Origin of the sequence: Acutalibacter intestini (assembly GCF_034334985.1) — a bacterium.
Taxonomy (GTDB): domain Bacteria; phylum Bacillota; class Clostridia; order Oscillospirales; family Acutalibacteraceae; genus Acutalibacter; species Acutalibacter intestini.
On the sequence record NZ_JAWXXL010000002.1, the window covers coordinates 111,855 to 163,624 of the forward strand.

77 protein-coding genes and 1 pseudogene (2 of these 78 cut by a window edge) are annotated in these 51,770 nt (G+C 54.1%); 44 read left to right on the forward strand and 34 right to left on the reverse strand.

Annotated features, from left to right (window positions below; translation table 11 throughout):
• From U8U68_RS02905 to U8U68_RS02920, 4 genes are all read right to left on the reverse strand, one after another.
• A protein-coding gene (locus U8U68_RS02905; RefSeq protein WP_322199354.1) for a hypothetical protein crosses the window boundary here: on the reverse strand, positions 1-181 show its beginning. The gene continues 245 nt to the left of window position 1, outside the view; the window shows 181 of its 426 coding nt (coding positions 1-181); it begins with the start codon at positions 179-181; its stop codon lies off the left edge, out of view.
• A gap of 413 nt (positions 182-594) precedes the next feature.
• On the reverse strand, positions 595-918 hold the full coding sequence (locus U8U68_RS02910; protein WP_322199355.1) for a GPW/gp25 family protein: 324 nt from the start codon (positions 916-918) through the stop codon (positions 595-597).
• A gap of 9 nt (positions 919-927) precedes the next feature.
• Complete coding sequence (locus U8U68_RS02915) at positions 928-1,326, reverse strand: phage tail protein (protein WP_322199356.1); 399 nt, start codon at positions 1,324-1,326, stop codon at positions 928-930.
• A 115-nt stretch (positions 1,327-1,441) separates the two neighbouring features.
• Entirely contained in the window at positions 1,442-2,194 is a 753-nt protein-coding gene (locus U8U68_RS02920) for a phage late control D family protein (protein WP_322199357.1), read from the reverse strand.
• Positions 2,195-2,279: 85 nt separating this feature from the next.
• Here U8U68_RS02920 and U8U68_RS02925 point away from each other — a divergent pair, with 85 nt between their 5' ends.
• Positions 2,280-2,438 (forward strand): hypothetical protein, encoded by a 159-nt coding sequence (locus U8U68_RS02925; RefSeq protein WP_322199358.1) that lies wholly within the window; start codon positions 2,280-2,282, stop codon positions 2,436-2,438.
• Positions 2,439-2,476: 38 nt separating this feature from the next.
• Here the strand turns inward: U8U68_RS02925 and U8U68_RS02930 are convergent, their stop codons facing one another.
• From U8U68_RS02930 to U8U68_RS02955, 6 genes are read right to left on the reverse strand one after another with little or no spacing between them, the layout of a single operon-like run.
• The gene (locus tag U8U68_RS02930; RefSeq protein ID WP_322199359.1) at positions 2,477-2,650 is read right to left on the reverse strand and encodes a phage tail protein; all 174 of its coding nucleotides are present in this window, start codon (positions 2,648-2,650) and stop codon (positions 2,477-2,479) included.
• A gap of 24 nt (positions 2,651-2,674) precedes the next feature.
• Positions 2,675-2,959 carry a hypothetical protein gene (locus U8U68_RS02935; protein WP_322199360.1) on the reverse strand — a complete coding sequence of 95 codons (285 nt, stop codon included), beginning with the start codon at positions 2,957-2,959 and terminating at the stop codon, positions 2,675-2,677.
• A complete protein-coding gene (locus U8U68_RS02940) occupies positions 2,902-3,663 on the reverse strand; it encodes a phage tail tape measure protein (protein WP_322199361.1) in 762 nt (253 codons plus the stop codon). The genes U8U68_RS02935 and U8U68_RS02940 overlap by 58 nt, the downstream gene beginning before the upstream one ends.
• On the reverse strand, positions 3,555-4,217 hold the full coding sequence (locus U8U68_RS02945) for a hypothetical protein (protein WP_322199362.1): 663 nt from the start codon (positions 4,215-4,217) through the stop codon (positions 3,555-3,557). Before U8U68_RS02945 ends, U8U68_RS02940 begins: the two co-directional genes overlap by 109 nt.
• A 27-nt stretch (positions 4,218-4,244) precedes the next feature.
• Positions 4,245-4,700 carry a hypothetical protein gene (locus tag U8U68_RS02950; RefSeq protein WP_322199363.1) on the reverse strand — a complete coding sequence of 152 codons (456 nt, stop codon included), beginning with the start codon at positions 4,698-4,700 and terminating at the stop codon, positions 4,245-4,247.
• On the reverse strand, positions 4,615-4,896 hold the full coding sequence (locus U8U68_RS02955; protein WP_322199364.1) for a hypothetical protein: 282 nt from the start codon (positions 4,894-4,896) through the stop codon (positions 4,615-4,617). Before U8U68_RS02955 ends, U8U68_RS02950 begins: the two co-directional genes overlap by 86 nt.
• Before the next feature lie 241 nt (positions 4,897-5,137).
• Here U8U68_RS02955 and U8U68_RS02960 point away from each other — a divergent pair, with 241 nt between their 5' ends.
• Entirely contained in the window at positions 5,138-5,611 is a 474-nt protein-coding gene (locus U8U68_RS02960) for a hypothetical protein (protein ID WP_322199365.1), read from the forward strand.
• On the opposite strand, the gene U8U68_RS02965 is transcribed toward U8U68_RS02960, so the two are convergent.
• Positions 5,595-5,906, reverse strand: coding sequence for an NADPH-dependent FMN reductase family protein (locus tag U8U68_RS02965; RefSeq protein ID WP_322199366.1), 312 nt, complete (start codon positions 5,904-5,906; stop codon positions 5,595-5,597). The two genes, U8U68_RS02960 and U8U68_RS02965, sit on opposite strands and share 17 nt — an antisense overlap.
• Positions 5,907-6,380: 474 nt before the next feature.
• On the opposite strand from U8U68_RS02965, the gene U8U68_RS02970 reads away from it, so the two are divergent.
• Positions 6,381-6,860: a CPBP family intramembrane glutamic endopeptidase gene (locus U8U68_RS02970; protein WP_322199367.1), complete on the forward strand. Its 480-nt coding sequence runs from the start codon at positions 6,381-6,383 to the stop codon at positions 6,858-6,860.
• 194 nt (positions 6,861-7,054) lie between these two features.
• Positions 7,055-7,420 carry a hypothetical protein gene (locus U8U68_RS02975; protein ID WP_322199368.1) on the forward strand — a complete coding sequence of 122 codons (366 nt, stop codon included), beginning with the start codon at positions 7,055-7,057 and terminating at the stop codon, positions 7,418-7,420.
• Positions 7,421-7,510: 90 nt separating this feature from the next.
• Here U8U68_RS02975 and U8U68_RS02980 read toward each other — a convergent pair whose 3' ends face one another.
• From U8U68_RS02980 to U8U68_RS03070, 19 genes and pseudogenes are all read right to left on the reverse strand, one after another.
• On the reverse strand, positions 7,511-8,413 hold the full coding sequence (locus tag U8U68_RS02980) for a LysR family transcriptional regulator (protein ID WP_322199369.1): 903 nt from the start codon (positions 8,411-8,413) through the stop codon (positions 7,511-7,513).
• A 57-nt stretch (positions 8,414-8,470) separates the two neighbouring features.
• The gene (locus U8U68_RS02985; RefSeq protein WP_322199370.1) at positions 8,471-8,779 is read right to left on the reverse strand and encodes a nuclear transport factor 2 family protein; all 309 of its coding nucleotides are present in this window, start codon (positions 8,777-8,779) and stop codon (positions 8,471-8,473) included.
• Positions 8,780-8,939: 160 nt separating this feature from the next.
• Positions 8,940-9,536 (reverse strand): annotated as a pseudogene (locus tag U8U68_RS02990) (alpha/beta hydrolase); the annotation flags it as partial.
• A gap of 313 nt (positions 9,537-9,849) precedes the next feature.
• On the reverse strand, positions 9,850-10,128 hold the full coding sequence (locus tag U8U68_RS02995; RefSeq protein ID WP_322199371.1) for a hypothetical protein: 279 nt from the start codon (positions 10,126-10,128) through the stop codon (positions 9,850-9,852).
• A complete protein-coding gene (locus U8U68_RS03000) occupies positions 10,125-10,844 on the reverse strand; it encodes an ImmA/IrrE family metallo-endopeptidase (RefSeq protein WP_322199372.1) in 720 nt (239 codons plus the stop codon). The genes U8U68_RS02995 and U8U68_RS03000 overlap by 4 nt, the downstream gene beginning before the upstream one ends.
• A gap of 121 nt (positions 10,845-10,965) precedes the next feature.
• Positions 10,966-11,568, reverse strand: a complete 603-nt coding sequence (locus tag U8U68_RS03005) for a LexA family protein (protein ID WP_322199373.1) — start codon at positions 11,566-11,568, stop codon at positions 10,966-10,968.
• 140 nt (positions 11,569-11,708) lie between these two features.
• Positions 11,709-12,008 (reverse strand): WYL domain-containing protein, encoded by a 300-nt coding sequence (locus tag U8U68_RS03010; RefSeq protein ID WP_322199374.1) that lies wholly within the window; start codon positions 12,006-12,008, stop codon positions 11,709-11,711.
• A gap of 66 nt (positions 12,009-12,074) precedes the next feature.
• Complete coding sequence (locus tag U8U68_RS03015) at positions 12,075-12,383, reverse strand: WYL domain-containing protein (RefSeq protein ID WP_322199375.1); 309 nt, start codon at positions 12,381-12,383, stop codon at positions 12,075-12,077.
• A 158-nt stretch (positions 12,384-12,541) separates the two neighbouring features.
• A complete protein-coding gene (locus U8U68_RS03020) occupies positions 12,542-12,688 on the reverse strand; it encodes a hypothetical protein (protein WP_322199376.1) in 147 nt (48 codons plus the stop codon).
• 122 nt (positions 12,689-12,810) lie between these two features.
• Positions 12,811-14,547, reverse strand: coding sequence for an Rqc2 family fibronectin-binding protein (locus tag U8U68_RS03025; RefSeq protein ID WP_322199377.1), 1,737 nt, complete (start codon positions 14,545-14,547; stop codon positions 12,811-12,813).
• Between the two features lie 13 nt (positions 14,548-14,560).
• On the reverse strand, positions 14,561-15,025 hold the full coding sequence (locus U8U68_RS03030; RefSeq protein ID WP_322199378.1) for a GNAT family N-acetyltransferase: 465 nt from the start codon (positions 15,023-15,025) through the stop codon (positions 14,561-14,563).
• 130 nt (positions 15,026-15,155) lie between these two features.
• Complete coding sequence (locus U8U68_RS03035) at positions 15,156-15,332, reverse strand: hypothetical protein (protein ID WP_322199379.1); 177 nt, start codon at positions 15,330-15,332, stop codon at positions 15,156-15,158.
• Positions 15,333-15,356: 24 nt separating this feature from the next.
• On the reverse strand, positions 15,357-16,124 hold the full coding sequence (locus U8U68_RS03040; protein ID WP_322199380.1) for a Nif3-like dinuclear metal center hexameric protein: 768 nt from the start codon (positions 16,122-16,124) through the stop codon (positions 15,357-15,359).
• Positions 16,125-16,193: 69 nt separating this feature from the next.
• Positions 16,194-16,877, reverse strand: a complete 684-nt coding sequence (locus U8U68_RS03045; protein ID WP_322199381.1) for a class I SAM-dependent methyltransferase — start codon at positions 16,875-16,877, stop codon at positions 16,194-16,196.
• A gap of 180 nt (positions 16,878-17,057) precedes the next feature.
• Positions 17,058-17,261 (reverse strand): DUF1858 domain-containing protein, encoded by a 204-nt coding sequence (locus U8U68_RS03050; protein WP_322199382.1) that lies wholly within the window; start codon positions 17,259-17,261, stop codon positions 17,058-17,060.
• Positions 17,262-17,570: 309 nt separating this feature from the next.
• Entirely contained in the window at positions 17,571-18,338 is a 768-nt protein-coding gene (locus U8U68_RS03055; protein WP_322199383.1) for a sigma-70 family RNA polymerase sigma factor, read from the reverse strand.
• Between the two features lie 7 nt (positions 18,339-18,345).
• Positions 18,346-18,777, reverse strand: coding sequence for an anti-sigma F factor (gene spoIIAB / locus U8U68_RS03060; RefSeq protein WP_322199384.1), 432 nt, complete (start codon positions 18,775-18,777; stop codon positions 18,346-18,348).
• On the reverse strand, positions 18,777-19,094 hold the full coding sequence (locus U8U68_RS03065) for an anti-sigma factor antagonist (protein ID WP_322199385.1): 318 nt from the start codon (positions 19,092-19,094) through the stop codon (positions 18,777-18,779). Before U8U68_RS03065 ends, spoIIAB begins: the two co-directional genes overlap by 1 nt.
• Positions 19,095-19,321: 227 nt before the next feature.
• Entirely contained in the window at positions 19,322-20,608 is a 1,287-nt protein-coding gene (locus tag U8U68_RS03070; RefSeq protein WP_322199386.1) for a bifunctional folylpolyglutamate synthase/dihydrofolate synthase, read from the reverse strand.
• A 228-nt stretch (positions 20,609-20,836) separates the two neighbouring features.
• Here U8U68_RS03070 and U8U68_RS03075 point away from each other — a divergent pair, with 228 nt between their 5' ends.
• The gene (locus U8U68_RS03075) at positions 20,837-22,645 is read left to right on the forward strand and encodes a flagellar assembly protein A (protein WP_322199387.1); all 1,809 of its coding nucleotides are present in this window, start codon (positions 20,837-20,839) and stop codon (positions 22,643-22,645) included.
• A gap of 105 nt (positions 22,646-22,750) precedes the next feature.
• Here U8U68_RS03075 and U8U68_RS03080 read toward each other — a convergent pair whose 3' ends face one another.
• From U8U68_RS03080 to U8U68_RS03090, 3 genes are all read right to left on the reverse strand, one after another.
• On the reverse strand, positions 22,751-25,381 hold the full coding sequence (locus U8U68_RS03080; protein ID WP_322199388.1) for a DNA translocase FtsK 4TM domain-containing protein: 2,631 nt from the start codon (positions 25,379-25,381) through the stop codon (positions 22,751-22,753).
• Between the two features lie 30 nt (positions 25,382-25,411).
• A complete protein-coding gene (locus tag U8U68_RS03085) occupies positions 25,412-26,353 on the reverse strand; it encodes an undecaprenyl-diphosphate phosphatase (RefSeq protein ID WP_322199389.1) in 942 nt (313 codons plus the stop codon).
• A 73-nt stretch (positions 26,354-26,426) separates the two neighbouring features.
• Positions 26,427-27,227, reverse strand: a complete 801-nt coding sequence (locus tag U8U68_RS03090; protein ID WP_322199390.1) for a ClpP family protease — start codon at positions 27,225-27,227, stop codon at positions 26,427-26,429.
• 417 nt (positions 27,228-27,644) lie between these two features.
• Here U8U68_RS03090 and U8U68_RS03095 point away from each other — a divergent pair, with 417 nt between their 5' ends.
• Genes U8U68_RS03095 through U8U68_RS03110 form a run of 4 tightly spaced genes read left to right on the forward strand, consistent with a single transcriptional unit; the run spans position 27,645 to position 29,707 of the window.
• Positions 27,645-28,496: a hypothetical protein gene (locus U8U68_RS03095; RefSeq protein WP_322199391.1), complete on the forward strand. Its 852-nt coding sequence runs from the start codon at positions 27,645-27,647 to the stop codon at positions 28,494-28,496.
• Between the two features lie 58 nt (positions 28,497-28,554).
• Entirely contained in the window at positions 28,555-28,995 is a 441-nt protein-coding gene (locus tag U8U68_RS03100) for a hypothetical protein (protein ID WP_322199392.1), read from the forward strand.
• A 6-nt stretch (positions 28,996-29,001) separates the two neighbouring features.
• Positions 29,002-29,289 (forward strand): helix-turn-helix domain-containing protein, encoded by a 288-nt coding sequence (locus U8U68_RS03105; protein WP_322199393.1) that lies wholly within the window; start codon positions 29,002-29,004, stop codon positions 29,287-29,289.
• Positions 29,290-29,320: 31 nt separating this feature from the next.
• Positions 29,321-29,707 carry a hypothetical protein gene (locus U8U68_RS03110; protein WP_322199394.1) on the forward strand — a complete coding sequence of 129 codons (387 nt, stop codon included), beginning with the start codon at positions 29,321-29,323 and terminating at the stop codon, positions 29,705-29,707.
• 1 nt (position 29,708) lies between these two features.
• Here U8U68_RS03110 and U8U68_RS03115 read toward each other — a convergent pair whose 3' ends face one another.
• Positions 29,709-29,930, reverse strand: a complete 222-nt coding sequence (locus U8U68_RS03115; RefSeq protein ID WP_322199395.1) for a hypothetical protein — start codon at positions 29,928-29,930, stop codon at positions 29,709-29,711.
• 72 nt (positions 29,931-30,002) lie between these two features.
• Here U8U68_RS03115 and U8U68_RS03120 point away from each other — a divergent pair, with 72 nt between their 5' ends.
• From U8U68_RS03120 to U8U68_RS03290, 35 genes are all read left to right on the forward strand, one after another.
• Positions 30,003-30,272, forward strand: coding sequence for a hypothetical protein (locus U8U68_RS03120; RefSeq protein ID WP_322199396.1), 270 nt, complete (start codon positions 30,003-30,005; stop codon positions 30,270-30,272).
• On the forward strand, positions 30,265-30,708 hold the full coding sequence (locus tag U8U68_RS03125; protein ID WP_322199397.1) for an XF1762 family protein: 444 nt from the start codon (positions 30,265-30,267) through the stop codon (positions 30,706-30,708). Before U8U68_RS03120 ends, U8U68_RS03125 begins: the two co-directional genes overlap by 8 nt.
• Positions 30,705-30,995: a hypothetical protein gene (locus U8U68_RS03130; RefSeq protein ID WP_322199398.1), complete on the forward strand. Its 291-nt coding sequence runs from the start codon at positions 30,705-30,707 to the stop codon at positions 30,993-30,995. Before U8U68_RS03125 ends, U8U68_RS03130 begins: the two co-directional genes overlap by 4 nt.
• 258 nt (positions 30,996-31,253) lie before the next feature.
• On the forward strand, positions 31,254-31,421 hold the full coding sequence (locus U8U68_RS03135) for a hypothetical protein (RefSeq protein ID WP_322199399.1): 168 nt from the start codon (positions 31,254-31,256) through the stop codon (positions 31,419-31,421).
• Positions 31,414-32,643, forward strand: a complete 1,230-nt coding sequence (locus U8U68_RS03140) for a DNA cytosine methyltransferase (protein WP_322199400.1) — start codon at positions 31,414-31,416, stop codon at positions 32,641-32,643. The genes U8U68_RS03135 and U8U68_RS03140 overlap by 8 nt, the downstream gene beginning before the upstream one ends.
• Positions 32,640-32,855: a hypothetical protein gene (locus tag U8U68_RS03145; RefSeq protein ID WP_160265671.1), complete on the forward strand. Its 216-nt coding sequence runs from the start codon at positions 32,640-32,642 to the stop codon at positions 32,853-32,855. Before U8U68_RS03140 ends, U8U68_RS03145 begins: the two co-directional genes overlap by 4 nt.
• A complete protein-coding gene (locus tag U8U68_RS03150) occupies positions 32,842-33,321 on the forward strand; it encodes a hypothetical protein (protein ID WP_322199401.1) in 480 nt (159 codons plus the stop codon). The genes U8U68_RS03145 and U8U68_RS03150 overlap by 14 nt, the downstream gene beginning before the upstream one ends.
• Positions 33,318-33,608 (forward strand): hypothetical protein, encoded by a 291-nt coding sequence (locus U8U68_RS03155; RefSeq protein WP_322199402.1) that lies wholly within the window; start codon positions 33,318-33,320, stop codon positions 33,606-33,608. The genes U8U68_RS03150 and U8U68_RS03155 overlap by 4 nt, the downstream gene beginning before the upstream one ends.
• Before the next feature lie 14 nt (positions 33,609-33,622).
• Entirely contained in the window at positions 33,623-34,396 is a 774-nt protein-coding gene (locus U8U68_RS03160; RefSeq protein ID WP_322199403.1) for a DUF6273 domain-containing protein, read from the forward strand.
• A gap of 437 nt (positions 34,397-34,833) precedes the next feature.
• Positions 34,834-35,655 carry a rolling circle replication-associated protein gene (locus tag U8U68_RS03165; RefSeq protein WP_160265546.1) on the forward strand — a complete coding sequence of 274 codons (822 nt, stop codon included), beginning with the start codon at positions 34,834-34,836 and terminating at the stop codon, positions 35,653-35,655.
• A 15-nt stretch (positions 35,656-35,670) separates the two neighbouring features.
• Positions 35,671-35,856: a hypothetical protein gene (locus U8U68_RS03170; protein WP_160578465.1), complete on the forward strand. Its 186-nt coding sequence runs from the start codon at positions 35,671-35,673 to the stop codon at positions 35,854-35,856.
• Positions 35,853-36,074 (forward strand): hypothetical protein, encoded by a 222-nt coding sequence (locus U8U68_RS03175; protein WP_160265545.1) that lies wholly within the window; start codon positions 35,853-35,855, stop codon positions 36,072-36,074. Before U8U68_RS03170 ends, U8U68_RS03175 begins: the two co-directional genes overlap by 4 nt.
• The gene (locus U8U68_RS03180; RefSeq protein WP_322199405.1) at positions 36,071-36,781 is read left to right on the forward strand and encodes an HD domain-containing protein; all 711 of its coding nucleotides are present in this window, start codon (positions 36,071-36,073) and stop codon (positions 36,779-36,781) included. The genes U8U68_RS03175 and U8U68_RS03180 overlap by 4 nt, the downstream gene beginning before the upstream one ends.
• Before the next feature lie 3 nt (positions 36,782-36,784).
• Positions 36,785-37,432, forward strand: coding sequence for a Holliday junction resolvase RecU (locus tag U8U68_RS03185; RefSeq protein ID WP_322199406.1), 648 nt, complete (start codon positions 36,785-36,787; stop codon positions 37,430-37,432).
• A 103-nt stretch (positions 37,433-37,535) separates the two neighbouring features.
• Positions 37,536-38,222, forward strand: coding sequence for a DNA methyltransferase (locus tag U8U68_RS03190; RefSeq protein ID WP_322199407.1), 687 nt, complete (start codon positions 37,536-37,538; stop codon positions 38,220-38,222).
• Entirely contained in the window at positions 38,219-38,515 is a 297-nt protein-coding gene (locus U8U68_RS03195; protein WP_322199408.1) for a hypothetical protein, read from the forward strand. Before U8U68_RS03190 ends, U8U68_RS03195 begins: the two co-directional genes overlap by 4 nt.
• A gap of 14 nt (positions 38,516-38,529) precedes the next feature.
• Positions 38,530-38,742, forward strand: a complete 213-nt coding sequence (locus tag U8U68_RS03200) for a hypothetical protein (protein WP_322199409.1) — start codon at positions 38,530-38,532, stop codon at positions 38,740-38,742.
• Between the two features lie 2 nt (positions 38,743-38,744).
• A complete protein-coding gene (locus U8U68_RS03205) occupies positions 38,745-38,984 on the forward strand; it encodes a hypothetical protein (protein ID WP_322199410.1) in 240 nt (79 codons plus the stop codon).
• On the forward strand, positions 38,981-39,439 hold the full coding sequence (locus U8U68_RS03210) for a DNA N-6-adenine-methyltransferase (RefSeq protein WP_322199411.1): 459 nt from the start codon (positions 38,981-38,983) through the stop codon (positions 39,437-39,439). Before U8U68_RS03205 ends, U8U68_RS03210 begins: the two co-directional genes overlap by 4 nt.
• A complete protein-coding gene (locus tag U8U68_RS03215; RefSeq protein WP_322199412.1) occupies positions 39,436-39,849 on the forward strand; it encodes an ASCH domain-containing protein in 414 nt (137 codons plus the stop codon). The genes U8U68_RS03210 and U8U68_RS03215 overlap by 4 nt, the downstream gene beginning before the upstream one ends.
• A complete protein-coding gene (locus U8U68_RS03220) occupies positions 39,846-40,454 on the forward strand; it encodes a hypothetical protein (protein WP_120428229.1) in 609 nt (202 codons plus the stop codon). The genes U8U68_RS03215 and U8U68_RS03220 overlap by 4 nt, the downstream gene beginning before the upstream one ends.
• Positions 40,455-40,472: 18 nt before the next feature.
• The gene (locus tag U8U68_RS03225; protein ID WP_322199413.1) at positions 40,473-40,940 is read left to right on the forward strand and encodes a hypothetical protein; all 468 of its coding nucleotides are present in this window, start codon (positions 40,473-40,475) and stop codon (positions 40,938-40,940) included.
• Positions 40,937-41,155: a hypothetical protein gene (locus U8U68_RS03230; protein ID WP_322199414.1), complete on the forward strand. Its 219-nt coding sequence runs from the start codon at positions 40,937-40,939 to the stop codon at positions 41,153-41,155. Before U8U68_RS03225 ends, U8U68_RS03230 begins: the two co-directional genes overlap by 4 nt.
• A 45-nt stretch (positions 41,156-41,200) precedes the next feature.
• Positions 41,201-41,971, forward strand: a complete 771-nt coding sequence (locus U8U68_RS03235) for a ParA family protein (protein WP_322199415.1) — start codon at positions 41,201-41,203, stop codon at positions 41,969-41,971.
• Positions 41,972-42,004: 33 nt separating this feature from the next.
• The gene (locus U8U68_RS03240; protein ID WP_322199416.1) at positions 42,005-43,189 is read left to right on the forward strand and encodes a ParB/RepB/Spo0J family partition protein; all 1,185 of its coding nucleotides are present in this window, start codon (positions 42,005-42,007) and stop codon (positions 43,187-43,189) included.
• A 10-nt stretch (positions 43,190-43,199) separates the two neighbouring features.
• Positions 43,200-43,532: a hypothetical protein gene (locus U8U68_RS03245; RefSeq protein ID WP_322199417.1), complete on the forward strand. Its 333-nt coding sequence runs from the start codon at positions 43,200-43,202 to the stop codon at positions 43,530-43,532.
• 27 nt (positions 43,533-43,559) lie between these two features.
• Positions 43,560-44,033 carry a hypothetical protein gene (locus U8U68_RS03250; RefSeq protein WP_322199418.1) on the forward strand — a complete coding sequence of 158 codons (474 nt, stop codon included), beginning with the start codon at positions 43,560-43,562 and terminating at the stop codon, positions 44,031-44,033.
• A 198-nt stretch (positions 44,034-44,231) separates the two neighbouring features.
• Positions 44,232-45,170, forward strand: a complete 939-nt coding sequence (terS, locus tag U8U68_RS03255) for a phage terminase small subunit (protein ID WP_322199419.1) — start codon at positions 44,232-44,234, stop codon at positions 45,168-45,170.
• Positions 45,171-45,342: 172 nt separating this feature from the next.
• The gene (locus U8U68_RS03260; protein WP_120428237.1) at positions 45,343-45,837 is read left to right on the forward strand and encodes a hypothetical protein; all 495 of its coding nucleotides are present in this window, start codon (positions 45,343-45,345) and stop codon (positions 45,835-45,837) included.
• Positions 45,818-47,638: a phage terminase large subunit family protein gene (locus tag U8U68_RS03265; RefSeq protein ID WP_322199420.1), complete on the forward strand. Its 1,821-nt coding sequence runs from the start codon at positions 45,818-45,820 to the stop codon at positions 47,636-47,638. The genes U8U68_RS03260 and U8U68_RS03265 overlap by 20 nt, the downstream gene beginning before the upstream one ends.
• Positions 47,639-47,881 (forward strand): DUF6148 family protein, encoded by a 243-nt coding sequence (locus tag U8U68_RS03270; protein WP_322199421.1) that lies wholly within the window; start codon positions 47,639-47,641, stop codon positions 47,879-47,881.
• Positions 47,882-47,900: 19 nt separating this feature from the next.
• On the forward strand, positions 47,901-49,460 hold the full coding sequence (locus U8U68_RS03275) for a phage portal protein (RefSeq protein ID WP_322199422.1): 1,560 nt from the start codon (positions 47,901-47,903) through the stop codon (positions 49,458-49,460).
• A complete protein-coding gene (locus U8U68_RS03280; RefSeq protein WP_322199423.1) occupies positions 49,405-50,565 on the forward strand; it encodes a head maturation protease, ClpP-related in 1,161 nt (386 codons plus the stop codon). Before U8U68_RS03275 ends, U8U68_RS03280 begins: the two co-directional genes overlap by 56 nt.
• 13 nt (positions 50,566-50,578) lie before the next feature.
• A complete protein-coding gene (locus U8U68_RS03285) occupies positions 50,579-50,902 on the forward strand; it encodes a hypothetical protein (protein ID WP_322199424.1) in 324 nt (107 codons plus the stop codon).
• Positions 50,903-50,917: 15 nt separating this feature from the next.
• Positions 50,918-51,770: the 5' portion of a major capsid protein gene (locus tag U8U68_RS03290; protein WP_322199425.1), read on the forward strand. 206 nt of this gene lie beyond the right edge of the window; the window shows 853 of its 1,059 coding nt (coding positions 1-853); its start codon is at positions 50,918-50,920; the stop codon falls past the right edge of the window.

Sequence of the window (51,770 nt, forward strand, 5' to 3'; positions counted from 1 at the left end):
TGCCGGTATAGTTGTTCAGTACCCGCTCGTGGGTGAGGATGCTGGCCACCCACTGAATAAGCACCCTCTCCGGGCTGCTGGGGTAGACCGTTTCGCCGGTGATTTGCTGGTAGACCTGCACGAGCAAAGACACCAGCGCGGCTGCGTTGGTGTCGATGAATTGGTATTGGGGATTGCGCATACGGCTTCCCCTTTCAAAATGAAAAAGCTCCGGCCCTGTCACTTGACATTGCCGGCGCTTGTGGTATAATGAAAGTAGAGAAAGGCACCGCCGATAGACGGTTGGCCCGGTTTAAATTACTTTATGCAAAAGTAATCGCTACCTTTGACCCGGAGCGGTTACTTTTTTGCACTGTTGATGAGTGCTACCAACAGTGGAACGATGATGGCAAGAACCATCATCACTATCGATAACGTCTCGTAAGTGCTCATTAGCTAGCCCTCCTTTCCAGTCGATTCCCTTTCGGGTTTCTATGTAATCAGAGGGTCCAGACCCTCTGGAGAGGGCCAACCGTCCACCGTTATGGCAGTACCTTTCGCCTCCCTTTTCGGGGGGCATTTCTATTATACCAGCTTGTCAGAACTTGTCAAATCTTATTCCCCCACCGGGATCTCCACCTCCACCGTAGGCGTCAGCCTTCCCGGCTCCAGAGGATTCTCCGCGAAGCGGATATTTACCATCGCCGCCCGAGGCTCCCAGCTCTCGATGGCCTCCCGCACCTCGCCGATCATCATGACTTTGGCCACCGGCATGGGCTTGTCCAAAAACTCCTGGGACAGGCCGAAGTCCCGGTAAAAGGGCACCGAGCCCTTTGGCGTGGCCAGAATCAGCGCAATGTTTTGCAGCACGGCGTTCACTGTTTCCGATTCGTTCAGCCGGATGTTTCCCAGGTCCGTGGCGCTCACTGGATAGCTCATAGACTCACCTTACGATTTCAAATATTCTTGCAGATCTAAAAATACTTCGGCGGCAATTAGGCTGCCCTTGCGGTCGTGAGCGGTGATTTTGGCGCTGTGCTTTTCCACATTCCAGCGATACTTGCCGTAGGCCTTGTCTCCAATCACCAGCCGCACAGCCTCTCCGCCGCGTTCCAGCTTGAAAAATTTCGCGATCTCCGCCACCATGTCCACCCCCGGCTCCCGAACCAGGGTAACGGTGAATTTCATAGTGTCCGGGTCAACGCCGGTAAACTCCGTCAGGGCGTTCATGTTGTGCCGCTGGTGGACCGCGTACCGGGCCGAGCCGGACCACTCCATATCACGAATGGTCTCGACAGTCTCCTCCGACACCTGAAAGATGATGTCGCCCAGGCATCCGATCACCATATAAATCCCCTCAAATCAGGTTGGTATCTTCCTAATCCGCCCCAGAATGTACCCGTCGCTGCCGTGGCAGGGCAGGAACAGGGCGAGGACCATATCGTTCACCCGGGCGAGGCCCTCAATCTTTTTGCCGGTCAGCGGGTTGGAATAGCTCACCCGACAGGACGCATATTGGGCGCCCTGCGGTGCTGGTACGCAGGCTGTAGCTCAGGTAGTCCCGGCCCTTCTGGATGGTACGTACCGGGGCTTTTTTCTCGAACTTGCTCTGGCCGAAAATCATCAACAGCTTGTCTGTGGATTTCAGAGATAGCTCAGCGTCCCGACACAGCCGTTCCAATAGCTTGATGTCGCTCTGCTTGTGCTGCTCGATACGGTCGTAGCTGGGGTTGTGGCTGGACTCATACATACACTTCATGCCGTTGGCTCCGGCGATCTCATGGGCCATGCCGGAGAGGGTATCGCTTTCCCAGGCCTTTGTTTTCTTGGTCTGCCGGATGGAGCTGGAAAAGGGCAGTGCCGTTGCCTTGACCACCACCACCGAGGGCGGGCCGGAGGCCTCCACGCTGTCCGGCTCGAACTCCCCGCAGGGCAGGCGAATGTCCCTTCCGCCGCCAAGAACAGCAGAGCTGCTCTTCCAGTTTTCCATGACGATATCTGCCTTGACTTTGAACTTCCCGCTGGCAGCGGCGTTCACCTTCTCTCGCCAGAGCCCCGCCCGGTCCTGGAGGCAGATTTGCAGGTCGTCCCCTTCGCCGTCCTCGTTGTCGGTGTAGCAGAGACTGAGAAAATAGGGCCGGAGGCTTTTTGTGATGTTTACGCCTTGAAAAGTGATGTCCCCAAAGGTTCGGCGGGAAAGGCTTTCAGCACTCATAAATCTGCCTCCTTTTGGAAAAAGCTTGACCTCCCGCGAGATTTACGTTAAAATATAGATAGATTCAAAGAAAGGGGGCCCATTTATGCCGCCCAGTGAAAAAGAATTGATCATGTACCAGAAATCCACCGCATATGACCTGATTGGCCTGATCAAAAGCTCCGGGGGAGCGGATAAAACCTACACGCCAGATGAGCTGGAGGAATTGATCAGGGCCTACTTCAAGGGCCTGGAAGAAAAGTAGATAACCCGCTGGGGCCAGGTGAACGCCTGGCTCTTTTTTTATTGCTTCCTCGGCGGCAAGCCTTCCATGCCGCTCTCATTCCCCACCTCCGGCAGTGTCAGCACAATGCCCGCCGGGAAGGTGTAGAAGCCGAGACAGCGCCGGTTGGCCATCATCAGCTTGTCGGTGTCGTGGATGCTGCCCAGGGTTTTGTGGGCAATCCTATCCCACAAAACCCTGGGAGGTGGTGTGGGTGTTCATCCGTACCGCCTCCTTGCTGAATCCATGGCATACTCCTCCCTCACCTGGCGCACCCGGGCCTCGAATTCCGCGCTGTACTCCCAGAGCTTTGCTACGGCCTTGGGGGTGGCGTTACCCTCAAACTGGAAGTAAATCTGCACCACAACCGATTCCTCGCCAGAGGGGCCGGCCGGAGCCGCGCTCAATGCCGACTGCCTCTGCATGGCTGCGGTCTGCGTGGCGTTTACCACCTGCTCCCCGCCCTGGAAGAACACCAGCTGGGGGCCGTTCTCGCCCACCATCGCGAAGCAAGGCTCGGCGTCTGTGGTCCCCGTGGCATAGCCGCGGCGGCTTTCTTCGCCGCGCTGAAAGCCACCACCCCGTCGGGGACCGCGCCCACAGCCCCGGCGGTCCCCATGAGGACCTTTGCCAAAACAGGATGCTCCTGGATTATCGTATCAATGAAAGATATGACCCCTGTTCCAGCCTGGGTCAAAAGGCGTATTGGGGGCATGAACTCTTCGCCAATGGTCAGGCTCAGGCCGTCCGTGGCGGACTCTAGCAGGGTCAGGTCACCGGCCTGGTTGTCCAGCTTGATGTTTGCCATACGCGGGGCGGCCCCGGCAGAGTTATAAATGCTCTGGGTCAAGCTCTGGTAGTCGGCCTCGCTGGCGCTGATGATGGCCAGCATCCCCAACATGGTCTCTTTACCGAAGATGGTACTTGCCGCCGCGGACTGTTCCGCCTCACTCATGCCGTAGAATGCACCCCGAAGATTGCCCACCATGTCCAGCATGGGCAGCATTTTACCGTTGGAATCGGTCAGGCTGATAGGCAGCCGCTCCATCTCGGCTGCCCGTTTTTCCGTAGGCGCGGCCAGATTGGCAATCGCCGTTTTCAGCGTGGTGCCCGCCTGGCTGCCCTTGATGCCCGCGTTGGCCATGAGACCCAGAGATACGGCGGCGTCCTCGGCAGAGTAGCCCAAAGTGCCGCACAGCAGCGCCACATACTTAAAGCTCTCCCCCAGCAGGAATACATTGGTGTTGGATTTGGAGGAGGCCGAGCCAGCACGTCCACAAACTGGCCCGTGTCGGCGGCGGTGAGGCCTTGTCGGTGACGATGTCCGCCACTCCTGCCAGGTCCAGCACGCCGGGCATACCCGCCAGCATCTGCTGGGCGTTCCACCCGGCCATGCCCATGTAGCCCATAGCCTGGCCGGACTCGTCCGCCGTAAACTTGGTGGAGGCTTCCAGCTCCCCACATACCGTTGGCGTCCCGGGTGGCACAGGCCCGTACGGCCATCATCGTCATGAACTCCCAGGAATGGTGGGGGTACATGAGGTTCTTCAGCCGGTGGTTCAGCTCTGCCTCAATGGCGATGGTGTCCTCACCACTGAGAGATCTGAAATCAAAGTGCAGCGCCCCAACAATGGTGTTCTCATAGGTGAAGGGCTTGTTCAACCTGCGGGTAAATACAGAAGGATCGGGGTCCTCCTGGGCTTCCTGCTCCAAAGCCTCTACCTGTTCCATCTCGTCCTTTATCAAGGTTTCTTTTGCCATGATGAATCTCTCCTTTACAAAAACAAGTCAGGTCAACCGCACGACTGCCCCAACCCAAGTGCTTTTATTCTCCCAACGCCTTGCGTACATCGGCCCAGCAGGCATGTCCATCGCCCCTCTCTGATGCGCTTCATACTCTGGCCTTACCTTCCCCTGCGCCTCCTCTATCAGTTCCTGGGACAGCTTGTGGTAGTTGGCATAGTGGGCCGTGCCCGGCTCCTTGACCTTGAGCCTGGCCACCGCCAGGGACTCCCCAGGGACCAGCAAATTTTTCACCAGCGGGTGTGCCTCCACCAGCTGGGCATACTCTTTGAGAAGGTTCTCACGCTCCCCCCGAAACACCTGACTGGTGTGCAGATACCCTTTGATGTCGGGGCCCATGTAGCAGTAGATTTTGTTACTCTTTCGGGCCGTAGTTCTGGCTCCCGCAGACGTGCCCGTCCGGGCCAACTTTGCAGATGTTGCTGTAGTCTTGTTTGCCATATGTTACCTTTCTTTCTACCGGGGAAGTTTCCATATCGAGACTCACCTCCTTCTCTTCCATAAATTGACTCAGCCTCTTTGCAAAAATAATACTTCGTTCCATGGCTGATTGGGCATCCCCGTTTTCCTTTTGGAAATGGGTCCCTTTCACGGTCAGCTCTCGTACAGATAAGTTGGACACATCGGTTACAACCATATTGCAGTACCTCCTGCTATATGGTTGTCGGCATATCTCAATATGTGCCGGGGGTTTTATAGTATATAGGAAAGAATTGGAAAATCTAATCCGCAAGTTTAGCGGTAGCTCTTGATTCTTTTTCATGTAAAGCCTATCGTAAAAAAATCCACACTTACCAAAGTTCCCCCAAATATGCTATAATACGACTACAATATCTTCATGTGTAAGCAGTCAGACAGATGCAGGGAGAAGAGACTCTATGCCAAATACATTGAGATCAACATTGGACAAAAGAACCTATGATATTATAAAAGGCTGTATACACTGCACAACCATAACCGCTCTTTGCTCTATATTGGAGGACAGAAAAATTGACTGCAGCAATACCGTCCGCGATGAGCAGAACGATAACTCCATTTCGCGCACCATATTTTCACGGGATCTAAACAAGCCCGGAGCAGACGGCGTGTATGCGCGTTTTCTGCTCAACCAACAAATCGTCCCTTATGCCAAGTATGGCGCGTCCGGCGCCCGTCCAGTACGTATTTATATGGCTAAAGAGAGTTGTTTTGACTTGCAGACCATTAGTATATCCATGAGCGACCTTAGTTGGCGCGCTGGCAGATACAGAACTGCCGGGCTGGGTTTCGCTGCAAGCTGTCAAAAGTACCGCCAAAACCAGCGCGAGAGGGAATACTCTTTTCATGTGCCCCTCCTTAACCCAGGCTGTTGACCCATTCGGCCACTTCCTCCTCCGAGGCCGAGGACTGGAACCGCTGGCCCTCCTGCCAGTCGCCGGTACCGGCCATCTCTGCCAGAAGCTGGCCGCTCTCGCCCAGGCCGGAGCTGCTGACGTGCAGAAGGGAATTGCCTGTACCGCTCATCAGGCCGTGGCTCTGGACATAGCTGACAGCGTTTGCGTACCAGGCATTGTCCGCCACGCCGGTAAAGCCTCCGGCGGCAAAGGCCGAGACTGCCAGACTCCGCAAAAGCACAAATGCTAACAAAAGGGGAATTGCTTTTTTCATGTTTTCCTTTCCTTGGGTTTGTGGGTCTATTATAAACCTTGGCTTTGGCGTTGAGAAGTTCCGATCGGTTATATAGTGTATACCTTTGGGTTATAACTGGATTGAGGAAATGTTGTGTTTTTTGAGAGGCTGTGCTATACTGGCCGTGGGTAACACTTGGCAAATCGGGATTTCTGCAAGATTTTCGCACTGCAAGGAGAAATTGTGATGGTGAGATACACAAATAAATTGAAACTCACGTTATGGGTTTCCGTCGTATATGTTTTATCGTTTATATGCTATGTACCTACATTGCTAAAACAGAACGGAATTATCATGCCCAATGGACTATTGTACTTAAAATACTTATATGTGTGTATTCCCGCTATGGCTACTATTTTTCTGCTGATTTGTGAGCAGAATGTCAAGGGATACTTTACGCGAATGTTTTCAGGGAAAATAAGGATCAAATATATTTTAATAGAGGTTATCTGTATGGTTGCAGGTATATTTGATTCTTATTTCTATTCGTTCATAGTGAAAACTGACGTATTTAAAAATACATATTTGACAGGGATATCACTATTAACAAACTGTATATACCTGCTAATAACAGCGTTTATTGAAGAAATAGCATGGAGAGGATTTTTGCTAGAACGACTTCCTTTTAAGAAAAGCAAAAGTGTTCTTTTTGTCGGTGCCGTTTGGGCCGTGTGGCATATACCAATGTGGATAATCAGAAATTCATTGGGCATGGAACAAATTGTTTATCTTTGTATATGGACATTACTTGTTTCCGTTGTTTTGGGAATAACCTATTATCAATGCAGAAATATATTGCTTATTGCCATTATGCACGCAACTTTTAATATCTGTTATTTAGCGCCAACACAATATAACATTGCTGTATTAGCGATCATAATTCTTGTTGGTATTCTATTGTATAAAAGATCAGACAAAAAATTTTTAGCTTGATAAATTCGGGTTTACTTAGTCATAGTTCTCCTGAACAGCCCACCACAAAAAACGAGACTTCACAGGAAGTCTCGTTTGGTTAGAACCGTATAAACCCTTAGATTATAACTGGGCATGGAGAAATGTTGTGTTTTTGGGGGGCTATACTTGCCGTGGATAGAATTTGGTATATCGGGATTTAGAGGTGTGAGATCATGCGTTTTACTGTCTCCGTAGGAATTGGAATTTTACTTGTTTTAACGATAATTGGATCGCTTATTTTGTTAAGACGCAATTCCTTTAAATCTGAAAATAGTAAAAGAATATATATTGTGACAGGGGCGCTACAAGCGGTTCATATCATATTGTATTTGACGGGATTATTGGATAAAATCGCTCAAGTTAATGGATACATTGCATTTGGAATTTGTGCTGTTGTTTCCATCATATGTATTTTGATGTCTGGTTGGATGCTGCTGTCTTTTTCAAAGTTTAAGCATGGAATAAAGTATCTGCTTATGTTTATTGCGATGCTTCAAGTGATTAGTACGATTATTATATTTTTGTTTCCCGAAGGATGAATGACAATTTCCCATTTACTTGGTCGTGGTTCTTCCGAACAGCCCACCATAAAAACAAGTCTCGTTTTTATATTGGCATGAATTTTGAAATTATAGCTGGTTTCCCGCAATCGCCGTCCGCACGGCCTTCAAAAACTTTTTTACCGTCCGGGATGGCTCCGGCGAGTGTAACAGGCCATAGGGAATGGAGTGGTCCCACTCCACCGGGATCACCTTCAGCAGCGGGTGGACGTTTGCCCAAGGCGGCACCACCAGCAGCAGGTCGCTGCCGTTTTCGCAGCGGTTGAACACGTCCATGCGGTACAGGTCGAAGTCCACGATGTTCACCTGCGGGTGCTCCTGCCACAGCTCATCCCGCAGCTCGTCCACGTAATTGCTCCAGTTGCGGTGCATCATCAGCAGGTTTTCCCCATACAAGTCCTGCACAGCGAGTTTGGTTTTTGCCGCCAACGGATGGTAGATGGACGCCGCCACGCACAGCGGCTCCCGCGACATTTCAAACCCCGCACAGCACCGAAGGTTCAGCATGGTTTCATCGAACACCCCGGCTACCACGTCGATGTCCCGGCCCAGGTTGGCCAGGATCTCTCTGGCGTTTTCCGGGGAGTTTTCAAAGGGCACCATCTGGAACTTGATTTCCGGGCACTGTTCATGGATGGCGGGCCACAACTCCATCAGGGCCTGGGCCGGGGTCATGGGCGAGGTGCCGATGCGCACGATATCCGTGTCCCCCTGCATGGCGTTTTTGGCCCGGCTGACGGAGTCTTTGCAGTATTGGATGATATATTTTGCGTCTTTATATAACGACACCCCCGCCTTTGTGAGCGTGAGGCCCCGATGGGTGCGTTCAAACAGCTTTACACCCAGCGCATCCTCCAGCAGGTTGATTTGCTTGATGACCGCCGTGGGCGTGATAAACATCTGCTCCGCCGCCTTGCTGAAGCTGCCTGCGTCCGCCGCCGTGAGGAAGGTGTCGAGTTGAGGGTTATACATATTTTAATAGACCAAAGCGGTGAAGGAGAACTGCACCAGCTTCCATTCATTCTCCCGCTAGACATACACTTCGGTAACGGCAAAGTGGTGGGTGGTGGGCTTGCCGCCCAGCAGCAGGCCGTAGTTGCAGTCGGTGATGACGATGGCGGTATCGCCCCAGAGCTTTGCCTCCTGCTTGTTGAGGATGATCTCCGTGGGCTTGAATACCCCATCGGAAAACGCTTTCATTTCTTCCTCCGTACCGCAGGTCACACCGATATGCACGAACATACACCCTGGGTCGGCAATGGATTCCATGCCGGTAACGTCGGCCTGTTCCCGATACTTCCAGAATTTTTTAGAAACTTCTATAATCTTTTCTTCCATTTCGGATGCTCCTTTGTGTAAAATTCGGTCAGTATATACCTGCAAGTATACATTACGCAGCACAAATCTACAATATTTCCCCGCGCTTTGCGGCTGCGTAACGGAGTTTGCGAAAACCGCGCAAACTCCCTGGCGCTTTTCATCTTATTAAGAAAAGGACTCATTTGGCAAGAGTTTTTTTAGAAACCTGTCTTTCCCAAAAATCCACAGCCCGGTCAAGCCACCCCTCTGCCACCGTTCCGGCGCCCAGCCCGAACCCATGGGGCAGGCCCTCAAAGACCTCAATTTCCGCGTCCGTGCCGTTGTGTCGAATGCGCTCTATGCGCCGTTCCTTAGTGCTGTAGCTGGCGATCCAATCGTTGGTGCCCACACAGGCGTAAGTGGGCGGCTCCGTGCCCAGCATCTCCGAATGGCCCGTGTACTGCATAATGACCGCTCCGGGCTGGGGGTACTTTCTTTCGCCGAAAGCCGCCGTACCGTAGGAGCCAAGATATGCTGCCATCCGCGCCCCCGCCGAGCCGCCCCAAAGGGAGTAGCCCTCCACGTCAACCTCCAGCTCGTCCGCATGGTCATGGATATAGGCAATAGCCCTGGCTAAATCCTCGCAGGCGGTCTGAGCGCCAGGACGGTAAATAAGCGCGAAGGCATTGTACCCCTTTTTGCTCAATTCCAGCGCATGGGGGAAGCTGTCGTGCATGGCCCCCACATAGGCGAACCCGCCGCCCGCGTTGCAAACAGCGAATTTGGCCGCAGGCTGATATGCAGCTGTTCGGCTGACCCAACCTGTGTCAGTCCTCTTTCTTTGCGAAGTTCCTGGATTCTCTTTCCTGTTTCAATAGCATGGTAATTCATGATTTTTCCTTTCCCAAGCACAGCGGAATAGGACTTTTAACACCGTACAAGGCAAAAAAGGCAAGCAAAAAGCGCCGTACAAATTGGAACAGTCATGGCATAGTAACCTCGATTACTATTGCAATAACCGCTCCAACCTTGTACGGCGCTTGGCAGCCTCCACCGGCTTACACCGGTTTCCCTCCGCTTTCTCGATTAAAAGTTGTAGAGTTTATTCATTATCCTTTCTGGCGATGGCAGTGAAAACCATCGTGCTTCCTTTGACGGTTGGCCCGCCGGAAATACCCAAGATTGACCGGGTATTCCTCTTTGCATTTTCTGCAATGGACCATCTTGTGTCCGGTAACGTCCGAAAACACCCGCTCCACAAGAAAGCCACAATAGGGGCAGCGGATGTCCCGCAGGGAAAGCCCCTCAGTTTCCGAACGGGAAAGCCGGAGCTTATATAGGTTATCCCTGCTCACGGGGGTCTGGCAGTGCGCTTTTACGGTATTCAAAGCGCCATCGCCTCATTTCCTAAGCCGATTTCGCTGGCAATGTACTCCGAGATGTCGTGCCGCGCCAGCAGATGCAGCTCCTTTAGGCGAATCAGAAAAGCGGTATAGGAGACACCCATTGCACCAGCCATCTTCTGTACCAGCAGTTTATCCTCCAAGCGCAGGAGATTGCTCCCGAAAATGGGGATCAGCCCGGTGACCTCAAACCTTTCCAGCACTTCCCGCACCATGAATCCCGGCATGAGAAGCGCCGCAGCCAGCCGGTCCACTCTGGCTTCCCGAAAGCTCAGAAGTTCTCTCAACTCTTGGGGGCTGTGGGCTCGTTCCCGGTCAAATTCCCTATGGAAGAAGGCCATCGTTACGGTCCTGTCCAGGATGTAATGACCGGCCTCATGGGCAATGGTGAATCTCCTCCTGCTGCCCTCATCCCGGCGCTGTAGGCACTTTTCCAATACGACGGTCCCCTTCGGAAAGACCTCCTGTACTGGTTGGCGTCCCTCCATGACCCGAAGCGGCGTAATCCCATCGGAGATAAAGCCAATTTTGCTGAAATCTTCCTCTGCAAAGCTGCGGAACTTTAGCGGAAGTCCCAGGTGGCCGGTAAGAAATCCCTCAATGTCTACCCGAAGCGGTACTTCTAAATCTTGTCCCAGGAATTGGCGAATCAGACCCTCTGCCAGTTCCTCCATCTCCACGTCAGAAAAAAATGAAGTCAAAAGACACACCTCCTGGGGGACTGGCTCTGCTTACAGGCAAAACCAGTTCCCTTGTATGATAATAACCGCACGAGCTGAACATAAAGCTCTGCGAAATTCCTTCTACCATATGCTGCCCCCATTACAACGCCTTGACAATATGCCTGGCCATGCCCTGGACGCTCAGGCTGCTTACGTAGATATCTTCATAATTTGCATTCTCTGGGTGCAGGTAATAACAGTGCTTACGCTCGGCAAAACATAGGCGTTTCAAGGTGTTTAGCCGGTCATCCGTCAGGGCCACAACAATATCCCCCACATCGGCAACATCGGTTTTTTCAATCACAACCAAGTCGCCGGAGTTGATCTCTGCATTTACCATAGAATCCCCAGAGGCCCGCAGGACATAGAAATCACCATTTCCAAAAACCGAAACAGGCAGGGGGATGTATTCCTCCACCATAGCCTCCCGCTCGTCCGGCTCGCCGCAGGGGATAGAACCGACCAGCGCCGCGTGGTTGACCTCCGGGGTCAGCTTGCGGATATTCTCCGAGGAAATCTTGCCGTTTTCATAGGAGATCATCCGGCGCTTCGCCATTTCCACCAGGTAATAATATGCTGTTGACCTTCCAATGCCCATTGCATCGGCGATGGCTTGATTGGTGGGCGTTTCGCCATGCTCCCGATAATCGTTTTCTACAAACGTTTTGATTCTCCCCATTAGCTCAGGATTCTTACTGCGCATTCGGATTCTCCTTCTATCGCGACTATCCGTTCATGATAGAGGCATTATAAGCACATACCTGCGAGGACATCAATAGGGCAAAATGATAGTGCGGCGAACCCGCCGCACTATCTGAAAAAATTTTGAAGAACTCCTGCTTTTCATTTGGTAGCCCTGTCCGCCTCCGATGTAAGTGCGGCTTTCAGCATCTCTTGATACTGCTCTCTGACTGAGACCGGGCCAAGGATCTGAATCTTCCTGGCAAACTGGAATACCCATGCAAAGAAAGTTTGGCTGACAGGAACCTGTGCCCTTACTGCGAAATGCTCACTATCTGTTATCTCTGTCTCTACTTCTTCCCCGAAACGGTCCACCACAGAGTCCATCACGCTGTTTTCACAAAGCAGCTCTACGGTTTCCAAATCCCCCTCATACATGCTGAACATTGACCGCGTAATCAACAGGGGCAAATCCTTCCGGCTTCTGCTGGGCGGGCTCATCCAGGATGTCAGGAATGCCCATCCGGTCTACGCGGAATGTAGTGATTTTATCAAAATATTCATAGTACCCCAAGACATAGTATTATCCTCGTTATAGAGCATGGCGTAGGGGGAGAGGGTGAATGGTTCCCCCCCGTGCCAGGGGACACGCTCCCGGTAAGCGTCGTATCGGAAATATTGGAATGAGATTTTTCGTCCCATATTGATAGCCCGGAAGATGGCGTCGATCACATAATAGATGTTTTCATTTTCCGGCTTGATTCTGCCGCCTGTGTACAGGTGACGGTTCAATTCCGACCCATGTTCTGCGCTGGCCATAGAAATAATTTTGTCCACAAGCTCGCCGCTCTTTCTTGCGGTGATAAACTTGGAAGCCTCTACCGCATCGACCAGGAGATTCAACTCCGGAAGCTGGAACTTGCGGTCAGCAAAATAGTAGCGGTTAGGACGGCCCTCCAGAATGATGATTTCTATTCCGCAGGCGTTCAGTGTATCTACTCGCCACGGATCGTATTTCGGTCTATTACTGCCCCTTGATTTTTGAAATAATCAATGATTTCAAAGGTGGAAAGGGGATGGTCCTCGTCGGTTTGCGTTTGGAAAAGCCGTACCAGCTGAACAATTTGTTCCTTGTGGGGCATATTGCGCTTCTTCCAGGCCGAAACAAACTTTTCTCTGTTTGGATAACAAATAATATTGGTTATAATAAAACTTTAGTAGTCTATTTCCTCTGCCGCAAAAGAGCACTCGCTGCATGATTTTTTTAGGTAGAAGGGTCCACAAAGATCGTTTTATAGTTTACATAAATTACCATCCCGGGCCGTGCGCCCTGGGGCTTACTGACGTTTCGTACCTGGGTATAGTCCACCGGCACCTGGGCCGAGCCTTTGGCCCTGCTATGCCCTGCCGCCAGGGCTGCCGCCTCTTCCATGGCTCTGGGGGTGGGCTGGCGGTTCTCTGTTACCAGCACGGTGTGAGAGCCGGGTATGTTTTTTGTGTGGAACCAAATATCATGATTGTTGGCCAATTTCATGGTCAGCTGGTCATTCTGCCGGTTATTACGCCCCACCAGCACCGTGAATCCATCTGAAGTCGTAAAACGCAGAGGCGCGCTGATGACCGGCGCCTTCTCCTTTTTCCCGCTCTTAGCCCGGATATAGCCCTGCTCCTTCAGCTCCGCCTTAATCTCCCCCAGGTCCCGCTCGTTCTCTGCCCTGGCCAGGGCGTCCAAAACCGAGTCCAGATACTCCAGCTCTCTTCCAGCCAGCTCAATCTGCTGGGTCAGCTTTTCCTCCGCTATTTTGGCTTTTCGGTATTCTTTATAGTATTTTTGCGCATTCTGATTGGGCGTCAGCGCTGGGTCTAGCTTAATGCCCACCACCGGCTGGTCCTCCTCATAAAAATTCACCAGCTCCGCGCGGTCCGCGCCCTTTTCCAGGCTGTGCAGGTTGGCGCTTAGCAGGTCCCCCGCCACCCGCAGGGCCTCCCGCTGGGCACACTGGTCCAGCTCCCCCTTTTGGGCATTGATCTTTCGGGCCAGCCGCTGGGAATGGTTGGAGAGCAGCCGCAGTAAGTCCTGCTCCCGCACCCGCATCCGCTCCAGCTGGTCCCGTTCCCTGTAAAAGTCGTCCAGCATTTGAGAAAAGGTATCTCCCCGGCGCACCACTGCCGAGGTGCCGTACTGCTGAATATCCGTAAAAGAAAAGTCCATAGGCTTCTTCTGTAGATTCACCGCCATGTAGGGCGTACCAGAAACCTCTTTCACCATCTCCCGCCATTTCTGGTAAAAGTAGCCCAAACGGAAACGCTGCTCTTCGTCCATGGTAAAGGCGGTCAGGTCCCTGCCCCTTCCCACCCGGTGGGCCAGCTCCCGGCATACCACTGGCGAGACCCCCTGCAATACGGCCAGCAAAGCCTTAGAGAGTTCCATGTCTCTGGGCAGGGCTGCCAGGGCGGCCGCCAGGTCTTGGCTGGTGGCGTTTAGCATACACAGCTTATCCTGGGGAGGCGGCAGGTGGTAGGTGAGCCCAGGCAGCACCAGCCGCTGGGAGCTCATCTCCGCGTCCACCCGCTTGAGGGAGTCTATGATTTTTCCGTCAGGCCCAGTAAGGATTATGTTGCTGTAGCGGCCCATAATCTCCATGGTCAGGGTAAGAACCACATGGTCTCCCAGCTCATCTATGGAATCAAAGTCAAAGTGCAATAGCCGCTCCAGCTCCGGCTGGCGGATCCCCACCAGCTTGGCCCCTTGGAGCTTTTTGCGTAGCAGCATGCACAGCATGGGGGGCTGCTTGGGGTTTTCCAGGGGAATGGCGGTAAAATGGACCCGGGCGCTATTGGCCCGGGCAGAGAACAGCACCTTTTCCCCTCCCTCCCGGCTGCGGAAGGCCACCACCAGCTCCTCCCGGTTGGGCTGGTGAATCTTATCCACCCGGGCCCCAATAAGCCTTTCTTCCAGTTCTTTTTTTAAGTGGCGCAAAAACGCCCCGTCCAGTGCCATAGTTTCTTCCTTTCTATATTAAATCCAATTTCATCACTTTTCGGGTCTCTTGAAATCCCCGGCTCTCATATAGGCCAATGGCCCTGGCGTTCTCTGCCAAGACCCCCAGCTCCACAAATTCCGCGCCACGGCCCCGGGCCCAGTCCTCTACCCCTTGCAGCAGGGCTTTTCCCAGGCCCTGCCCCTGGTGGTTCGGGTCCACGGCCAGATCCATCAGATAGACGTATTTCCGGGGCAAAAAGGCCGGATAAGGCGGCGTCTCCTTTTGCTGTACAAGAGCAAAGCCCAGCACTTCCTCCCCCTCCCGGGCCACCAGGACATCCTCTTCTCCACTTGCCAGCACGGAACGCACAAACTTTTCATCCGCTGCCCCAGGCCGAAACATGTCCGGCTGTAGCTGGGCCATTTCTCTGTTCAACACTGTATAAAGCTGAAAAACGCGGGGCAGGTCCTCTGCCCTGGCTGGTTCAATGGTCATATTGTCTCCTCCTAAATTGGGGTATGTTTAAAAATCGGAGAAATGCTGGCGCCTTTTTCCAGGATTTTTGACGCCGAAGCCACCATTTCCGGGCAAAACAGACCCTGTTTCGGGTGTTTTCTATCAGACTCTAGTACCGGATGACATAATAGATGACATAAACCCAGCTAAGCAGGCCGTGGAAGATGGCCCAGCCCACTGAATGCCAGTTGCAGTAACTAATCACCATAGCCAGGGCACTGCCAAAGGTAATGCCCGTTTTTACCGTCTTTTTGATACCTTCTCTTTTACTCTCCGGATATTCCATTTCCGCTCTCCTCCGCCGCTTTGGCTATATGGTTTCAAAAGGCGCATGTTCCGCCTTGCTCAACAAAAAAGCTGTGTCCGGCAGCCGCCTTTTCAGGTAGGCTGCCAGAAACTGGGCAAACACCTTCTCAGTCTCATAATGTCCCGCCACCACACAGGTCAAGCCAGTGCGGGCGGCCTCCAGGGCCTCATGATGGTCCATCTCGCCAGTCACATAGGCGTCGGCTCCCCGGCAGGCAGCGTAGTAGACCTGGTTTCCCCCTGCCCCGCCGCAGAGGAACACCTTGCGCACCATGCCGCCCCCATCGATGAGCTTTACCGCTCCAGCCCCCAGCCGCTCCTTCACCAGCCGGGCAAATTCCACAGGCTCCATAGGGCTTTCCAGCTCACCGGAAAACAGTACGGCCTCTTCTCCAAACACGTCCTCGGCTCGGATATTCCGCAGGCCCAGTCGCCCGGCCAGGGCCACGTTTACCCCACACACTGGAGACAGGTCCAGGTTGGTGTGGCAGCACAGGGCGGCTATGCCTTTTTTGGCCAGCCGATAGGGAATGTCCCGGCTCTTCAGGGCTTTCAGGGCCTGGAAAATCACCGGGTGGTGGCTGATAATCAGGTTGGCGTTCATGGCGGAGGCTTCCTCCACTACCGCCTCGGTAATGTCCAGACACAACAGGGCCCGGGTTACCACAGCGCTGGCGTCCCCCACCAAAAGACCGGAGTTATCAAACCCCAATTGAGAGGAAAAGGGCGCCACCGCGTTGATCACATCATATATATCGCAAATTCGAGCCATAAGCTTCACTCCTCTTGAAAATTCACAGCAAGCAGAAAGGATGTCTCCTAATTCCCCGGCCCTTTTCCATCATTCAGCATATTTTTCCCGAATCTCCCCAATGATTTCCCGAAGCTTTCGGGCCTCCTCTGTTTCTCCCCTGTGCTCAGATCCCGCTAAACGGTCTGTTAGCACGCGCACCATTTTGGCCGCATACCGGTTTGCGGCCGGGCCCGGAGGCAGCGCGCCCATATAGGGAAAGATTTCCTCTGTCTCTGGGCAGCGGCCTATGTACCGGGCGGAAAAAGCAGAGTAAACCCTGTCCGCGTCCTCCACGGCCAGCTCCCGCTCTACCTGGAATCCCCTGCGGCACAGGCCCAGCCTCAGCCGGTCCGCCGCGCTCATGGGCTGAAGAATCAGCCGCTTTTCTGGGCTGCGCAGCCACTCTGCCTCTACTATGCGCAAAATCATCTGGCCGCCCATGCCCGCCACCACAATGTCCTGGGCGTCCTCTGGCGTCAGGCCCTCCAGGCCGTCGCCCAGCACCAGCCGCAGCCGGTCCTGCACGCCATATAGATGGGCGTGGGCCCTGGCGGACTCCAGCGGGCCTGGGTTTATGTCGCAGGCCACGGCCCAGGGCACCTTTCCGGTACGCAGCAGCCAAATGGGCAGGTAGGCATGGTCCGTACCCACATCGGCCACCGGCGAGCCCTGGCGCACCAGCTCCGCACAGGCGGCAAGCCGGGGCCCCAACTGAAACAGAGGTCTTGCCATTCATTCCGCCTCCCCCAAAAATCCCTGAATAAACCATATGCCGCCTGACCACAAGGGCTACCGAAACAGCCCCCGGCCCAGCGGCAACCGGCGTAAACAGCCTGTTTTAAAACATGGCTAAGCAATTTATTTGTGGTGAGTAATTTACTTACGGTGAGTAATTTACTTACGGTGAGTAATTTACTTACTCATGTGTTCATTGATCTTCTTAACCAGCTCCTCGGGATCCACCCCATGAACCGCGCAGGCCTGCTCCAGGGTCTCGCCCCGAGCGGAAGGACAACCCAGACAATGCATGCCCATCTCCAGGAAATAGGGGGCGGTAGACTGGTCCATATCCAGAATATCGCCTATGATGGTATCTTTTGTAATAGAAGTAGCCATTTTAGCACATTCCTCTCTTTATAAGCTAAAGTTTCGGCGCCTTTCGCACCTGTTTACTTCTATTATAATACCCTTTTCGCTGGGATGCAATACTTAAAAAAATTTGGTTTCCATTTTTTAGGCTTAAAGTCTGTTTCCAAATAAAGGAAATGACGGATATTTGATTTAGAAGCGGACGGATGCAAGGAAAAGCCCTAAACCAGCCCAGAGATTATCGCGGCTTCTTGCCCCGGAACATGGCCGCTCTTTTCCTTAAAAGACGGCGTTTCCAATTTTACAAACAAGCCCTCCATGTTCTAGAAACCACCTTTATCCAAACTGTTCCCGCATATAGCCCAGCAGCTTTTTCTCCCGGCGGCTTACCTGCACCTGGGTCATGCCCAGCAGCTGGGCGGTCTGGGTTTGGGTCATGTTCTGGTAATACCGGCAGTAAATCAGCCTGCGGTCCCGCTCTTCCATACCGTCTATAATGGTTTGCAGGGTTAGCCGCTCGGTCAGTTGCTCCTCCGGGGCCTCCACCGGTATCTCCAGCTGGGTACCCTCTTCCCCACCGGTCAGGGACAAGGGCTTGTTTAGGGCGCCAAGAGCCAGCGCCGCCTTTTCTGGCGTAATCTCCAAAGTTTTTGCAATCTGCTCCACTGTGGCGGCCTGTCCGGTGTTTTGACTAATGTCCTCCGCCACCTTTCGCACCTGCCGCGCCAGCTCATGCAGTCCCCGAGAAACCCGCACCGCGCCGCCGTCCCGGAAAAGTCTGCGTACCTCTCCCAAAATCACCGGCACTGCGTAAGTGGAAAACCGTACGCCCCGGCTGGGGTCAAAATTTTCTGCCGCTTTTACCAGTCCCACGCACCCGGCCTGGAACAGGTCCTCATACTCTATCCCCCGGCCCATAAACCGCCGGGCGCACAGGTGGGCCAGGCCCAGGTTGTCCTCTATCTGCCGGGATAGGTCCACTTCTCCCTGCTTTGCCACTGCGCCCCCACTTTTTTGTGTGAAAAGAGCTTCCTCTGGCCGTGCGCCTGCCTCCTCTCCCACTGGCCCCCCCTCAAAGGGCAAGCGGGCCTCTTCCGCCGCCAAGGCGGGGCTACTCTTTGGGTTCAAACTGCTTGGTCAGCGTTACGCTGGTGCCCTTGCCCACGGCCGAAGTCACCCGCACGCTGTCGCAGAAGCTCTGCATCACGGCAAATCCCAGCCCGGCCCGCTCTTGGCCGCCAGTGGTAAACAGTGGCTCCATGGCCTGGGGAATATCTGGAATGCCACAGCCCTTATCCCGCACACGGACCACAGCCTTGCCGCCCTCAAAAATTTTCACCGTTATGTATACAGTCCCCATCTTCTCCCGGTAGCCATGGACAATGGCGTTGGTTACCGCCTCGGAAACCGCTGTACGAATGTCCGAAAGGTCCGCCACCGTGGGGTCCAGCTGGGCCAAAAAAGCCCCCACCGCCGCCCGGGCAAAGCTTTCGTTCACCGAATGGGAGGAAAAGCTAAGCTGCATCTGATTCACTGGCCTCATCAGCCCGCCCTCCTTTCAATGGCCGCCACTGTGGAAATACCGGCCAGCTCTACCATTTTATTTAGATTGGGCGAAAGCCCGCACAGCACCACCCGGCCTTTCCAAAAGCCGCACAGGCGCACCCGGCCCAGGATGAGCCCCACGCCGGAGCTGTCCATAAAGGGCACGTCGGAAAAGTCCAGGCGAAGGCAATAGGGCTTTAGTTTTTGGGCGGTGTCGTCAATGGACTCCCGCATTTCCCGGGCCGTGTGGTGGTCTATCTCGCCGCCCAGCTTGGCGGTGAGCACGCCTTCTTTGTAACTGAGCTGAATACTCATTTTATACTTCCTTTCTTTTGTATAAATGTTGGGTCAGCGAGATTCGATAAAGGCCAAGAGAGTGTCCAAGCAACCGAATCCATAATATATTAATAATACCAATGTATCCTACGTCGTTCTCTTAGGAAAACTTTTCTATCGGCGCCGCGCAGTCTGTCCCATTTCTCGTCCCCAGACCAGCTACCACCATTTTACACAGATTTTCCCGCGTTTTTTGCAAAACCCTGTCAGCAATCCCTTATTTTTTTCCACAGCAGTTCCCGCGCTTCCCCCGCCAGATAAAACGATCCGCAAACCACCAGGGCGTCCTCCTCCCGCAGGTCCTTCAGGGCCATATCCAAAGCCCGCTCTACGCTTTCCGCCGCTATGGTCCGCAAGCAGAAGGGAGCCGCCACCGCCGCCAGATCATGGGCGCTAAGGGCCCGGGGATTATTCGGGGCCACTGTTACAATCTGGTCAAACAGCGGCCCCAGGATCTCTAAAGCCGAGGCGCTGTCTTTGTCTGACATCATGCCCATCACAGCCACCCGCCTCCCTGGCACAAACCGCAGCAAGGCGTCCTTCAGCGCCAGAGCGCAGCCCGGGTTGTGGCCGCCGTCCAAAAGACACAAGGGCTTTTTGCTAATAATCTCCATGCGCGCGGGGATAAAGGCCTTTGCAAACCCTGCCGCCAGGTCCTCGTCTGAAATATGAAAGCCCCGGGTACGCAATATTTTGATGATTTCCAGCACGGTTGCGGCATTTTTCACCTGGTGTTCTCCCAAAAAGGGCGTACGCAGCCGCAGTCCCTCTGCCTGAAACACCGTACCCTCCATGCTCTCGCTTAGCACCTGAATCCGGCTTAGATCCGACACAGCCAGAGACGCGTGTTTTTCCGTGCAGGCCTGTTCTATCACAGCCCGCACCTCTGGCGGCTGCTGGGGATACAGCGCCACCCGTCCGCCTTCTTTAATAACCCCGGACTTTTCCCGGGCAATCTGTTCCACAGTATCCCCCAGCCAGGCCGTGTGGTCCAGAGAGATGGATACCATGGCTGCCACCTCTGGGGTGGGAATCACATTCGTAGCATCATACAGGCCGCCCATGCCCACCTCCAGCACCACCACGTCGCAGGCCTTTTTCGCGAACCAGTGGAACCCAATGGCGGTGACCAGCTCGAACTCGGAGATGCGGCAGTCCTCTGCGTCCAGGCGCTCTACTACAGGCCAGATCTCCTCCATCTCCTGGGCAAACTCCTCCTTTGTAATCATCTCCCCGTTGATTTGAAACCGCTCGCGAAAATCCACCACATATGGCGACGGGTTTATGCCGGTGCGGTAGCCGCTCTGCCGCAGCACACTTGCAGTAAGGGCACAGGTGGTTCCCTTGCCGTTGGTTCCGCAAACATGGACGTACCGCAGGCTTTCCTGGGGATTGCCCAGTTCTTTCAGCAGACGCTGAATCCGCTCCAGCCCGGGCTGCATCCCGAAAAGCAGCCGGGAATTCACCTTTGCCATAGCCTGGTCATAAGTCATATCAGTCTCCCCCTATTCTAAATTTTCAAGATGATTTTAAGTATAGCATGCTGAAATAGCTTTGTCAAAAATGGGTGTAATATAGAAAATCCATTCATTTTTTTCATCTTTTCCAGACTCTGTCAGAAATTTTTATTCAATTTCAAAGTTCCCCTTGTAAAAAACTCTCCAACCAGCTATAATGTATGCAGAGTATCTTGTGATAGGTTTTGAAAGAAGTAAGGAGCCATGATCACACCATTGAAAGAAAGTGAGGTGCCCCCTATGGCCAACAAACCTTCCTTTATTACCAAGTTTCTAACATCTCGGTTTTTTACCCATACGTTTCGGTTTTCCCGGAAAAAAACCGCAAAGAAAAGCGTTCAAGACGTTCAGGAGCGGCCTGCAAAAGCGCCGGTTCACAGCAAACCACTAAAGCTTTCTGAACACCAGCGCCCCGCCGGGACCTCCCAGACAGAGGACCCCTATACGGTTACGCTTCCCATCGACCACCCCCTGCATCAGCTTTGGCGCAAGCGCCGGGATGAGCAGGGCTGGCTGCCCATGCCCCAATTGAGTTTCCAAAACGAGGGCGGTCCCGCCATTTTTACCTCAGAACAGGCAGCGGGTGAAAACGCCAAATTTCAGCTAAGCCTCACCGCCCTGGCCAACAGCCGTTTAAGTGCTGCCACTCCCAAACAGGAGGATGTTCCTGTAAACCTGGACGCCCAGGCAGTGACTTATCTGGCCAAAGACCTTCTCTCCGCCTGGGTGCTAGTGTTCCCGCCGGTGGGAGAGGGAAAGGAACTCTCGGCAAAGACCCTGTCCAGCGCTTTGGAAACCAGCAAGGTCTCCTTTGGGGTGGACAAGAAATTTTTGGATGAGCTGCCCCAGCGGGAGGACCGGTACTTTAAGCTATTCTTGGCGGCGCGGGGCCAGGCCGCTGTGGCTGGTGTGAATGGGGGAATTACCGACCATTTTCCCCGGGAAGTGGACCGCACCCTGCCTGTGGATGAATATAACCGGGTGGACTATACCGCTGTGTCCTCTCATCAAAACATTGAAAAAGACGCGGTCATCTGCGATATTGCCCCGCCCAGTCCCGGTGTGCCCGGAAAAAACGTGCTGGGCAAGGTGATCCCTACTATGGACGGCAAGCCCGCCCCTGTGCCCATGGGCCGCAATACCGCGATTAATGAGGAGGGTACCGCGCTAATTGCCACTAAAACCGGCAATCTGGAATTTTCCGGCAAGGTGTTCCAGGTGCACCCCGAGCTGATTATTAACGGTAATGTAGACTATTCTTCCGGCAGCATTAATTTTCTGGGGGACGTCCATATTACTGGCGATGTTTGCAGCGGCTTTTCTGTGCGGGCCATGGGAAATATCAAGGTAGACGGCGTGGTGGAATCTAGCAATATTGAGGCAGGCGGCGACCTGGTGCTAGCCAAGGGCGTGCAGGGCAACAACCAGGCGATTATTCGGGCCCACAAAGACATCTTTGCCAAATACTTGGAAAACTGCACGGTCTACGCCCGGGAAAACCTGCACAGCGAGTGTATCATTGGCTGCAATGTATACAGCGACGCCGCTGTGTTTGTACAAACCGGCCGGGGTACCATCATCGGCGGCAATATATGGGCCGCCCGGGAAGTGAGCGCCAATACGCTGGGCTCTAAGACCGAGGTGCGTACCACCATTACCCTGGGTGGGCTCCCCTGGGAGGACTATGAAAAGGATATTATCAGCAAAGAGATCGAACGCCTGGAGCAGGAACTGGCGGAAACCGAACGTCAGCCCCACAGCACTGTAAAGGTGACCCGAATGTCAAAGCTGCGGATGCAGCTCTCGGTGAACAAGATGAAGTTAAGTCAGTATATGAAGAGCTTAGAGGATGCGGAAAAGGCTGCCGCACAGCAGCCCGGCGCCCGGGCCGCCTTTGACGTGGCGCACCGGGGGACCCGCATTAAAATTGGGGAGGCGCTCTTGCGCATTCGGGAGGAAACACGCCACAGCATTGCCTTGCTCATTGACGGACAGGTTCGGTTAATGACTTAGGCTTTTTGCTCTAGTTTTTTATAGGTTCGTAAGTCTGATTGCCAAACATTGTTATAGCCAATACTGCAAAAAAGGAACGGACCAAAAATTGGTCCGTTCCTTTTTTCACTCCGTGTCTGCCGGAGGGTCCTGCTTTTGCATGTTCCGCTCCAGCCACTGGGTATAGCTCATCAGCACCTGCCGGGGCTTTGAGCCCTCGTGGGGGCCCACAATGCCCAGCTGCTCCATTTCGTCAATCAACCGCCCAGCCCGGGCATAGCCCAGCCGCAGCCGCCGCTGCAAAAGGGAGGTACTGGCCTGTCCAGCCTCCACCACCACTTTGATGGCTTCATCCATCATGGGGTCCACATCGCCGCCGGCTCCGTCGTCCGCGGATTTACTCGCCTCCGCATTAGCCGCGTTTCGCTCTATTTCCTCAATCACTTCCTGGTCGTAATCAATTGCCTTTGTCTTTTTCACAAACTCCACAATGGAAGAGATTTCATCGTCGCTCACATAGCAGCCCTGCACGCGCACTGGCTTGTTGGTGCCCACTGGGGCAAAAAGCATATCGCCGTTTCCCAAAAGCTTCTCCGCCCCCACGGTATCAATGATGGTTCGAGAGTCGGTAGAGGTAGACACCGTTAGGGCAATGCGGCTGGGAATATTGGCCTTAATCAGGCCTGTCACTACATCCACCGTAGGACGCTGGGTGGCCACCACCAGGTGCATCCCGGCAGCCCGGGCCAGCTGGGCCAGACGGCAGATGGAATCTTCCACCTCTTTGCCAGAGGCCATCATCAGGTCAGCCAGCTCGTCTATAATGATCAGAATTTGCGGCATAGCCTGCATAGGCTGGCCATTTTCGTCCTCATAGTTCTGGGCCTCGGCCAGGTTGTTATAGCCCTCCAGGTTGCGCACATTGCAGTCGGCAAACACGCTATAGCGCTTCATCATCTCGTTCACTGCCCAGCCCAAAGCGCCCGCCGCCTTATGGGGATCGGTGACCACGGGCACCAGCATGTGGGGCAGCCCGTTATACTCGGTAAGCTCCACGGCTTTGGGGTCAATCATCAAAAAGCGCACCTGATCTGGGCTTGCCTTATACAGCACGCTTAAAATCAATGAGTTGATGCACACCGACTTGCCCGAGCCCGTGGTGCCCGCAATCAGCAGGTGGGGCATGCGGGCAATGTCCGCCACCACCGGCTGGCCGGCAATATCCCGACCCAGGGCCACCGAAAGCTTGCCCTTGGAGGTCTGGAATGCATTGGACTGGATCAAGTCCCGCATACGCACCGTGCTGCGGGCGCGGTTGGGCACCTCAATGCCCACCGCCGCCTTGCCGGGTATAGGCGCCTCAATGCGTACGCCAGTGGCCGCCAGGCTAAGGGCCAGGTCGTCGGAGAGGCTGGTGATCTTGCTGATCTTCACCCCTGCCGCTGGCTGTATCTCATACCGGGTTACAGAAGGCCCCCGGCAAATATCCAATATTTTGGTAGACACCCCAAAGCTGTTTAGGGTGTCTACCAGCACCCGGCCGTTGGTTTGCAGTTCTTCGGTCTCCTTGGCGTGGTCCACCTGGGGGCTCACCGCCAGCATACTTACTGGAGGAAAGCAGTAGGCCCCCTGGGCCAAATAGTCCGCCATCTCGCTGGGGGTGGCGGTCCGCGGTTTTTCGGGCATGGGAATCTGGGGCTCTGGTTCCTCCTGGGCCTGTTCAAAGAGCTTGACCACCGGGGGTGGGGGCTCCTCTGGCGCGGAAGGTTCCGGCTGAAGGACCGTCTCGGGGTCCGGCATAGGCGGGTTAGCAGAAACCACCGGCGAGACAGGCAGCTGGGGTTCCTGGGGCTCTTCAGAAACCGGCGGGGGCGCGGGCTCCTCCTTCTTTTCCGGCTCTTGGGCAATCCCAAACACCTCTTGCAGGCGGTCCAGCTTCTCGTTGTGTTGAGACTTTTTCTTCCTGGGCTCCACGGGTGGGAACAAAGCCGAAAGCTCGCTGGAAACTGGATGCGCGGGCATTACCGGCTCCAAGGGCACATCAATATTAGGCCGGTCCTGCTCCAATATCAGCCGCTCCTCTTCCCGGCGCTGGCGGGCGGTCTGAATACTCTCGTTCACCACGTCCACCGGCTTTTTAATGGTTCGGAACAGGCCCAACAGCGTAGTGCCGGTTAAAATCATGATCCCCACAAACAGTAACAAAAGGATAATAATTTGCGCGCCGGTTTTTCCCCCAGCACTGATGAGCAGTTGACCTAACACGCCCCCCAGCACACCGCCGCCTACCCCAGCGTTCTGCCGGTAAAGGAGGGTTATGTATTCAAAGAAGCCCAGCCCCTCGGCAGGACGGATTCCGCCAAAGATATAGCCAGTGGCGCAGAACAGCAGGATAATAATAGCAGTGAGCCACACCTTGCCGCTAATGGAACCCATGGGCTTGTCCAGGGTGGTGATAACGGCCACATAGACCATTAACACCGGCCACAGCACCGCCCAGCCCCCAAACAGGCCCAAAAGGGCATTGTGGGCCCATTTCCACAGGCTATCGCCCTCTACAATGGAAAGGCAGCCCACAAATACGGCACAGGCAAACAGTACCACAGCCCGCACCTGGTTTTTTTGACGGATTTCCTCAGCGGTGGGCTTGGCTACCCGCCTGCCCTGAGAAGCGGCAGGGGCCCTGCCCGCCGGTCTTGTGGTTTTTTTGCCAGCGCCGCGGGTCCCGCGCTGGGCAGGCTTTTTCTCTTGTGCCAAGTTCTTTTTCCTCCTATCCCTCTTCCATACCTATAGCGGTTTGCCGGTAAACAGGTTTGTGCCTGTACTCTGCTCAATAAAGCCAATTACCGTAACCGCCGCTCCGGCTAAAAATGTATAGATCGCAAAAATGTACAGCTTATTTGTGGTTACAATCCATTTGAGCAGCTTGATGGCCAAAAAGCCCACCACCGCCGCAGTGACTACCCCAACCAACAGCGGCGCCGCGCCAATATGCTCTCCTGCCGCACCCACATCTTTCAGAGACACAAGCGCCGCGGCCGCAATGGCCGGAATGCCCAGCACAAAGGAGTAATCCAGGGCTGTCTGCTGGTTAACGCCCCGCAGCAGGCCCACCGACATAGTAGACCCTGACCGGGACAACCCCGGAAACACCGCCGCCAGGCATTGGGTAAGTCCCACAATAATGGCGTCTGGTACCGAGAGGCTTTTCCGGCCTCCCGCTCCTTTGCCACGAGCCCGCCCTGCCGCATGGCGGCCCGCGCTATTCTGCTTATTGGCAAAAATGCCCAAAAGCAACAGCACACTGGTGGCCAAAAGCGCCAATCCCTCGGCGATAATGCTGGAATCCGAGGCCAACAGCTCGGAAAAGTCCTTTACCTTCAGGTCCGTGCCCGGAATTGGCGCAAACAACAGGAACAAGGGCAAAAGCCCAATGATCAGCGTAAAAATCAGCCGCCGGTCCTCATTCATCTCGCTCCACTGAAAGCGTCCCCGCACCAAGTCGGCCACCAGCAGGCAGAACTCCTTAATCAGCCGCCAAATCAGCCGGCGGTACACAAAGACCACCGCGATCAGCGTACCCAGGTGAAGCATTACGTCGAAAAGGATGCCCGGCAATTCGATGCCGAACATGTGCTGGGAAATGGACAGGTGCCCAGAACTGGACACTGGCAGAAACTCGGTAGCGCCCTGGATCACGCCCTGAAAGATCGCGTCAAAAATCGTCATAATATGTTCCTTTCGAAAAAATATGTGCTGACTTTATGTAGCGGCCGGGAAGCTCTTCCCTTAGCCGCAAAGCTTAGCCGCTCTTTTTTCTGGACGGAGCTGGCTTGCTCCGCTTTTTCTTCTCCTTGTCAATCATACGGGATAAACACTCCATGGCGTCGGACAAGGAGCCCAAAGAGTCGATAAGCCCCTCTTCCACCGCGTCGGGGCCATCCAGCACACTGCCCACATCCATCACCAGCTCCTGGGTGTTCATGGCAAGGGTGGTGAAGCGCTCTTTGCTAATATTAGAGTTTTGCGTCACAAAGTTGGTAATCCGGTCCTGCATCCGCTGAAAGTACTCTAACGTTTGGGGAATGCCCAGCACCAGGCCATTCATGCGCACCGGGTGGATTGTCATGGAAGCCGACTCCGCGATAAACGAGCGCTTGGCCGCCACAGCCAAGGGCACACCAATGGAATGACCGCCCCCCAGCACCAAAGAAACCGTGGGCTTCTTCATACCCGCAACCAGCTCTGCCAGGGCCAGGCCGGCCTCCACATCGCCGCCCACGGTGTTCAGCAGCATAAGAAGGCCATCCACCTGGGGGTCCTCTTCCACTGCCACGATCTGGGGAATTACGTGCTCATACTTGGTGGTCTTGTTTTGGGAGGGCAGAATATAGTGGCCCTCAATCTGCCCGATAATGGTCAGGCAGTGCACGGTGTGGCCGTGGCCGTGGGTTACCACCGAGCCGCTTTCGGTAATCTGCTTCTGCTGCTCGGTCAGCTCCTGGTTTTCCTGATTCTCCGGATCCTCTCCATTACAGTTCACACCAACGCTTTTTATGCTGGCCGCGCCCTTAATTTGCGCTTTTTTTGAGGTCTTTTTCATATTTGCAGCACATCCCTTCTGGCAGAAAGTATGCCCGCAAAAATCCCAAAGATACCCGTGTTTATCTCAAAACCAGCTCCGCCCTCTGAGACCCGTTTGAAAAATCGGAGACATTGCTTTTTTGACCGCAAGCGGCCGCTTTTGGCATAGAAAATCGTTATGGATCCGAAGATTTCCTTGGCGCTTGCTCCCTAAAATGGAGCGCTTCCGGTCAAAAATCCCTCCTGTCCTCTATTTTCAAACATGCTCTATTCCGGCGTAAAGAATATTATAGCACTTATTTCCATTTTGGGCAAGGGCAAGGCGGCAAGTAAAAAAATTCGGCAAGCATTACAATTAGGTTACACAAGGTCAAACGACCCGTGTAGCCTAATTTTTTTGTATATCCGGGCCGGGAAATCAAAGGAGGACACCAAAATGAAGCACGTTACATTTCAAGAGTACGAAGCCGCGAAAGCCGAAATTCTGTTAGGCGTACAGTATAAAGAGGATTCTACGCTGGAGGACAACGTCATTCGCAAGACCTACGCCACAAAAGAAAACGGCGTTTTCTACGAAGTAAACGACGGCGGGCGCATTGAGTTTTGGAGCGACAAACACCCGGAAAGCCGGATTTACGATGAAAACGAGCGGGCCGCGGCCCCTGCCGCCGAAACCGACGCGGCGGAAGCCGCCACCCCGGAACGGGTTCCCGGATATGGTGAACTGTTGCAAGAAAAGATCAGGACGGAAACAAAGGACTTTAACGCCCTGAACGATTTTGAAAAGTTCATTCTTAACCGCGGGTATCTGTATGACACGGAAGAGGAATTGAAAGCCGGATATGATCGGGCATGGAAAGCAAGTCACGGAATCATGGTGACAGCGGAAGAGTTCGCGGCGGAGGTCAAAAGCCGGGTCAAACGGGACAAGGAACTTGACGTGTCGCCCCTGTACGAAGTTCTTTCCCAGCTTGTAAAAGAAAAGAAGCTGACCCCCGGCGAAGTTTTCAGTTATGCGGTTTATACATGGTGCTTGCGGAAGCCGGAAGCCGTCGTTGCTTATGAGGTAGACCGCGGGAAATGGGCGGTCAATAGTTGCGGAACGGAGATTTCGGAAGAGCGGGCACGCATCGAGGTTTGCGAGGAATGGGGCTTTGAAGCCAGCCGGGTGCGTATCATCGGAACCCCATATTATGACGCAACAGATTGGCAGTTTATCCGCTTTGACTGCGCCCACATGACGTGGCTTTGGAAAGACGGAAATTTGTATCAGGTGTACGCGGATTAAAAGAAGAAACCGGGCGCGGCAAATGACCGCCGCGCCCGACCTGAAAGGGGGCTAAAGCATGGGAGCCATATTCAAGCCGGAACCGCTATCGTGGGAAGATATAAACGGCGGGTGCGGCGAAGCCCTATTAGAAACAATCAGAGCATTCATTGAGGAATTTTGCTATATAGACGAACCCGTGAATTTTCCTTACGATGAACAGTTGACAAACGACATTATCTTTTTCGCGGAGGAATGGGAGCGGCTGGACGGCTGGGAATCTTACGGGAAGAAATCGGACGCATTCAAAACGGCGGCGGTTCTCTCCCTGATTGACGGGGCTTTCTTTGACAGTATGGCACGGGACAGAATCGCGGAAAAGCTGGCAAAGGCGGCGACAAAGCCGGATTTAGTCGAGATCATGACCCGCGTTGCAAGTGCTTATTGTCTATATATTGCCTTGAAAGCGCGGATTGAAATTGAAGAGGTTAAAAGGAGAGCGGACGAAGAACGGGGGTGAGAAATCTTGCGGAAATACAGATATTTGACATTCACAGACCGAAAGCAGATTTCCGCGTGGTATCAGTCGAACGACCGGGCGGCAGACATAGCAGAACGGCTGGGAATGAGCGTGAAAACGATCTACCTTGAATTAAAGCGCGGGGAAGAAACGGACGAAAGCGGGGCCGTTATCCTTGACCGCAACCAGCGGCCCGCATACAACCCCGTTCTTGCCCAGCAGAGGTTACAAGCGAACTTCAAGCGGCGCGGGCGCGTCGCGGCGGAGGAAGCGGCAGAAACGGCGGGGGCATAAGCCCGCGAAAATCAAACAGGAGGTTTTGACAGTGACAGAGTTTGAACGAATCACAGAAAGCACAGAAACGCTGGCGGCGTTCCTTGCGTCCTTGCCCTGCATTGAGGGGCCGTGGAACGAAGCTTTTCACGAACGGTTCTGCAATTACTGTCCGGCGAAAGATTGCGACAACTGCCAGTATGAGGAATACCGCAACAATCCCCTTTGGTGGCTGAAATTGAGGGACGAACCCAGCGAGGGGACGAAACAGGCGGCGAAAAAGCTTGCGGCCCTTGTGGAAGAGTATTCCGCGCTGGAAGCTGGGAAAGTGCTGGATATATCCTTGAACGCGGCAAAAATCCTGAACGAAGAAAAAGACATTGATTGGGCAATGGCTATCAGCGCGGCGCAGTCAATAGGAATCTATGACCGGGGATAGTTCACGGGAGAACACGAACGGCACTAATAACCGAATCAAGCCGGAAAACTTCAAGTTTTTGCTGGCGTTCTAACTGTTCTATTCTCCATCTTATAGAATCCTGATCTTCACCATACGGCGACAAGGCTTTATAGATATTCCCAAAGCCGACGGCGGGGCCTATATCTTCATATATAGTGGGTTGAATTTGCCGTATCAGATTAAGAAATTGAGCGTCGTTCATAGGCGCGAACCCCCCATTCTGTATTTTATTGTATTTTACCATAGATCAGAGGAAAAGGAAAGACGGTGAAGCATGAATAAAGAAAAAGAATCGTATGTGATCGAACTTGACCCGGCGGAATTGGAAAGGCCGCTGACCGCAGAGGAAGAAAAGGTGCTGCAAAAATTCAAGCCTATTTTCCGCTATGCAATAGAAAGCGGGAACGAGGCGGGAGCAATAACAATAATGCCGATGGGTGAAAGCGCGGGTATAACACTTCACGGCGAATCAGAGGTTCGGATATTTATAAAACTACTGCTTGATTCTTTCCGTGAAGCGGGAACGGCGGTGCGGAATGCTTGAAATCGTCCCTATGACATTAAAGGAAGCAAACGCATTCGTCGAGCAGAAGCACCGACACCACGGGCCGGTTGTCGGACACAAGTTTTCAATCGGGCTTTCAAACGGTGAAGAAATCGTGGGCGTTGCCATTGTGGGCCGTCCAGTTGCGCGGCATTTGGACGACGGCTGGACACTTGAAGTAAACAGACTTTGCACAGACGGAAGCCGCAACGCCTGTTCTATGCTATATGCCGCCGCATGGAGAGCCGCCCGCGCTATGGGGTATAAACGCCTTGTAACCTACATTCTGGACACAGAGAACGGGGCAAGCTTACGAGCCGCCGGGTGGAAGTGCATAGGGCAAGCTGGGGGCCTACGATGGACAGGGAAACGCCGCCCAGAAGTAGACCTATACCCGGCACAAATGAAAATCAGATTTGAAAAGGCGGTGCAATGATGGACAAGCCGAAATTTCTTTACATCGTGCAGAGTTCGAGCGGGCGCACGCTTCACATTTGGGCCGCGTCCAGCAATCAGGCAAAGCGGGAGTTTTGCCGGGAATACGGGATAAGCCCCAGCGACTATTGGTGCGGCCTGTCTGACCTGACCGCCCGGCGGTTGACACTGGAAGAGATCAAGGCATGGGAGGAACAGGCGGAAGCGAACCGCGACACCCTGATTTTTATTCAGGGAATGCTGGAGATCGGCGCGAAAGCCTATGCGGAACGGAGGTGCGTTGTATGAGCGTTTGCCGCGGGTGCGGGCGTGCTATCGACTGGATAAAGACGACCGCCGGAAAGAATATGCCCGTAGACCCTGAACCCGTATTCGTGATCGAGGGGGACGGGCGCGACCGTTTCGTGACGGACGACGGCGCGGTGGTTGTCGGGCGGGTTGCCCGCCCGGAAGAGGAAAGCCGCGATCTTCCCGTTGCCTTTGTGCCGCATTGGAAAACTTGCCCGAATGCAGGGGATTTCCGGCGGAGCGGGAGGGGGTGAGAGTATGAAGCGTCAATTCTGCTTGCCTTGCTTTCTTGAACTGCAAAAGGCCGGAAAGCACAACATAAAGCGCGTGGGCGGCAGGAATCAGAAAATCACGTGCTGGCGGTGCAAACGCCGCCGCTATGGGACTGACTATGAGATTTCCCGAAAGGGGGGCAAAAATGATTAAGTTTTTAATCGGCGGTTCCCCTTGCACTCATTGGAGTATAGCGCAATGCAAGGCGAGGGAAACAGAGCCGGACGGAATCGGCTGGGAGTTGTTCAAGAATTATCTTATAGCAAAAGAAAAGTTCCGGCCTGACTTTTTCCTTTATGAAAACAACAAGAGCGCGGCGCAATCAATCAAAGACCGAATTTCGGAAGAGTTAGAAACGCCCTTGCAGTACATAAATTCCGCCCTTGTGTCGGCGCAGAACCGTTGGCGGTTTTATGCCCATAACATACCGAGAGTTGAACAGCCGGAAGATCGTCACATTATGCTGGCGGATATTCTGGAAAGCGGGATATGCGACCGCGAAAAAGCAACTTGCCTTTTGGGGACATACGACCATGCAGGAGCAAGAAACTATTTGAAGAAAAATCACGGGCAAATGATATTTGAGCCTGTAACAGAACAAAGGGCTTTCCCCGTGGGAACTACAACAGACGGGAAAGCGTATTGCCTTACGGCGAACTATGCAAAAGGAAGCAATATCAAACAAACGGTAGGAAGCCGGAAAAGAACGCTTGTCGCTGAAAGAGTGATTCCCCCGGCGGCGTTTGCGGGGCGTGTTGTAGGGCGGCGTATAAACGAAGCGGGACACAGGGACGACTACAACCCGGATATTCCGCACATACAACGCTTTGAAGTAAACATCGACCCGCAAAAGACAAACACAATTTCAACAGTTGGAAAAGATAACATGATAGCAATTCAAACAAACAACACGATGAAAGAACGCAAGATTTACGAAGTGAGAAATGGGAAAATCCTTTTCAACGGCGTTAGGTATGAAATTGCATTGCCGGACGGGTTTTACACCATTCGTCCGCTGACCGTTACGGAGTGTTGCCGATTACAGACCTTGCCGGACAATTACTGCTGGATGGCGAAAAAGTCACACGCATATCGAGGGCTGGGGAACGGGTGGACGGCGGAAGTTATTATACACATTCTTTCCCATGCGCTGGCCGGAATACCGAAAAATGAAGAAATTGTGGTTCTTTCCATGTATGACGGGATAGGAACCGGGCGTTATTGCTTTGAGAAGCTGGGGTACAAAAACATTCGGTATTTTGCGTATGAAATCGAAAAATCCGCAATGGAAATCGCGTCAACAAATTTCCCCGATATAGTGCAATGCGGCGACGCATTCAGCGTTCGGGAAAGCGGATGGGGGTTGCCATTATGACACGTGACGAACTGAAAGCGGCGTTCGATGAACAATGCCCGGTCATTCACGGGGGCATTACATATCAGCGCATTTCCGCCCTGATTAGCCGCAGGGAACCCGGAAAGCGGCGGGCGTTCCTGCAAGCTGAACTAATGGACAGAACCGGGCGTTCGGTTACGATTGCCGACCCTGACAGAATCGAAAGGAGCGGGAGCAATGCCGAAATATGAGTTTGTCGCCGTCGATTTCGACGGGACACTTTGCGCCGACACATTCCCGGAAGTGGGAGAGCCGAAAGCCCTTGTCATTGACTATGTGAAGCGGCTGGCGGCGGAGGGGTCAAAGATCATTCTTTACACCAGCAGGGAGAACGGAACGCGCCCTTTGCTTAACGAAGCGGTGGCGTTCTGCAAGGCACAGGGAATCCCCCTGTATGCGGTCAATGAGAATCCGGGAAACCCGCACGCCGCGAAAAACGGTTTGAAGCATTCCGACGGGCGGAAAGTGTTTGCCGATCTTTACATTGACGACAAAGCCGTGAACCCGCTTGTAATCGAAGCTTTCGGCGCGGTGGAAATTATCGCCCCGGAAGTGCAGAGGATTTCGGCGGTTTTGGGTCAAGTTGTGGAAACGCTGACCCCGCCTTTATGGAGAATCGCGGTATATACGCGGGCGGTCATGAGGGGCGGAAGATGAAGCCGATCAAGATTGAACGCAGGAACCCCATACGGCCCCGCAGGAAGCGGCAGGGGTTCCCGTGGTATGAGCGGGCGGAAGTCTGGACCGTTGCGAAATATGCGGTCCTGACCCTTGCGGGAATTATGCTTTTTCAAGCGGGACAAGCCCGCGCCCTGATCGACCGCGGCTATGCCGCAATAGGCGGAGAAGTGTTCACCCTGTTTCTGCCAGCCTATTATTTCATCATTTCAAAGCTTGCCCGCGACGTTATCGCGGACAAGCAGGGCAATTCAAAAAATAATTAGGAGGTCAAAGGACCATGAAAAGACTACAACTTTCAACCCTGAAAGACGGTGCGCGGTTCGTTTATGGCGGCGTGGAATGGGTCAAGCTTGAACATCTATACACTGAATCCGGCAAACTGGAAACGGTTGCCATTGCCGCCGAACCCGTCTTTGAACGGGCTTTCGATGAAGAAAACTGCAACGATTGGCGCAAGTCGTCCTTGCGCCGGGAACTGAACGGCCCGTTCCTTGACACGCTGATTGCAGAGGGCGCAGACCCGGCGGCGTTCAAGGAGTTTGAAAGCGATCTGACCGCCGACGACGGTATGACGGACTACGGAACCGCGCGGGACAAGATCGCCCTGATTACGTGCGATCTTTACCGCGAACACCGGGCTTTGCTTCCGAAAATCGGGTGCTGGTGGTGGACGCTGACCCCGTGGACGTGCGACCCTGAATACTCGTACGGCGTCCGCTACGTCGGTTCCTCCGGCGCGATGGGCTGGGGCGGCGCGTACGGCGGCCGCGGGGGCGTTCGCCCGCTTTGTCATTTGGAATCTTCAATCTTTGTATCTGTTCCCGATGAAGAGGGAATGCAGATGAACAGGGGCGAAGCTATCGAGGAAGCCCGCGACGCGGTGCTGGACACGCTGAACGACTACCCCGCGGACCTTTGGGGCGACGCGCTGGGCGCGGCGGTTGCGTCCCTCTTACAATCAAAGCAGGACGCGGCAGACATGGCAGAGGAAGAAAAAGCAAGTCGAGAGATCAGCACGACCGAAACGGAACCGCCAGAGGGGATTTTTTAAGCCCGCCGCGGTAAAAACTGCATAAGAAAACCGCCCCGCGCGTTTTGAGAGAACGCGCGAAGCGGATTCCGCCGATGAAAATAAATCATCAATCAACCTATGGATAAAGTATAGCATAGATCGGCGGAAAAGTCAACAAAGAACGCCGTTTTTATGCGGCGTGGCGGGCTTGTAGTGGGTATTAAGATTCCGGCGAAAGCTTGTCCACGTCATACAGGAAGCAACGGGGAGATCAGCAGGGTTCGGCCCTTGCCCTTTGTTCTTTTCTCTTGTCTATATCTCTTCATACGCCGCCGAGGGTGATGGGGGGATTGCAAGGGGGGAAGAGGGAGGGGGCGATCATTGAACCCTCTTCCCCCCTTGCATGGATTAGTTAGCACACAGCCGGAAACAGAACACGCCCGCTTCATTCACCGACAGAAAGAGGGTGAAGCACGGTGCGAAGTTTCATTCGGGAAAAGAAAATCTATTGCGGCAAGCAATATCGGGAGGTTGATATTTTTTCATACACCGACGCGCAATGCAGGGCAGTAAAACGCGGCACACGGTCAAAGAAGATCAAAGAATCGGAGCCGAAGCAAAAGAACCTGAACGACAAGAACGCCCGCCGCTATTTCATTCAGACCGCAAACTTGAATTTCGGGGACGACCCGGACGCGTTGCACGTGACGGCTACATATAGCGCGAAATATCTTCCAGCGACCATAGAGGAAGCCGAACGGGAAGTGACAAACTACTTGCGCCGGATTCAGTATCAGCGGAAGAAAGAGGGGTTGCCGCCCCTAAAGTATATGCTTGTCACGGCCTACGCCACAAAGAAAAACAGCGAAAAGCCCGTTCGCATTCACCATCATATCATCATGAACGGCGGACTTGATCGGGACGCGGTGGAAGAGTTGTGGCGCAAGCGAAAGCGCAAGGGGCAGAAAAAGGGCGACCGAATCGGCTATTGCAACGCCGACCGTCTGCAAGCAAGCGACGACGGCATTGCCGCCCTTTGCAATTACCTTGTCAAACAGGCTGGCGGGAAAAAGCGGTGGACATCTTCACACAATTTGGAGCGGCCCACAAGCCGAACGAACGACGGCAAGTACAATCGGCGGCAGATTGAGAAATGGGCGCGGGAGCGTCCGGGCCGGGAGTTTTGGGAAAAGAAATACCCCGGCTGGACCCTGACAGACAGCGATTACGGGGTTCAGTACGAATATAACGATTACACAGGCTGGTCAATCTATCTGAAATTGCGAAAGAAAGAATAGAAAGGGGTGGTTATCATGGGAAAGCCTTACAGGGAATGCCCCCATTGCGGGGCGCATTTGGACGCGGGCGAACGGTGCGATTGCGGGGAACCTGAACAACAGGAACAGACCGCGGCGGAAGAACGACCGCGAATGCGGCTGATTGCCGTTTGCCGGGAAGTGGACAAGGACACGGGCAGAATCGCCGTTATCTGCTTGTGACAAAGGACATCGAAAACGCCGCATACCGTGTCGAGCGGCTAAAGCGGTTAAAGGGTATCAACCTTTACGCACAGGCGGAGCGGAACGACCGAAAAGGCATTGTTCCGAACGCATTACAAAAAGAGTTCGCCCAGCGGTTTGTCTATGGGCGGTGCTATCTGAAAGAAAGCTGGGCCGAATACCTGACCCGGCATAAAGAAAAGAGGTTGCGGCAATGACGAACGCAAAACGCTTCAAGGAAATTTTCGTGTCGCAGATTGACCGCCCCGGCGCGGCTGATCTGATAGCATGGCTTGAAAGCACAGACTTTTTCACAGCCCCAGCAAGCACAAAACATCACGGCGCATTCCCCGGCGGGCTTGTCGGTCACAGTCTGAACGTATATTACGAACTGATTACACGGCAGAACGTCGGAACCCCGGAAAGCCGGGCCGTTTGCGCCCTACTGCATGACATTTGCAAGGCGGACTATTACGAACCGCAGGACGGCGGCGGGTATCAGGTGAAAGACCGCTTCCCGTTCGGACACGGTGAAAAGTCGGTTTTCCTGATTTCGCGGTTTATGCGGCTGACCGATGAAGAAGCCCTTGCAATCCGCTGGCACATGGGAGCGTATGACGACGCGGCCCGCGGCGGAAGCCGGACACTTTCGGCGGCAATGGCGGTTTCCCCTCTTGTCTATGAACTTCACGCGGCGGACATGAGGGCGACACAGCAGGAACAGCGACAGGAAGCGGGGGCAGAAAGCGGCGGGGGCTTGATATGCGCCGTATGCGGAAAGCCCGTCGAGCGGGTCAAGCCGTGCGGGTATGAACGCTGGCACGGGCAAGTTACTTGCGACGAATGTTGCGAAGAATGCTTTCGATCAGAGCCGTTCCCGTGCCGCGATCACGACGAACGAATGAAAGAGAAATCGGAGGGATAGCAAATGCAGATCGACAAGCGGCGTGCGGCCTTGCAGTATCAAAACAAGGTCAACAACGCGCAGGGGCATTTTTTCGAGGGGGCCATAAAAGCCGCGTGCGCCCTGTATTCGGAGCGGGAGCGGGCCGACGTGGACAAGACCCCCGAACCGTTCCGCGTCATGGAGAAAAGCCGCGACGGGATTTTCAAGGGGCGGTTCACAGCCCGCGCCCAGCCGGACTTTCAAGGAACCCTTGCGGGCGGGCGGTCAATCGTCTTTGAAGCAAAGTACACAACGACCGACCGCATGAAACGGGACGTTCTGACAAAGGAACAGCAGGACGCGCTGGAGCGTCACGCCGCCCGCGGTGCGCTTGCCGCGGTATGCGCCGGAATCGGCGACAAGTTCTTTTTCGTGCCGTGGCAAATGTGGCGGGATATGAAACAGCTTTACGGGCGAAAGTATGTGACCGCGGCAGACCTTGAACCGTTGCGCGTCCGATTTAACGGCGCGGTTCTGTTTTTGGACTACGCACACGACGTTGGCGGGCGGTGGATTTCCGGGGCGGATTGTGACATGGAGAAATGGAGGGTCAAAGACAATGCAAAAGCAGAAACAGCACAAGCGGAAATTAACGGTTCGGGTCACGCCGCAAACGGCGTTCAACCTTGAACGGCTTATGCAGATCAGCGGGCAGAAAACGCCGGGCCGGGTGGTTGACAAGCTGGTTCGGGAGAAAATGCTGGCGTTAAGGGGCCGCGGGGAGGAATGAGCCGTGTTTGACCTGAACCGCCTTTATAACGCTGATTGCATGGAAGCAATGCAGGAGATTCCCGACAAGTTCTTTCAGCTTGCTATATGCGATCCGCCTTACGGTATCGGGCATGACGGACAGCGCAAGCGGGTACATAACAACGTGAAGCACAACCGCAAGTTTCACGCCCGCAAGGGATGGGACAGAGAAACGCCGCCGCCTGAATACTTCCGCGAACTGGAACGGGTTTCGGAAAATCAAATAATTTTCGGCGGGAATTACTTTGTCCCCATGCCGACCCGTGGGACAAAGGGCTGGGTGGTTTGGGATAAAGGCCAGCACGGGCTATCAATGAGCGATTGCGAACTTGCCTATTCGTCCTTTGACTGTCCGACGCGGGTTGTCGTTATCAATCGGGCTGAACTGCAACGAGACGGGGACACCATACACCCGACACAAAAGCCCATCCGCCTGTATGAATGGATTTTGCAGAACTACGCCCGCCCCGGCGACAGAATCCTTGACACACACGCCGGGAGCGCGTCAAGCCTGATTGCGTGCTGGCGGCAGGGGTTCGAGTTCGTCGGCTTTGAGATTGACCGCGACTATTACAAGAAAGCGGCGGAGCGGTTAGCGTTGGAAATGGCACAAATTCGCCTTTGGGACTATGACACACAAACAAAGATCGAAACGGAGGAATCGACATGAGAGCGGGAGCAATTCTAATTGTCGTCTATTGGGCGATATTCACGGTGAAAAGGCACTTCACGCCGCGCCTGACAGCGGCTATAAAGGCGAACACGTATGACCTGAACAGGAATGACCCGGAAGCAAAGCGGGCCGCACAGCGCAAGCGTGGGCCGCTTACGGCGGCAAAATGGGCCTTGCGTGCGACGGGGTGGCTTGAAAATATCGTGATTGCCCTTGTTTTGGCATGGCTTGTGTTCATCGTCGGCGCGGTGCTGACTGGAACCGTCGTCGTATTCGGGAAACCGTTGTAAGGGAGGTGGCGACGGTGAAATATCAGGAATGCGCGAAATGTGGAAAGCAGATTGCAGAGGGCGAAACCGTTTGCCCGTGTTGCTTGAAAGAAACCGCGGAAGCCGCGGCCCGTGAATTGTGGGATATTGCAAAGATTTTAGAAATCACAGCAGGAACAGACGCAAACATTCGGGACGCGGCGCGGGGTATCACAAGCATTGCGGAGAAGTTAGAAAGGGGGAAATAATCATGGAGTTTATCAGATTCATTCTTTCGGGGTTCTGGACATGGGCCGGGTTCCTGATTCTGCTTGTAGCGGCGGGAAACGCCGCCGCGGAGATCGTCAAGGGCATTTGCCCGCGCCGGAAAATCGACGCATACCGAATCGGGGAACGCTGGCACGTCCAGATTGAGGGCGCACGCCGCGGCGACGTTGCCGAAATGCTGAAAGCGGCGGGAGCGGCAGACGACACGGGGGTGGGCGTATGAATGCCGCGCTTTTCAGCAGTAAGAAGATGGACTATTGCACGCCGCAAGCCTTTTTCGACGCGCTGAACCGGGAATTTCATTTCACCCTTGACGCGGCGGCAACGGCAAAAAGCGCGAAATGCCCCACATACTACACGCCCGAAACCGACGGGCTGAAAAGCCCGTGGAAAGTTGCGGGGGGGGGTGCTGTATTCTGCAACCCTCCATACGGGCGCGAAGTTGGCAAGTGGGTTCGCAAAGCCTATGAGGAAGCGCAGGGCGGCGCGACCGTCGTTTTGCTGATTCCGGCCCGGACGGACACAACATACTTTCACGACTACATATACGGGAAAGCTGAAATCAGGTTCATTCGCGGGCGGTTGCGCTTCACCGATGAAGAGGGCAACGCATACGCCCCCGCCCCGTTCCCGTCAATGGTGGTTGTCTACAATGGAGAAAAGGAGGTTCAGACGTGAAAGCCTACACGGTATATCAGCCCTACGCATACGCGACCGTTGCGGGGCTGAAACATTACGAAACCCGCCCGCAGCGGACAAGCATTCGGGGCCGCGTCGCGGTTCATGCGGGGAAAGCAGAATTGAAGCGTGCAACAATGGGGCTTTCAGATAATGAATTTTGGGGCCTTATGCAAGCCGTCGGCGGGAAAACGGTATTGCCGCTGGGCGCAGTTGTCGGCACGGTTGAAATTGTCGATTGCGTCCCCGTGGAAGAGATCATGCACAAACTGACCGAGCGGGAGCGGGTGCTGGGCGACTATTCGCCGGGGCGGTTCGCATGGGTGCTTCAAAACCCCGTTATGTTCGACAAGCCTATTCCGGCCCGCGGCAAGCAAGGCTGGTGGAATTGGGAGGGGGACGCGGAATGAAACTGAAAAAGGTTGTCGCCCTATGCAATAAAGCAAAGGGGTTCCGCCTGTTTGACAAGCTGGACAGCACGGGGGAAATCACGCAATGGCTGGGCGACGGTTACGCGATATACCCTTTGATCGGGCTTCCCATACTGGACGAAGAAACCCTTTGCGCCGTGTTCGACATATCGGAGAAACAGCGGGAAAACATCGTTGTTCGGCGATCTGAAATGCCGGAAGCGGTCAACGTGGACGACACAGACCCGGCGGAGCGGGTTTTGCGCGACGACGACTTTTCGATCATCTACGGCGGCGCGGAACTGCAACCGCTAAAGACCCGAAACGGAATCACGTTCATTCAGAGGAAATACCTTGCCCCGTTGGAGGACGTGCTGGACATGGTGCAACTATACGAGCGGGTCACGCCGGACGGTCAAAGCTATATTGCGGCAAAAGCGGGCCTTTTGCTTGCGGCGGTTATCTTCCCTTACAAAGTCGTGAATGAAAAGTTCGTAACGCGCCTTGAAGAAATGGCGCGGGAATGCCGCAAGGTGCTTGACGCGCCGCCGCCCGTCCGCCCATTGGAGCGGGACGACACGCAAGGGAACCTATTTGAAGCATAACAAGGACGGTGAAAATAAATGACTTATCAACCGAAAGTTATACGTTGCCGCCTGAAAACGGGCGGTAAGACCATTCAGGACCTACGGGAGCAATACGCCGGGCAGGGGTTGACCTACCGGGACTTTGAGAACATCCAGAAAGCAAATGAACAGTTTGACGGTTTGGTGGTTCGCCTTACCCTTTGGGAGTACGACAACGGCGAATATTACCACCTGTACGATTGGAGCAAGGCCGACGACGAAAGAATGATGATGGGAATTTATTACGCCGAACAGACCCACCCATTCCCCCGGTACAAAAACGATTTTGAATCATTCAAGCGCGTTTGGATGATCGGGGACTATGACCCAGGAAGCGCCTTTGTTTTTCGCCGGGAGGACGTGGAAGAACTGGAAGTGATAAAGGAAGAGGAAAAGCGGCAGGAACCTACGCCGCCCACCTACCCCATAAAGAAGAAAAAGAAGAAAGGCAGGAAAAAGAAATGATTCAAGCGCAGTTTAACGCGTTTTGCCCCTTTGAGATCGGCGACAAACTCAAAGACACAACGGGGACGGTTCACACGATCACGGACATTGCTTGCGTTCACTACGTCCGCACGGGAAAGGTTGAATTTCGGTTTGAACTGGACCGTTCCGGGCAGTATGCGCCGATTGAGGTTAAAGACGCGCCGGGAGTGCGCTTTCGGCTGATTCAGCACTAACCCCGCCGCCCGGCGGGTCAAAAATAAAAACAGGAGGTTTGCACGGTGAAAATCATTTCAATTATCAACCTGAAAGGCGGCGTTGCAAAGACGCTGACCGCGGACAACATGGCCCACGTTCTGGCAGTTTTCCACAGTAAGCGGGTGTTGATTGTGGATAACGACAAGCAGGGCAACACGTCAAAAATGTTCGGGGTTCATTCCTACGACGACAAGAGCATTTCGGACGTACTGACCGCGCGGCGGCTGGATATTCACGAAGCCATAAAGAAAACGCGGTTCGAGGGAATCGACGTATTGCCCGCCAATATGACGCTGATTCGCGCGAACCTTGAAGTCATGATGGACAGTACCCGTCCGCAACAAACGCGCTTGCGGGCCGCGCTGGACCCCATAGCGGGCGAATATGACTATTGCTTGATAGACAACGCCCCCGACATCAACATTTCGACCATTAACGCCCTTGTCGCGTCCGACGACGTGATTATTCCGATCAAGATTGACAAATACGCCTTTGACGGTTTGGCGGAACTGAAAGAGCAGATCGAGGACACGCGGGACGACCTGAACCCGCGCTTGCGGCTGGCGGGTTGCCTGATTACCTGTTTTCAGCGGACAGACGCGGACAAGCAGGGGGAAGAGTGGTTGCGAAGCCAGCCCGAATACCCGGTTTTCGACACGCACATTCGCTATTCGGAGAAAGTGACGGAAAGCACCTTTGCAGAATCTCCCATTGCAGAATATAGTCGTCGGAGCGGGGCCGCAATGGACTATATAGCATTTGTGCGGGAATATTTGGAGCGCGGCAAGAAATGACGTGTCCGAATCGGACAGAAAGGGGCGTACATTATGGCAAGATTCAATCTGAATCAGATTTTAAGCGACGCGTCGAAAGCGGCGGCAAGCGGCGGGGAGCCTATCCCCCGCCCCGCTGAAAGCCGGATTGAAAGAATCAGCGTCTTTGACCTTGTGCCGTCGGAAGAAAATTTCTATTCCATGCGGGAGATCGACGAACTGAAAGCGGCAATCGAAATCGCCGGAAAGGTCCTGCAAAACCTTGTCGTCGTGCCGATGGACGGCGGGAAATATAAGGTCATAGCGGGACACAGGCGGCGGCTTGCGTCGATTGCCCTTGTGGAAGAGGGAAAGCCGCAATTCGAGTTTGTACCGTGCGACATTGAGCCGAACGAAGAAGCGGCGGAAGATCAGGAAGTGCGCGACGGCCTTATGCTGATTGTCACAAATTCACAGCGGGAGAAAACCGCATGGGACAAGATCGAAGAAGTGCGGTTCTTGCGGGAAGTGCTGGAGAAAGCACGCACAAAGCCCCGTTTCGTCGCCGTCCTGCAAAACATCGTTGCAACGGCGTTCGGCGGTGCAGAGGTTCAGGCGGACGGGACGCGGGACTTTATCGCAAAGGTACTTCATACCAGCACAACACAGATCGGGAGGTATGACGCGATTATTCGGAACCTTTGCCCCGCATTCAAAGCAGAGTTGCAAGAGGACCGCATAAATATTTCGACGGCCTATGAACTTTCCGGCCTGAATCCGGCAGATCAGCAAGCGGCGTTTGAAGATTACAGGGAAAGCGGGGAAATCTCGATCAGAACCGCACGGGAGCGGAAGCAGGACACGCCGCCCGCGGCGGAAGTCAAGCAACCGCCCGCGCCCCCGATTGAATATCAGGAAGAACCGCCAGCGTCCCCCGTAAGTGCGCCACAGCCCGCCGCACAGACCACGGAAACAAAGCGGCGGGAAGAAATGCCACCCACAGCGGAAACGCCCGCAGAGGGCCGCACAGAGCCGCAGGGACAGCCGGAAGCCGAGGATAAACCGCCCGCCCCCTCTTCCCCGCCGCCTATGAGCGCGGAGCGGGCAGACAATCAAGAAATGAGCGTTGACCGCGCCGCCCTGCAATTAAAGAATCTGCTGGAATACTGCATGGGGAAAGGGGAATCTTTCGACCATTCGCGGGACTGGACGGCAGACGTTCACGCCCTCTATATTGCCATTGACAAGCTGGCGGATTGAGGGTGAACCGATGAACCCGGAAAAAATATTGATTTTCGGCGGCTTTACAGAAGAAGAAGCGGAAGCGATAAAAGAAGCCGCGCGGATTTGGGCGGAACGCGTGCGAGTTGCCATAGAGGAAGCGGTGGCGGAATTTTCGCGGATTTTAACGGCGGTCGGCCCGTCTGACTTTGAAGCTTTGGACGATCTACGGAAAGAGTTGGAGGAAATCGGGAGAGAAAGCCGCGCACAGCGGCGGAAGATGGAGCGGAGCCGGGCGCAGGACATAGAACAGCGATACCGGGCGGAAATCAGGCGGTGCGAACGGGAAAGGCCCTATCGCCGGATATACAAGCCGCCCTAAAAGCAGACACAGGAGGAAAAACAGACGATGAAGCGGGAAAAGGTTATTTCGGTTTTGCGGTTTTACCGTGACATTGAAAAATCAATCAAACTGAACGAGCGGGTTATAAAGAACCTTGAAGATCAGTATTACACGACGGTGGGCGCGGTAAATATGGACGGAATGCCCCGCGGAAGCGGCGGGGGCGAAAGCCCCGTCGAGCGGGCCGCGCTGAACATTCCCCGTTCGGTCACAAACACGATTGAAAGCTTGAATCGTGAAAACAGCAGGCTTGCAAAGATCAAGGCGGAAATTCTTTCGGAATTAAACCGCCTGACATACCATGAAAGGGCGGTTGTTTTGGGGTTCTACATAGACGGCCTACAATGGGAACAGATTTCGGCACGGGTCAATTACAGCCCCCGGCAATGCCGGAATATTCGGAACGACGCTTTGAATCGGCTTGCAAGGCTTTTTTCGCAGAACAAGGCGGTTTCGCGGTTCAATTTCCCGCAAAAATAAGATTGCCACCCATTGCCTGATTTATCTGCTATAATGGGTATCGTGATAAGTGAACACAACGAAACGGGCGGCGAAATCCTCCACGCCGCCCGCATGATAAAAAACGGACCATGTTTTGAACACGGCCCGTTTTTTATGCGCTTCCGCAAGGGTGCGCGGGGCGGAAAATGAAAAACAAACGAAAGGGGGCGCGGGCGCATGGCACGCGAAAGAAGCCCGGCGCGGGACGAAGCCCGCCGGGTGTGGCTGGAGTCCGGCGGGACCATGACCGCCCGACAGGTTGCGGAGAGCGTCGGCACGACCCCCGCGCAGGTTCGCAAGTGGAAGAGCGCGGACGGGTGGCAAGCCGCCCTTGACGCGCAGAAACCGCCCCGGAAGCGCGGCGGACAGCCGGGCAACAAGAACGCCGCGGGAGCGGGCGCGCCCACAGGGAACAGGAATGCGGAAACACACGGCGCATATACCGCGGTTCGCCTTGACGATCTCCAGCCGGAACAGCGGGCATATATTGAGGGCCTAACACTGGACACCGAAACAAATATGCTTGAAGAGTTGAAACAGCTTTTAGCAAAGGAAATCGACTTGCAAAACAAGATTGCCGCGCTTGAAGCGGCGGAGCCGGACAGCCTGTATATAGACCGCGTGGTGGAAATGAGAACGCCGAAAGGTCAAGAGCGGTTGAAGCAACAGCGCGAAAAGCTGGAAGCCCTGCAACGGGAAGAAGATTCCTTGCTTTGGGATATGGACAGCGGCGAGGGAGGAAAGCCGCCGACACGACAGCAGGAAAAGAAACTGGAACGTCTGCAAAGGGAGATTGCGGCCTTGCAGGACACCACAGGCGACAGGGCGCGGGAACTGGAAGAGAGCGCATATAATGTCACAATGCAGACGGTTATAAAAGCCAGCGCATTTGACCGAACGATGAAGCTTGAAGCAGAGTTGAACAAGATACACGGGCGCGTTATAAAACTGCTTGATTCAATCAAGGGGTATGAACTGGAATGCCGCCGGGTGCGGCTTGAAGAACGCAAGTACAACCTTGCAAAGCAAAAATTATCCGGCGCATTCGAGGTAAACCCGGAAACAGGCGAGATCGACGACGAAAGCGACGATATTTCGGACGATTTAGACGTGTGACAGCGGCCCGGCGATAGGTTCTTTCGGCAGCTGACAAAGCTTGCGGGTTCGGGCGACCCCAGCGCAGGGGCAGGGACAAAAAATTTTTGAACGCTTCCGCGGTTCGGCGGGCGTTTTTTAGGGGGAGGGGGTCAAAAAAGCGGTTCGCGCAGATCGGGAGGGGTGAAAAAACTTGAAACTTTACGACGTGAAAGCGGTTGCCCGATTTATGGACGTGTCCGAACGGCGGGTGCGGCAGTTGCGCGACGAAAAAGTGATTGCAGAGGTTCGCCCCGGCCTGTACGACCTGATCGACACAAACCGCCGCTATATAAACTACCTACGAAAGCGGAACCCGGAAAGCGAAGAAGCGATAGACTACAACACCGAGCGGGCAAAACTGGTTCGGGCGAAGCGGAAAAACGAAGAATACGAATTGCAGTTGAAAGAAAACCGACTTCATGCGTCGGAGGACATAGAAGCCGTCATGAAAGATATGTTGGTGAACTTCAAAGCGCGGCTTATGGCTATCCCCGCGAAGCTGGCCCCGGTTCTTTGCAGGAAAACGGACAGGGCGGAAATATTCAAACTGCTAAAAGAGCATATCGACGAAGCATTGCAGGAACTTTCAGACTTCAACGCCGCATTTGGAGAGGGGGCAAAGGACGATGAAGCAAGCGACGGTTGATTTGTTTTGCCGGATTTTCGCGGTTCTTGCCCCGCCGCCGGACATGACAATTTCGGAATGGGCGGACGAATACCGCCGTCTTTCGTCTGAATCGTCGGCAGAGCCGGGCCGCTGGCGCACGTCAAAGGCCCCGTATCAGAAAGAAATCATGGACGCGATATGCGACGTAAGCATTCAAAAAGTTGTCGTCATGAGCGCGGCGCAGATCGGAAAGACGGACGGGTTCATTCTAAACCCGATAGGCTATTTCATGCACTACGACCCGTCGCCGATCATGGTATTGCAACCCACTATACAGATGGGCGAATCATTCAGCAAAGACCGTCTTTCCCCCATGTTGCGCGACACCCCCGTTTTGCGGGACAAGGTAAACGACAAGGCAAGAAACAGCGGAAACACGATCTTGCAAAAGATTTTCCCCGGCGGTCATGTAACGATCGTAGGGGCAAATTCCCCGTCGTCCCTTGCTTCCCGTCCAATTCGGATATTGCTTGCCGACGAAATCGACAGATACCCGGCGACGGCGGGCAATGAGGGCGACCCCCTTTTACTTGCGGGGAAGCGGCTTACTACATTTTGGAACAAAAAAGAAGTTGACGTGTCAACGCCGACAATCAAGGGGCTTTCAAGAATCGAAGTTGAATACGAACACAGCACGCAAGAGGAATGGAACGTGCCTTGCCCAGCGTGCGGTGCGCTGACCCCTCTTGAATGGGCGAACATTGTATTTGACCCGAACGACCTTGAAGAAATTTCGTGCGTGTGTCCAGAATGCGGCGTTATATCAAGTGAAACAGAGTGGAAAGAGCATTTCGGCGGCGGAAAGTTTGTCGCACGGTTTCCCGAACGGAAAGTGCGCGGATTTCACCTGAACGCCCTTGCTTCAATGTTCGTCGAATGGCGGGAGATTGTGCAAAAGTTCATTACCGCGAACGACGAAAAAAAGAAAGGCAATATTGAACTTCTCAAAGTCTGGACGAATACCGAAATGGGGCAGACATGGGAAGAAGAGGGCGAACAGATCGAAACCGACGATCTTTACAAGCGGCGGGAAAAATATAATTGCGAAGTGCCGGAAGAAGTGCTGGTGCTGACCGCGGGCGTTGACGTGCAGGACGACCGTTTCGAGGTTGAAGTTGTCGGATGGGGCGTTGACAAGGAAAGCTGGGGTATTCGGTATCAAGCGATTTACGGCGACTTGAAATTGAAGCCCGTTTGGAATGAACTTGACGCTTTTCTTTCGCAGACGTTCACAACGGCGGACGGGCGGCGGCTGAAAATCATTTGTACTTGCGTGGATTCCGGCGGTCACTTTACGAATCAGGTTTACCGTTTCTGCAAAGAACGGACGGCCCGCCGCGTCTTTGCTATCAAAGGCAAGGGCGGCGCGGACGTGCCGTATTTCAATAGGCCGTCAACCGCAAACAGCGTAAAAACGCCATTGTTCACGATTGGAGTTGACACGGGCAAGGCGATTTTGTATCAGCGGCTGGCGGTGCAGGAAGAGGGACCGAACTACTGTCATTTTCCGAAAGACAAAGACCGGGGGTACACGCAAGAATATTTCCGGGGGCTGACCGCTGAAAAAATGGTTATGACCTACAAAAAGGGTAAAGCACAATACGTCTGGACCCTGAAAGACGGAGGGTACAAGCGAAATGAACCGCTGGACATTCGGAATTATGCGACCGTCGCGCTTGAAATTGCGAATCCTGTTTTGAAAAAGCCTGACCCGTCCGCGCCCGCGGCAACGCCGAAAAAGCGCGGCAGACGGTCCAGAACGAACGGAGGTATTCTATAAATGGCACAGGGAAGAACACGGCTTGAAATCGCACGAAAGCACCTTGACGCATGGTTAAACGCAGAATTGGAGGTTACGACACATCAAAGTTATACGATAGGTTCGCGGAGCCTGACAAAAGCGAATCTTTCGGAGATCAGGAAAGAAATTGAATACTGGACGAACGAAGTTGCCCGGCTGGAGAACATCGAAAAGCGCGGCGGCAGGAACCGCATATACAGGGCAGTTCCGCGGGACCTGTAAGAAAGGACGGTGAAACGCTTTGAACATCTTTGACAGAGCGGTTGCCGCTGTATTTCCGCAAACAGCGGTGAAACGTGCCGCGGCCCGCCGGAAACTTGAAATACTGGACAGCGGGTATAGCAATTACGGTGCGTCGCATACCAAAAAGGGCATGATCGGCTGGACATACGGCGGAGGTTCTGCGAAAGAGGACATACAAGAAAACCTTTCGACCCTCCGCCAACGTTGCCGTGATCTTTATATGGGGGTTCCCCTTGCGACGGGCGCGCTAAAAACGTGCAGAACAAACGTCGTCGGTTCCGGCCTGAAGCTGAAAAGTCAAGTCGATTATGAGGTTTTGGGAATGACAGAGGAAGCCGCGCGGGAACTTGAAAGCATGATCGAACGGGAATTTGCTTTGTGGGCTGATTCCCCGGCGTGCGATTTGGAGCGGCTGGACAATTTCTATGAATTACAGCAGCTTGCTTTCCTGAATTGGCTTATGAGCGGCGACGTTATAGCAACGCTTCCCATTACATCGCGGGTCAATATGCCCTATGACCTTAGAATCTGCCTGATTGAAGCGGACAGGTTGAGCAATCCAAACGGGACACTTGACCCGCACATTGTCGGCGGCGTTGAAACAAACGACGCGGGGGAAGTCGTCGCATACCATATCAGCAAACACCACCCTTTGTCCTACGATATGACCGAAAGGGGCTGGACGCGGGTTGAAGCATGGGGCGAAAAGACCGGGCGGCGGAACGTGATTCACATAATGAACCGGGAACGGATAGGACAGCGGCGCGGCGTGCCGTTCCTTGCCCCGGTCATTGAAGCCTTAAAGCAGTTAGGCCGCTATACAGAGGCGGAACTTGTCGCCGCCGTGGTTTCCGGCCTGTTTGCTATCTTCATCGAAAAGGAATCAGCGTCAAGCGACGGGAGTTTCGGCGAAGTCGTGTCGCCGGAAGATCAGGTGGACGCAGACGACGAAAATTCGATTGAACTTGCCCCCGGCCTGATTATGGACTTGAACGAGGGAGAAAAGGCCCACGACGTAAACCCCGGCAGGCCGAACACGGCCTTTGACGGGTTCGTGGTTGCGATATGCCGACAGATCGGCGCGGCCCTTGAAATCCCTTACGAACTGCTGGTAAAGAATTTCAATGCGTCGTATAGCGCGTCGCGGGGTGCGCTTTTGGAAGCATGGAAAATGTTCAAAATGTATCGGACATGGCTTGCGAACGATTTCTGCCAGCCGATTTATGAAGAATGGTTCGCGGAAGCCGTCGCAAAGGGAAGAATCCCCGCGCCTGGCTTTTTTAGCGACCCGATCAGGCGAAAGGCTTTCACCGGGGCGGAGTGGAACGGCCCCGCGCAGGGGCTTTTGAATCCTGTTCAGGAAGTTACAGCGGCAGAAAAGCGGGTGCAAAACGGTTTTTCGACCCGCGGGCGTGAAGCAATGGAAATGAATGGGTCCGATTATGACCGCAACATTGCACAGCTAAAACGTGAAGAAAAAGCATTGAGGGAGGTTAAACAGGATGGCACAGGAACAGAAAAGACCGAAAGCCCCGGCGCAGAGCAAGGGGAGCAATAAGCGATTTTGGGATTTCCGGGCCGCGGCGAACGAAAACGCCGCCCCGGAATTGATTTTATACGGCGATATTGCTTCCGAAACATGGTGGGGCGACGAAGTAACCCCCTTGCAGTTTACGGAGGAATTGAACGCGCTGGGGAACGTCCCTGAAATCGTCGTGCGAATCAACAGCGGCGGCGGGGACGTGTTCGCCGCAAATGCCATTTATACCCGGCTGAAAGACAATGCGGCGAAAATCACGGTCAAGATCGACGGCTGGGCCGCGTCCGCGGCGACAATCGTTGCAATGGCGGGCGACGTGATCGAAATTCCGGGAAACGGCGTGTTCATGGTGCATGACCCGTCAATCGGCCTTTTAGGTTACTTCAACGAAACCGACCTTGCGAAAGCGTCGGAAGAACTGAAAGTGATTAAGCAAAGCATTGTGAACGGCTATGCCCTGAAAACGGGCAAGACAGCGGAGAAAATCGCCGCGATCATGGCGGCGGAAACATGGTTTGACGGGAAACAGGCGGTTGACGCTGGCTTTTGTGATCGGCTTATGTTCGAGGAAGCAGACACGACCGTTGAAAACGCCGCAAAGGTTATTGTAAACAGCGTTTCAATGAACCTTGAACAATTCCCGAATATGCCCGTTTCGTTGTTAAACCGCCTTGCGGCCCACACGCCGGGCGGTTTTTCAAATACAAAATTAAAAACAGAACCGAAAAGGAGCGATCAGAACATGGACGGAATTAAGGACATAAAGACGGTTGCCGACCTGAAAGCGGCTTTTCCTGAACTGACAAAGCAGATCGAGGAAGCGGCAACCGCGGCGGAGCGCACGCGGATTCAGGACATTGAGGAAGTGGCACTTCCCGGCTTTGACGCTATCGTGAACGAAGCGAAGTTCACAAAGCCGACCGCGGCGGGCGACGTTGCGAAAGCAATTATCGCCGAACAGCGCAAGCAGGGCGGCAAGTACATTCAGGACCGCGCCGACGACGCGAAGAACAGCAAAGCGGGCGACGTTGGAGCGGGCGCAGGAATTGAGGGAGCGGCGGACAAGGACGACGACAAAGAGGTTGACGCGGTTCTTGACAAGCTTTTCCCCGCGGCGAAATAAGGAGGGAAACACCATGTATGAAATCCAGAAAGACCAGACAAACCCCGTGAATTTCTTTGCGGGCGACTTCCACGTTGTAACGGAAGCTGGGGACGTAAAGAGCGGCGAAACCGTCCGCAAATATGCCCCCGTTATTAAGACCGCAGACGGAATCAGCGAAGCCACGGAAAACGGGCTGGCCAATTTGCACGGTATCGCCGCAGGCAACAGCACCGACGGCGGCGTTGTGTGCTATCTGACAGGCGAATTTTTTGCCGACGCGCTGATCTTGCCGGATGGCGTAACCGTCGAAGCCCTGAAACCCGCTTTCCGCAAGCTGGGAATCTTTTTGAAGTGATAGGAGGAAAAGAAAATGGCTATTGAAAACAGCATTTACACCCCGCGCACGCTGAAAAAGATTGTGGAGCGTATGCCCCCCGTGCATACGTTTTTCCGCGACACCTTTTTCAGAACCCGCGAAACATTCGTGACAAAGAGCGTTGACGTGGATTTCAGGAAAGGAAACCGCGCCCTTGCCCCGTTCGTTCACCCGAAAATCGGCGGCAGAACTGTTCCGAACAGCGGGTATCAGACAAAGACCTATACCGCGCCCATGCTTGCCCCGAACAAAGTGACAAATACAGACGACTTGCTGGAGCGGTCCGCAGGCGAGAATCCCTATAGTGGGAAAAAGCCAGCAGAACGGGCCATTGAAAAACTGGCAAGGGATTTCCGCGAACTGGACGAAATGAACGTGCGCCGTGAAGAGTGGATGGCGGCGACCGCCCTTTTCACAGGGCAAATTCCCATTATCGGCGAGGGGCTGAACGAAGTAATCGACTTTGGTTTCAGCAATACCGAAACAATCGTCACCGCGGCGCTGAAATGGTCCGCCGACACTTCCGACCCGCTGGCGGACATTGAGCGGTGGCATGAAACCGTACAGAAAAACGGCTTCATTAACTGTAACGTCTGCGTTATGGCGAAAGACGTTGCAAATGCGTTCGTTAAGCACCCGAAAGTCAAGGACGTTCTGGACGTGCGGGCGTATGATCTGGCAGTTATCAAGCCCCGCCAGCTTCCGAACGGCGTAACCTACATCGGGACCATTCACAAGCTGGGCCTTGATATTTACCAGTATAACGAATGGTTCCTTGACGATTGGACGGACCCCGCCGCGCCGCAGGAAAAGCCGCTGGTTCCCGACGGTGCGCTGGCCTTGCTTT

What these genes read in the sequence shown, in the direction of transcription:
- U8U68_RS02910 (WP_322199355.1), bottom strand. Translation starts at nt 918, where the DNA reads ATGAGCTATCCAGTGAGCGCCACGGACCTGGGAAACATCCGGCTGAAC.
- U8U68_RS02915 (WP_322199356.1), bottom strand. Translation starts at nt 1,326, where the DNA reads ATGGTGATCGGATGCCTGGGCGACATCATCTTTCAGGTGTCGGAGGAG.
- U8U68_RS02920 (WP_322199357.1), bottom strand. Translation starts at nt 2,194, where the DNA reads ATGAGTGCTGAAAGCCTTTCCCGCCGAACCTTTGGGGACATCACTTTT.
- U8U68_RS02925 (WP_322199358.1), top strand. Translation starts at nt 2,280, where the DNA reads ATGCCGCCCAGTGAAAAAGAATTGATCATGTACCAGAAATCCACCGCA.
- U8U68_RS02935 (WP_322199360.1), bottom strand. Translation starts at nt 2,959, where the DNA reads ATGGTGGGCGAGAACGGCCCCCAGCTGGTGTTCTTCCAGGGCGGGGAG.
- U8U68_RS02945 (WP_322199362.1), bottom strand. Translation starts at nt 4,217, where the DNA reads ATGGCAAAAGAAACCTTGATAAAGGACGAGATGGAACAGGTAGAGGCT.
- U8U68_RS02950 (WP_322199363.1), bottom strand. Translation starts at nt 4,700, where the DNA reads ATGGCAAACAAGACTACAGCAACATCTGCAAAGTTGGCCCGGACGGGC.
- U8U68_RS02955 (WP_322199364.1), bottom strand. Translation starts at nt 4,896, where the DNA reads ATGGTTGTAACCGATGTGTCCAACTTATCTGTACGAGAGCTGACCGTG.
- U8U68_RS02960 (WP_322199365.1), top strand. Translation starts at nt 5,138, where the DNA reads ATGCCAAATACATTGAGATCAACATTGGACAAAAGAACCTATGATATT.
- U8U68_RS02965 (WP_322199366.1), bottom strand. Translation starts at nt 5,906, where the DNA reads ATGAAAAAAGCAATTCCCCTTTTGTTAGCATTTGTGCTTTTGCGGAGT.
- U8U68_RS02970 (WP_322199367.1), top strand. Translation starts at nt 6,381, where the DNA reads ATGGTTGCAGGTATATTTGATTCTTATTTCTATTCGTTCATAGTGAAA.
- U8U68_RS02975 (WP_322199368.1), top strand. Translation starts at nt 7,055, where the DNA reads ATGCGTTTTACTGTCTCCGTAGGAATTGGAATTTTACTTGTTTTAACG.
- U8U68_RS02980 (WP_322199369.1), bottom strand. Translation starts at nt 8,413, where the DNA reads ATGTATAACCCTCAACTCGACACCTTCCTCACGGCGGCGGACGCAGGC.
- U8U68_RS02985 (WP_322199370.1), bottom strand. Translation starts at nt 8,779, where the DNA reads ATGGAAGAAAAGATTATAGAAGTTTCTAAAAAATTCTGGAAGTATCGG.
- U8U68_RS03005 (WP_322199373.1), bottom strand. Translation starts at nt 11,568, where the DNA reads ATGCGCAGTAAGAATCCTGAGCTAATGGGGAGAATCAAAACGTTTGTA.
- U8U68_RS03020 (WP_322199376.1), bottom strand. Translation starts at nt 12,688, where the DNA reads ATGCCCCACAAGGAACAAATTGTTCAGCTGGTACGGCTTTTCCAAACG.
- U8U68_RS03025 (WP_322199377.1), bottom strand. Translation starts at nt 14,547, where the DNA reads ATGGCACTGGACGGGGCGTTTTTGCGCCACTTAAAAAAAGAACTGGAA.
- U8U68_RS03030 (WP_322199378.1), bottom strand. Translation starts at nt 15,025, where the DNA reads ATGACCATTGAACCAGCCAGGGCAGAGGACCTGCCCCGCGTTTTTCAG.
- U8U68_RS03035 (WP_322199379.1), bottom strand. Translation starts at nt 15,332, where the DNA reads ATGGAATATCCGGAGAGTAAAAGAGAAGGTATCAAAAAGACGGTAAAA.
- U8U68_RS03040 (WP_322199380.1), bottom strand. Translation starts at nt 16,124, where the DNA reads ATGGCTCGAATTTGCGATATATATGATGTGATCAACGCGGTGGCGCCC.
- U8U68_RS03045 (WP_322199381.1), bottom strand. Translation starts at nt 16,877, where the DNA reads ATGGCAAGACCTCTGTTTCAGTTGGGGCCCCGGCTTGCCGCCTGTGCG.
- U8U68_RS03050 (WP_322199382.1), bottom strand. Translation starts at nt 17,261, where the DNA reads ATGGCTACTTCTATTACAAAAGATACCATCATAGGCGATATTCTGGAT.
- spoIIAB (WP_322199384.1), bottom strand. Translation starts at nt 18,777, where the DNA reads ATGAGGCCAGTGAATCAGATGCAGCTTAGCTTTTCCTCCCATTCGGTG.
- U8U68_RS03065 (WP_322199385.1), bottom strand. Translation starts at nt 19,094, where the DNA reads ATGAGTATTCAGCTCAGTTACAAAGAAGGCGTGCTCACCGCCAAGCTG.
- U8U68_RS03070 (WP_322199386.1), bottom strand. Translation starts at nt 20,608, where the DNA reads ATGACTTATGACCAGGCTATGGCAAAGGTGAATTCCCGGCTGCTTTTC.
- U8U68_RS03075 (WP_322199387.1), top strand. Translation starts at nt 20,837, where the DNA reads ATGATCACACCATTGAAAGAAAGTGAGGTGCCCCCTATGGCCAACAAA.
- U8U68_RS03085 (WP_322199389.1), bottom strand. Translation starts at nt 26,353, where the DNA reads ATGACGATTTTTGACGCGATCTTTCAGGGCGTGATCCAGGGCGCTACC.
- U8U68_RS03090 (WP_322199390.1), bottom strand. Translation starts at nt 27,227, where the DNA reads ATGAAAAAGACCTCAAAAAAAGCGCAAATTAAGGGCGCGGCCAGCATA.
- U8U68_RS03095 (WP_322199391.1), top strand. Translation starts at nt 27,645, where the DNA reads ATGAAGCACGTTACATTTCAAGAGTACGAAGCCGCGAAAGCCGAAATT.
- U8U68_RS03100 (WP_322199392.1), top strand. Translation starts at nt 28,555, where the DNA reads ATGGGAGCCATATTCAAGCCGGAACCGCTATCGTGGGAAGATATAAAC.
- U8U68_RS03115 (WP_322199395.1), bottom strand. Translation starts at nt 29,930, where the DNA reads ATGAACGACGCTCAATTTCTTAATCTGATACGGCAAATTCAACCCACT.
- U8U68_RS03120 (WP_322199396.1), top strand. Translation starts at nt 30,003, where the DNA reads ATGAATAAAGAAAAAGAATCGTATGTGATCGAACTTGACCCGGCGGAA.
- U8U68_RS03125 (WP_322199397.1), top strand. Translation starts at nt 30,265, where the DNA reads ATGCTTGAAATCGTCCCTATGACATTAAAGGAAGCAAACGCATTCGTC.
- U8U68_RS03130 (WP_322199398.1), top strand. Translation starts at nt 30,705, where the DNA reads ATGATGGACAAGCCGAAATTTCTTTACATCGTGCAGAGTTCGAGCGGG.
- U8U68_RS03135 (WP_322199399.1), top strand. Translation starts at nt 31,254, where the DNA reads ATGAAGCGTCAATTCTGCTTGCCTTGCTTTCTTGAACTGCAAAAGGCC.
- U8U68_RS03140 (WP_322199400.1), top strand. Translation starts at nt 31,414, where the DNA reads ATGATTAAGTTTTTAATCGGCGGTTCCCCTTGCACTCATTGGAGTATA.
- U8U68_RS03145 (WP_160265671.1), top strand. Translation starts at nt 32,640, where the DNA reads ATGACACGTGACGAACTGAAAGCGGCGTTCGATGAACAATGCCCGGTC.
- U8U68_RS03150 (WP_322199401.1), top strand. Translation starts at nt 32,842, where the DNA reads ATGCCGAAATATGAGTTTGTCGCCGTCGATTTCGACGGGACACTTTGC.
- U8U68_RS03155 (WP_322199402.1), top strand. Translation starts at nt 33,318, where the DNA reads ATGAAGCCGATCAAGATTGAACGCAGGAACCCCATACGGCCCCGCAGG.
- U8U68_RS03160 (WP_322199403.1), top strand. Translation starts at nt 33,623, where the DNA reads ATGAAAAGACTACAACTTTCAACCCTGAAAGACGGTGCGCGGTTCGTT.
- U8U68_RS03170 (WP_160578465.1), top strand. Translation starts at nt 35,671, where the DNA reads ATGGGAAAGCCTTACAGGGAATGCCCCCATTGCGGGGCGCATTTGGAC.
- U8U68_RS03180 (WP_322199405.1), top strand. Translation starts at nt 36,071, where the DNA reads ATGACGAACGCAAAACGCTTCAAGGAAATTTTCGTGTCGCAGATTGAC.
- U8U68_RS03185 (WP_322199406.1), top strand. Translation starts at nt 36,785, where the DNA reads ATGCAGATCGACAAGCGGCGTGCGGCCTTGCAGTATCAAAACAAGGTC.
- U8U68_RS03195 (WP_322199408.1), top strand. Translation starts at nt 38,219, where the DNA reads ATGAGAGCGGGAGCAATTCTAATTGTCGTCTATTGGGCGATATTCACG.
- U8U68_RS03205 (WP_322199410.1), top strand. Translation starts at nt 38,745, where the DNA reads ATGGAGTTTATCAGATTCATTCTTTCGGGGTTCTGGACATGGGCCGGG.
- U8U68_RS03210 (WP_322199411.1), top strand. Translation starts at nt 38,981, where the DNA reads ATGAATGCCGCGCTTTTCAGCAGTAAGAAGATGGACTATTGCACGCCG.
- U8U68_RS03220 (WP_120428229.1), top strand. Translation starts at nt 39,846, where the DNA reads ATGAAACTGAAAAAGGTTGTCGCCCTATGCAATAAAGCAAAGGGGTTC.
- U8U68_RS03225 (WP_322199413.1), top strand. Translation starts at nt 40,473, where the DNA reads ATGACTTATCAACCGAAAGTTATACGTTGCCGCCTGAAAACGGGCGGT.
- U8U68_RS03230 (WP_322199414.1), top strand. Translation starts at nt 40,937, where the DNA reads ATGATTCAAGCGCAGTTTAACGCGTTTTGCCCCTTTGAGATCGGCGAC.
- U8U68_RS03240 (WP_322199416.1), top strand. Translation starts at nt 42,005, where the DNA reads ATGGCAAGATTCAATCTGAATCAGATTTTAAGCGACGCGTCGAAAGCG.
- U8U68_RS03245 (WP_322199417.1), top strand. Translation starts at nt 43,200, where the DNA reads ATGAACCCGGAAAAAATATTGATTTTCGGCGGCTTTACAGAAGAAGAA.
- U8U68_RS03250 (WP_322199418.1), top strand. Translation starts at nt 43,560, where the DNA reads ATGAAGCGGGAAAAGGTTATTTCGGTTTTGCGGTTTTACCGTGACATT.
- terS (WP_322199419.1), top strand. Translation starts at nt 44,232, where the DNA reads ATGGCACGCGAAAGAAGCCCGGCGCGGGACGAAGCCCGCCGGGTGTGG.
- U8U68_RS03265 (WP_322199420.1), top strand. Translation starts at nt 45,818, where the DNA reads ATGAAGCAAGCGACGGTTGATTTGTTTTGCCGGATTTTCGCGGTTCTT.
- U8U68_RS03270 (WP_322199421.1), top strand. Translation starts at nt 47,639, where the DNA reads ATGGCACAGGGAAGAACACGGCTTGAAATCGCACGAAAGCACCTTGAC.
- U8U68_RS03280 (WP_322199423.1), top strand. Translation starts at nt 49,405, where the DNA reads ATGGCACAGGAACAGAAAAGACCGAAAGCCCCGGCGCAGAGCAAGGGG.
- U8U68_RS03285 (WP_322199424.1), top strand. Translation starts at nt 50,579, where the DNA reads ATGTATGAAATCCAGAAAGACCAGACAAACCCCGTGAATTTCTTTGCG.